Raw genomic sequence first — 57,671 nt, forward strand, 5'->3', positions numbered from 1 at the left:
GCCCGGCCGGGGAGGTCCCGGCCGGGCGCCCGCGCGGTCGTGCGCCGCTCACTTCTTCTCGAAGCGCAGGAAACCCAGCTTCAAGCCCCCTGCTCGCCATTCGACGCCCTGCGCCTGGTTCGCCAGCAGGGAGATCCTGAACTGCCTGCGCTCCACCGCGGAGAGGCTGGTGTCGTCGTCCAGCACCGCCTTCGTCCAGGCGGCGCTCTCCTCCCAGAACGGGGCGGTTTCCGCGGTCGCGTCGACCTCGTCGACCAGTTCGAAACCCGCGGCAGCCGCGGCTTCCGCGTAGTCGAGCACCGTGGCCGGTTTCGTGTAGAAGTACTCGGCCCACACGTCGGCGCCGTGGGGGCGGGTGATGAACACTTCCTCCACGCACACGCTGGCACCGGGCCGGAGGACGTGCGACAGGCACTCGAACCACTGCGGGCGGTTGAAGTACCCGCTGCTCTCGATCGCGACCGCCGCGTCGTACGGGCCGTCGTCCACGGTGAGGCGGTTCGCGTCGCAGACCAGCGTCCGGACCTTCCCGCCCTGACCGCAGTCCCGCGCGAACCCGTTGACGACCGGCGCGTGCTCCGGCGCGTTGGTGACCGCCGTGACGTCGGCGCCGTACTCCTGCGCCCAGAAGAGCGAGCCCCCGCCGAGGCCGCAGCCGACGTCCAGGACCTTCCCCGACAGCCGGTGCTCGGCGCCCCAGATCTTGGCCGCGTACCGCAGCAGGCCCTCCTGGTGGAGCCGGATGCTGGCGCGAATGGTGTCCGGCGTCGCGTCCTGGGCGGACGGCGGCGTTTCGGAGGAGGGGTAGTACCCGACGTGGTAGTGAATCCTGGGTCCGGGCCCGTATTTGCGAACCAGCTTGGCTGTTTTGTCGTCGTAGTACTGGCCGACCACCCTTACCTCGTCCTGAGGGTCCAGCGCTGCCAGAGGTGAACTTGAAATGTTTGACACGGTCACTTCTCCAGGGCTCGGATGTCGACGACGTTGGTGAACGGCCTGGTGTGGTCGTTGCGCGGTGCCCGTCATGATTCGACCGGGAATCGAAACGCAGAGCCGCCCTAAATCGAGTGGCAGCTATCGGATTACATACTGGAGGGACGGCCCCGGCCGTGTCAACGACGCGGCGTGAGCATGTTCGACTTTAGGAAAAACCCCAAAGAAGACGGCGAAAAGCCCGGATTGGACTAATCTGCGGATTGGTGGCCGCCGCGTCCGACACCAAAGCCGTGTTCGAGTCCGGCTATTAAGCCGGCGTTCCGGCGCGGACGTCATGGCACGGAACGGAGTGGGAATGAGTGGCGCTAAGCAGGTCCTGCTGGCCGAGCCGCGGAGTTTGTGCGCCGGTGTGCGCCGGGCGATGGCCATCATCGACCTCGCGCTGGAACAGCACGGCGCGCCGATCTACGTCCGCAAGGAGATCGTGCACAACCACTACGTGGTGCGCGAGTTCCAGCGCCGGGGCGTCCGGTTCGTCGACTCCGAGCAGGAGGTGCCGGAGGGCGCGGTGTGCGTCTTCTCCGCGCACGGCGTCTCCCCGCAGGTGCGGCGGAACGCCGACGAGCGCGGGCTGGACGTCCTCGACGCGACCTGTCCCCTGGTGGCCAAGGTGCACCAGGAGGCCCGCCGGTTCGCTCGGGACGGGCGGACGCTGCTGCTGGTCGGGCACGCGGACCACGAGGAGGTCGAGGGCACCTTCGGGCACGCTCCCGACCAGACGATCATCGTCGAGACGGTGGCCGACGCGGAGGCGCTGGACCTCCCCCTCGACACACCGGTCGCCTACCTCACCCAGACCACGCTCTCGGTCGACGAGACGAAGGACATCATCGCCGTGCTCCAGCGCAGGTTCACCGACCTGCGCGGGCCCGCCACCGACGACATCTGCTACGCCAGCCAGAACCGCCAGGACGGCATCAGGGCCATCGTGGACCGGTGCGACCTGGTGCTGGTGGTCGGTTCGACCAACTCCAGCAACTCGATCCGGATGGTCGAGGTGGCCAGGAGGCTAGGTGCCAGAGCGGAACTCGTCCCGGACGTGACCCACTTCGACCCTGAGTGGCTGGTCGGTGCGACCACGGTCGGGGTGAGCGCCGGGGCGAGCGCGCCGGAGATCCTCGTCGACGAACTGGTCGAGCGGCTCGCCGAGCTGGGCCACGCGGACGTGGCCGTGCACCGGGTCGCGACCGAGGACGTCGTGTTCTCCCCGCCCGCGCGGCTGACCGGAGCGGCGGACGTGCCGTGACCGACCGAGATGAGGAGCTCTGTTCGACATGGCGCTGCTGGAAACCGTGCGCGACCCCGCGCGGCTGCGTGAGCTGACCGCCGACGAACTCCGCGACCTCGCCGGGGAGATCCGCGCGTTCCTGGTCGACCGGGTCTCCGCCTCCGGGGGCCACCTCGGGCCCAACCTCGGCGTGGTGGAGCTGACCATCGCGCTGCACACCGTCTTCGACTCCCCGCGCGACCGGTTGCTGTGGGACACCGGGCACCAGTCCTACGTGCACAAGATCCTCACGGGCCGCCAGGCCGGGTTCGGCCGGTTGCGCAAGTCCGACGGGCTCTCCGGGTACCCGAACCCGGAGGAGTCCGAGCACGACCTGGTGGAGAACTCGCACGCGTCCACCGCACTGTCCTATGCGGACGGTCTGGCCAGGGCGGACGCCCACCTCGGCCGACGGGGCCGGGCGACCGTCGCGATCATCGGCGACGGCGCGATGACCGGCGGCATGGCCTGGGAGGCGCTCAACAACATCGCGGGCGGACCGGAACGGCCGCTCGTCATCGTGCTCAACGACAACCAGCGCTCCTACGCGCCGACCGTCGGTGGGCTGGCCGAGCACCTGGCCGACCTGCGCGCCGGGCGCGGGCCGGGCGTGTTCGAACAGCTCGGGCTCGGTTACCTCGGCCCCGTCGACGGTCACGACATCGCCGCCGTCCAGGACTCCCTGCGCCACGCGGTCGCGCTGGGCGGACCGGTGGTGGTGCACGTGATCACCGCCAAGGGCAAGGGGTACCGGCACACCGAGACCAACGACCTCGACCTCGGCCACGCCGTCAAACCGATGGACCCGCACACCGGGCGGGCGCTGAAGGCGTCTCCCCCGTCGTTCACGTCCGTGTTCGGCGAGAAGCTGGTCGAACTCGCCGAGCGGCGCGACGACCTGGTGGCGATCACGGCCGCGATGACCGAGCCGACCGGACTCCTGCCGCTGCAACGCAGGTTCCCGCACCGGGTGATCGACGTCGGCATCGCCGAGCAGCACGCGGTCACGATGGCCGCCGGGCTGTCCCTTGGCGGCGTGCACCCGGTGGTGGCCATCTACTCCACATTCGTCAACCGCGCGCTCGACCAGCTCCTCATGGACGTCGCGCTGCACCGCCGCCCGGTGACGTTCGTCCTCGACCGGTCCGGGGTGACCGGCGACGACGGGCCTAGCCACAACGGCATGTGGGACCTGTCGGTGTTGCAGGTGGTGCCGGGGCTGCGGATCGCGGCACCGCGCGACGGCGCCCGGCTGGCCGAACTGCTGGCCGAAGCCGTGGCGTGGCGCGGAGGTCCGACGATGCTGCGGTTCCCCAAGGGCCCCGCCGGTGAGGACCTGCCCGCCATCGCCACGTTCAACGGGATCGACGTGCTGCGCCGCACCGGTTCGCTGGACGTCCTGATCGTCGCGGTGGGCGCGCTGGCCGGGCTCGCGCTCACCGTCGCCGACGGCGTGCGGGCACAGGGCATCGGGGTGACGGTGGTGGACCCGAGGTGGGTCACCCCGGTCAACACCGCGCTGGCGGACCTGGCCCGCCGCCACCGGCTCGCGATCACGGTCGAGGACAACAGCCGCGCGGGCGGCGTCGGTTCCGCCATCGCGCAGGCGTTGCGGGACGCCGATGTGCACACGCCGCTGCGCGAGTTCGGCATCCCGAGGCGGTTCCTCAGCCACGGGTCGAGGGCCGAGGTGCTCGCCGCCTGCGGGCTGACCGCGCAGGACATCGCCGGGGCCGTGGCGGAACTGCTGACCGGCCTCGACACCGCCCCGCCGGGCATCGACGACCTCGACACCCGGCCGGTCCACGCAGTGGAGGAACGATGACGACCGTCGCACTGGGAATGCCCTCACCGCGCAAGGACGAGGTCCCGCTCTCGGTGGCCACGCGGCGGACCTCCCGCCGAATCATGGTGGGCACGGTGCCGGTCGGCGGTGACGCCCCGGTGTCGGTGCAGTCGATGACCACCACGCCCACCACCGACATCGACGCCACCCTCCAGCAGATCGCCGAGCTCACCGCGGCGGGCTGCGAGATCGTGCGGGTCGCCGTGCCGTCGGCGGACGACGCGGCGGCGCTGCCGACGATCGCGCGCAAGTCGGGGATCCCGGTGATCGCCGACATCCACTTCCAGCCCAGGTACGTGTTCGCCGCGATCGACGCCGGGTGCGCCGCGGTGCGGGTCAACCCCGGCAACATCCGCCAGTTCGACGACCAGGTCGGCGCCATCGCCCGTGCCGCGAAGGACGCGGGCGTGTCGATCCGGATCGGCGTGAACGCCGGGTCGCTGGACAAGCGGTTGCTGCGCAAGCACGGCGGCGTCACCCCGGAGGCGCTGGTGGAGTCGGCGCTGTGGGAGTGCTCGCTGTTCGAGGAGCACGACTACACCGACCTGAAGATCTCGGTGAAGCACCACGACCCGGTGGTGATGATCGAGGCGTACCGCAAGCTCGCCACCCGGTGCGACTACCCGCTCCACCTCGGCGTGACCGAAGCGGGCCCCCGCTTCCAGGGCACGATCAAGTCCTCGGTCGCGTTCGGCGCGCTGCTGGCGGAGGGCATCGGCGACACCATCCGGGTGTCGCTGTCCGCGCCGCCGGTGGAGGAGGTCAAGGTGGGCGCGCAGATCCTGGAGTCGCTCGGGCTGCGGCCGCGGGGACTCGACATCGTGTCGTGCCCGTCCTGCGGCCGGGCGCAGGTCGACGTGCACACCCTCGCCGAGCGGGTCACCGCGGCGCTCGAAGGGTTCCCGGTGCCGTTGCGGGTGGCGGTGATGGGCTGCGTCGTCAACGGGCCGGGTGAGGCCCGCGAAGCCGACATCGGCGTCGCCGCGGGCAACGGCAAGGGCCAGATCTTCGTCAAGGGCGAGGTGATCCGCACGGTTCCGGAGTCGCAGATCGTGGAGACCCTCCTGGCCGAGGCGGCCCGCATCGCCGAGGAGATGGGCGTCGACGTCGAGTCGTGACCCGCCGTCCCACCACCAGGAGGAGCACGTGATGGTCATCCTTCAAGCGGCACAACGCGGTCCGCGCGTGATCGCGCGAACCGCGTGCCGCGAGCCCCCGCGCGTCAGTCCACGGTCTCGCAGGTGACGCGCGGCGGCCACGAGTCCGTTCTCAGTATTTCCAGGACGAACGCCCTCGACACCAGCGCCACGCGGTTCGGCGCCTTCAGCTTGTCGGACATGACGCGGACGTGGTAGTCGATGGTCTTCGAACTGAGGTACAGCTCCCTCGACAGCCGCCCGCTGGAGAAACCGGCCGCGACACCCTCCAGGATCTTGGCCTGGAGGGAACTGAGGGTCCAGCAGCCGACCGGCTGGAACGCCTCGTACTCGGCGGTGCTCGGCGCTCCCGCGCCGGGGAGCACCTGCCCGAAACCGTGCTTTCGGGCGCAGCCCGAGTGGTGCTCGCAGTTCTGCGCGTCGTTCTGCCCGTTATGCATGGCACCTATCCATTCCTGTACAGCCAGTCAGGTCAGGACCGCGATCGGAGGGGTACGGGGTGAGGAGGTGCCGGAACCGCGCCGCGGGTGGCCCCGCGACGTGGGGATCACCAGTTCGAGCACGTCCAACCCGGTGAGGAGAGCCAGTCTTGTGTCCACAGTGGAACGGTTTCGGGGGACGACCGTGACGACGTTCGCGCGCGGTACCGGGACCGCGGCGCAGGCAGCGGCGGACGCGCTGCTCGAGGCCCTGCACGAGGACCTGGGCAGGTTGCCCGCCAGCGCACAGCTCGACGCCGTGCTGTGCCTGCTGGAGGCGGCACGGGTGGTGCTGCGCGCCCCCGATCGGCCGGGTGAGCCCGCGAGCGAGGACCTCGACGACATCCGCGCGACCATGCGCGCCGCGTCGCTGTCGGTGCGCAGCTACCTGTGGCGGACCGCCGACAACGATCCGGTCGCCCGTGAGTGAGGTGCTCGACATGCCGCCTCCCGCCGCGACTCCGAACGGACTCGAAATCCCACCGGGATCCCGTCGGACCTCATCGCCGGGCTAGCCGCGGACCGACGGCGCTCGCACCGTGGTCGCGCCGCGCAGGTCGGGCAGGAAGGTCATGGCTATCGCCGCGCAGGCCATGAAACCCGCGCACACCAGCAGACCGGCGCCCAACCCCGCGCCCGCCGCCAACGCGCCCAGCGTGAGCGGGGCGAACGCGGACACACCGCGGCCGATGTTGTAGCAGAACCCGGCACCGGTCGTCCGCACCCTGGTCGGGAACAGCTCGCCGAGGTACGCGCCGAAGATGCCCGCGTAGGCGGCGAAGAACGCGAACAGCGGCCCCAGCCACAGCAACGCCGTGCGGTCGGCGGCCACCACGTACAGCGGCAGGGTCACCGCCACCCCGGCCAGCGACAGCACCAGCGCGTTCTTGCGGCCGATCCGGTCGGCGATCAGGCCGAAGACGTTGTAGCCGACGAACATCCCGAGGTTGAGGACCGTCAGGAACATCGCGACCGTCGCGGCCGGGATGCCCTTGTCGGCCTGGAGGTAGGTCGGCAGCCACGTGGACGCGCCCCAGGCGCCGAACATCGCGAGCCCGGCCACGACCGCGCCGAGCGAGGTGCGCTTGCGCAGCTCCGGGGCGAAGATCTCCGCCGCCTTCACCGGCGTGGTCTTCTGCTCGGCCCATTCGGCCGACTCGCGGAAGAACACCCCGACGAGGACCAGCGGGATCACCACACCCACCCCGCCGATGAAGAACAGCAGGCGCCAGTCCGGCAGCAGCGCACCCGACAGCAGCGCGGCGACCACCCCGCCGATCGGGAACGAGCTGAGCACGAACGCGACCGCGCGACCGCGTTGCGCCGCGGGCCAGGTCTCGACCACGTAGGTCGACACCACCCCCCAGACCCCGCCCAGTCCCATACCCGCCAGGAAGCGCAGCAGCACGAACATCGTGAAACTCGGAACCACCACGATCGCTGCGGTGAAGACGCCGAACACGGCGAGCGAGACCATCAACGCCCGCTTGCGCCCGTAGTTGTCGGCGAACCAGCCCGCGGTCAGGCTGCTCACCCCGATGCCGAGCAACGTCGCCGTGGCGAGGAGACCGCCCTGCGTCGTCGTCAGCCCGAGATCGGCGCGGATCACGGGTAACGCGAACGACAGCAGCAAGATCTCCAACGCGTCGAACATGTAGGCGACGAACGAGCCTATGAGCACAACCCACCTGTTGGATCCACGCAAGTCGATCAGTCCATTCAGTCGTCGGGGTTCGTTCGAGGGGTCCGCACGATCGTCACTTCACGGCCGGTGTCCCGTCCGACGGCTGAGACCAAGCGTGCTCGGTCTGCCCGCCTTCCTCGTCCTGGGCGCTGATCCGGTCGCCGAACGCGGCCCAGGACCGCGCGTTGTGCCGGGCCAGCGCGGCGACGGCGCCCGCGCAGTGCGCCGGGATGTCCGCCACCGGTGGAGCCGCCTGCCCGGTCACGGTGTGCGCGTCGAGCCACCGCAGCAGGGTCCGGCCCGCCTCGGTGAGCCGCAGCGACGGGTCCTTGCACAGGGTGCGCATGATCGCGGCGGGATCGGGGTCGACGTCGGCCCTGGCCGTCGTCTGGCGGCGCGGCGCACCCGCGCCCGCCGCGGGCCGGTTCGGTTCCGCGGCCTCCTTCCTCGCAGGGACGGGGTCTTCGCCGCGGCTGATCCGGTTGCGCACGTCCAGTACAGTCGAGGGCGCGATGCCCGCCGCCCTGGCGATGTCGCGCAGCGACCGGTTCGCGTCGGCGCGCATCAGTTCACCGGCCAGCCTGCGGCCCTCCGAACTGTCGAGCGGGCGCCGCCTGCCGTCCCGGCCGATCCGGGTGTTCGACCGAGCGTCCTCGACGGTCGAACACCTGCGGATCTCCCCCACCGTGCTCGCGGTCAGGCCGCTCACCAGGGCGATCCACCGGTCCGACCGGGTCGGGTGGGTCACGATGATCCGCGCGGCGGCCGCTTTGCGGTCGGCGACCGAGAGCGGTAGGCCGTTGGCCGTGTTCGCCTCGACCGCGAGCACGAACGCGTCGTCCTCGTCGCCGTCGAAGAACTGCGCCTCGACGTGGTCGCGGGCGCTCAGTTCCGCGGCTCGCACCCGCTGCACGCCGTCGATCACGCACATGGTGCTGCGGTGCACGATGATCGGCGGCATCCGGGCGTTCGTCCTCGCCAGGACGCGGATGTGTTCCGCGCTCACACCACTCGTCCTCGGTGAACCGCCGAGCCGCAACCGACCGATCGGCACCATCTCGGCGGGAATGAGGCCCGCCTGGTAGGCGTGCCACTGAGACGGCAGTTCTTGGCCGCCGAATTCAAAGCCTTGATGTCGCAACAAAGTCCTCCTTCGGTGCGCGATCGATCGCGAGCGACTCTTCCATTCACCGAGGAATCAGTTTGACCGGCGACCGTGCCCCGCACAAGCACACAATCGAGTAGGAACCTGCCCGGTTTTCCTGAATCCTGCCCGATTTCCGCCCGAATCGAGACAGTCGCGGACACCGCGCCGAGTCCCATTGCCCGCCGATCCGATCGCCGGGCAGAGCAAAACGACTCGACCGTCTGGATAGGACGATTCCGAACCATTCCCGCTGGACGATCGACGATTTCGACCGATCTTGACACAGTGAAAGATCCCAGGTCCGAGGCTACGACCGACTCCCGGAACACGGCTAATACTGTGGTCCGGCCACGTGCCGGGTCGGTCGACCCGAGAAGTCACCGCCGGAAGGTACGGCCCAATCGAGACGCGTCCACTGGGCTTCCATTGGCCTACCGGTCAACTTTCCGGAAGTTCGGCCGGAATTCGAACACGACCTCGTCGACTCGGGCATGTTCCGGTCACGGCCTAGAACGGGTGGTTCAGCGCACCGGCCAGTTCTGCCCGGCCCAGGACGCCGAGCTTCCGGTAGGAGTTCGTCAGGTGCTTCTCAATGGCCCTGACGCTCACCGAAAGCGCGTTCGCCATCTCCTGGTTCGACCGGCCCGCCACCGCGAGCGCCACCACCCTCCGTTCGGTGCGGGTGAGTTCGGCACGCCGGACCTCGCCGCGCAGGTGGGTCCCGGCCTGCCTCGCCAGACGCCGGTCTCCGCGTTCGACAGCGATGTCGTGGCACCGTCGCAGGTGTTCGGCTGCGGCCTGCTCGTCCTGGTCGCGCAGCCGCAGCCCCAACGCCAGGTGGGCGCGCGCCAGTTCCAACCGGTCGGCCGAGGAGGAGAGGGCGTCCACGGCCGCGCGCACCAGGTCCGTGCCCTCGGTTCCCCCCGTCAGTCCGCCGAGCACGCGCAGGGTCCGGCCGACACCGGCGGGGGCACCCCATTCGACAGCGCGATCGTGGTCGTCCTCGGCGAGGCTCCTGGCCGCGCCGGTGTCACCGAGCCGCTGGTGCAGCCGGACCGCCGTGGTTCGCCACGGGAAGAGCACGACGTTCCGCCAGCCCGACCGGTCGAGCCGACGGCCCGCGTCAGTCAGGCGGCGCAGACCACCCCGCGCGTCACCCCTGGCCGCAGCGTCCGCGCCCCGCACCACGTCGAGCACGGCGGCGGTGCAGACGTTGTCCACCCTGGCGGGGAGGCGCGCCAGCAGGCGCTCGGACCACCGCTCGTCCTGGACCTTGAGCGCCACCAAGGCCAACGTGAGCAGCACGTCCTGGCCGACGTCACCCGGACCACGCTCAAGCACGTTGTGAGCCAGGAGAACCGCGTCGGCGACCTCACCCCGGTGGGCGGCCACGAGTGCCCTGCTCGCCAGGAGCGACGCCTGGTCGTCCGCCGTGCCAGGCCCGGTCGCCAGCGCCCGGTCCGCGTTGCGCGGGGAATCGGCCGCGCACAAGGTCTTCACGAGGAGCCGCGTCATCTCGTCCACCCGCCCGGCGCCCGGCGGTACGTGATCGAGGAGGCGATCGGCCAGTGCCGCCACGTCTTCCGCGGGTGTGCGCGACACCAGCGCGGCCGAGAACGACAGCACCGTAAGCAGTTCTCGTTCCGCCGCACCGGCTGTCCCCGGCTCGGGCCCGAACTCCCCCAGCCGTGTGGTGGAGTCGGTGAGCTCGCCGAGATCCGTGTGCCCGGCGTACCGCAGCCGTGCCTCGATCCGCAGCGACAGGTCGCGGTCGCCGAGACGCCGAACGTCCTGCTCGACCTCGCCGATGACGTCCCGAGCCAGCGGCGGAACCGCGCCCAGCGCCGCGATGGGCATCCTGAGCACGGCCGCGACCCGATCCCGTCCCGACTCGTACGCCTGGATCGCGTGGCACAGGTGCTGCAAGGCAGGCAGGCCGTCCGTCGCGCTCTCGGCGACGGCGAGGTCGACCAGCAGCGCGGCCCGGTCGGGCCCCGGCTCCGACACGGCCCGGCGCAGGAGGTCCAGCGCGATCGGCCGCTGTCCCTGGCGCAGCGCGGCGGTCCGGAGGACGTCCGTGGCCCACTCGGGGAGGGCGGCCCCGGTCGCGACGAGGTGTTCGGCGACGTCCTCGGCCGGCTGCCCCCGGTCGAACAGCAGCGCGGCGGCGGCCGCGTGGTTGGTGTCGAACTCGGAGGTCGTCATCGTGGCGAGCACGGCGTTCCGCACCGCCGGATCGACGAAACGCGGATCGCGCGACGAGGTCACGAATCCGAGTGCGCGAAGACTCCTCACCGCCGTACCGAAGGTGACGTCGTCGAGCCCGGCCAGGTCGGTGATCAGGCCGGGATCGGCGTGATCACCGAGCACGGCCATGGCCTTGGCGACGCCCCACACTGGTTCGGGCTGTCGACGCAGGCAGTCGACCACCCGCCGCTGGGACCACCCGGCCGACTCCCGCTCCACTCGCACGACGGAGCCGGGAAGCGCGATCTCGGCACCCGGCTCGCCATCCCGGACAGCGGTCACCACCAGGGCGCTCGCGGCAACGTCGACCAGCCACCGCACGGACGGTTCGTCCGCCCACTGCAAGTCGTCCACCACGATGACGGCGAAGCCGACCGGGACGGGCCGGAGTTGGTCGGCCACACCGAACTCCCAGTCGCGTTCAGCGGGTGTTCCGCTCGCGCGCAGCACGACCGCCCCGGCGCTGTCCGCCTGCCCGGCCAGCGCCCGCAGCAACGCGGTTTTCCCCGCGCCCATCGGGCCGCGGACGGTCACGAAGGCCCCGGTACCGGAAGCCGCCGCCCGCAGGGCCTTCGTCAGGTGGTCCATCCCAGGCTGCGCGTCACCCACGGGTCAGCTCCGACAACCGGCCCGCGGTCACGGGGTTCCTGACGAAGAAGCCGGGTAACAGCCGCGCCACGAACGCCTTGGCGGCCTCCCCCGCGGGCAGGCCGTTCACCACGTCCGCGAACTCCTGCGTCTCCCGCAGAACTCCGGGAACACCCCACTCCGCGGCCAGGTCCTGGGCTTCGGCGAGCAGGGCGTCGGCGTGCGCGACCTCGCCCGCGGCCCGCCACGCCACCGCCGCGAACAACCGCCAGGGCAGCACGGCGGGGTTGACCACGCCCATGTCCCGCAGGCAGCGGCCGCACTCGACGAAGGTCCGGGCCGCGGTCGCGGGGTCCGGCACCAGCGCGACCAGCCCGTGGGCGAACAGCCGCCAGGCGTACGTCAGGCCGTGCGCGACACCGGTCGTCGTCTTGCGGGCCAACGCTTGGCGGGCTTCGTCCACCAGCCCCGCCGCCAGCAGCAGCACCACCTCCAGCACCAGGTGTCGAGCGCCGAGCAGGGGACGCCAGCAGTCGCGCGGGAGTTCCGCCTCCATGCCCGCCAGTTCCTCCGCCGCCTCGACGGCCCGCCCCTGCCGCAGCAGCACCGAGCAGCGCAGCGCCATCGCCTCGACGACGGTCACCCGTGCGCCGTACCGGCGGCCGTCCACCAGGACGGCGTCGATGCCCGCCAGCGCGGTCTCGTACTCGGCGGCCCAGGACAGCACGTCGGCCGCCGCGATGCGAGGCGTGAGCGGCCCCGAACCGCGAACGGCCAGAGCGCTGGTCGCCAACGCCACCGCGAGCGCGCCACCACTCCCGCCACGGGCCAGGCGCCAGGCGGCTATCCCCTTGCACACCGGGTCGACGGGCGGGTCCCGCAGCGGCGGCACGGCGGGCACGCCGAGTTCGTCGTGCTCGCCCGCCACGCTCACGACGTACCAGTAGAGGCCCCTCAACGCCTCCTGTTCGGACTCGGCCAGATCCGGGTGCGCCAGCGCGGTCTCGATGGCGCGCCGGGACACCCCGTGGTGTTCCCGGCAGGCCAGCGCGTCCGCCGCGCGCAGACGCGCGTCGGACACCGCCGGGTCGGTCATGTGCAGGACCCGCACCAGGCGCCGATCACCGGCTTCCGGCGCGTGGTCCAGTTCGCACTGCGCGAGCTGGATCAGGATGTCCGCGCGCGTCGCCTCGTCCGCGGGCTCGTCCAGCGCCCGGATCAGCAGTCTGGCGGCGTCCGCCGTACTCCCCGTAGCGGCCAGCACCCGCGCCGCGCGCTGGAGCGCCTGCCGGGCCCACGGCGTGCCACCAGGTGGTGCCTCGACCAGGAGCGCGCCCATCCGCTCGAAGCCGAGCGCGGCCCGATGACCGAGCACCACCGCCCTGGACCGCAGCTCGTCCCGCTGGTCACCGCTCATCGCGGCGAGCACGGCACGGGCCACGTCGTCGGTCATCCCCGGTTCGTCGGTCGCGACCAGTCCGAGCCCGCGCAACCTCGTCAGCGCCCGATCGGCGAGCACGCGGTCCAGGTCCGCGAGTTCCCGCACCAGCGACCACTCGAAGCCGCACACCGCCATGGCGCGCAACAACCTCGTGTCCTCCTCGGACACGAGCTGCAGCGTTCGCGCGATCCGGTCCTCGTCCGCGATGGGCGCGGGCAGACGAACGACGTACCAGGGCGGCGCGGTGACCGAGCAGTCCTCGGCCTGCTCCGCGAGCACGTCCTCCGCCGCCGTGCCGAGTCCGGCGGTGGCCAGTGCCACCACCACGGGGCCCCGGTGGATCCTGCGCAGCAGCGCGCGGAGCCAGGCGACCGAGCGCTCGTCCATCCACTGCGCGTCGTCGAACACGAGGACCAACGGCCCGGCTTCGAGGACAGCGCGGCACAGCGCCGTCGTCGAGGAGTCCGGGTCGACGCCGAGATCGGCCATGACCCGTGCGAGCACCGCACCATCCACATCGGACTCGACCGCCGACGCGCGAGCGGCGACCAGGCGTATCCCCTGCCCGGTCAGGTGATCGGCGATCCGCCACACCACGGCGGTGCGGCCGGAACCCGGCGGACCGGCCACCTCGAAGACGGCTCCACCACCGCGACGCAGGTTTCCGAGGAGTTCGGTGACGAGTTCCCGTTCGCTGATCTCCTTGCTCACGCGGAACTTCCTGACCGCTGGAGTCGATCACTGGTCACGCCGTGACGCTATTGATCTCGTCACGGCACGTCAACGGAGGTCGCACCGGCATCAGGCCGACGGCCCCGGACCGACAGCGGACAACGCCGCCGACAGCCCACCGCGGCCCGGCACGCCGAGCTTGCGGTACGCGTTCGTCAGGTGCTTCTCCACGACCCGCACACCCACCTCCATGACTTCCGCGATCTCCTGGTTGGAACGGCCTGCCAGCGCGAGTTCCACGACGCGCCGCTGCGCACCCGTCAAGGCGAACCCGTCGTCGCCGTGCCCGGCGGCCGAGGCCACCCGTGCGTCCAGCGGGTTATCCCCGCACTCCACGGCCACCGCGGAGGACCGTTCCACGCTGTGCCGGTCCGCTGTCCGCGTTCCCACCTGCCACAGCGCCCTGGCCAGGTCGAACCGGTTGGCCGACCCTTCGAGGACGCCCACGGCCCGCCGCAGCGCCGCGACACCGGCGTCCCCCTCCGTCATCGATCCGAGGTGGCACAAGGCTCTCCCGACACCGGCCGCCGAACCCCACTCCACCGCGAGCGCGTGCTGTTCCACGGCCAACGCCCGCGCCGCGTCGACATCGCCCAGGCGCCACAGGATCCGGGCCGCCTCCGCACGCCACGGGTACAGCACGGGGTTGCGCCAACCGAGTTCCTTCAACTGGCTGCCCGCGCCCCTCAGGTGGGCCAGCCCGGCTTGCGGATCCATGGCCGCCACGCTGGCCGCGCCGCACAGCAACTGGTACGCGACCGACAGCGCCGGGTTGTGCGTTTCCTTCTCCACCAGCGGGATCAGCCTGGTGACGAGGTGGTCGTCCTGGGTCTCCCAGGCGACCGAGGCGAGCGTCACCAGCACCTCGGAGGCGAGTCCGTGTGGTCCCGCCGTGGCGAGGATGTTCTCGGCGATGCTCCGCGCCGCGGCGATCCTCCCGCAGTGCAGCAGCACCAACACCTGTTCGGCCTCGATGAAGACCTGCTCCGCGACGGCGTTGGCGGCGAGCGACCGCTCCATCGCGCTGTTCAGCCAGACCGACACGGCGTCCACCGAGTCGGCCGCGCACAACGTGGTCACCAAGGTCGCGATCGGCGTGTGGACGTGATCCGGCTGGGCCGGTGACTGGGCCAGCAACCGCCGCGCGACCGCCGCGACGTCACCGGCACGCCACACCGAGGCGACCGTCGCGCAGTGCAGCCGCACGGACAGCAGCTCGCGTCCCGCGCTCGTCGTCGGGATGGTCTCGTCCGGGCGCTCGCCCAGCCGGTCGACGCACCTCGCGAACCTGCCCGGCGCCAGGCATTCCGCGTGGTGCGACCGCGCCTCGACCCGCAGGGCGAGGTCTGCCACCACTCCGTCGTGTGGTCGCGCCGCCCGCAGCTCGTCCTCGACGCCCTGGAACAGTTCCCGCACCGCGGGAGGCGCCTCGACCAGTGCTCCCGGCACGAACCTCGCCACGATCGCGGCCCGTTCCCGAGTGGTGGCCACCATCCGGGCCGCGACCGACAGGTGCGCCGCGGCAGCGGCCCGATCGACGCCGCGCTCCGCGGCGGCCAGGTCGACGAGCAACGTCACCCGCCTCCACCCGGCCTGAGGTTGTTCCAGCAGCGCGCGGCGGAGGTACTCCACGGCGACCAGGGGCGCGCCGCGACCCATCGCCGACTCCGCCGCCGCACGCAGGACGTCAACGGCCCAAAGCCCCTGGGCGCACGTGATGGCCAGCAGCCTGGCGGCCACGACCTCGGCGGGCCTGCCCACGTCGTGCAGCAGGCGAGCGGCCCTGGTCTGCAACCGGGCCCGGTCCGCGGGGGCCATCGTCCCCTCGACCGCCTCCCGCACGACGCGGTGGACGAACCGCGGCCCCGTCCGGTCGACGAGGCCGAGCCTGTCCATCGCCCGCAGCACGGTCGCGCACCCGACCTCGTCGACCGCCGCGAGGGACACGAGCACCTCGATGTCCGGGTCGTCGCCCAGGACCACCATCGCGTCCAGGACGGAACGCACCCGCGAAGGCTGTGCCCGCAGACAGGTGACGAGTTCCCGTCTCGACGCCTCCGCCACAGCCGGGCGGTCCAGCCGAACGACGTGAGCCGCTCGGCGAACGACCTGCTCCACGAGAGGCGAGTCGGACCACACGTCGCCGTCGCGCACGCAGACCACCATCACCACCGGGACCCGGTCCAGCCGGTCAGCCGCGCACGCCAGCGCGCGCAACGACTCCTCGTCCGCCCAGTGCAGGTCGTCCACCGCGATCAGGGTCGGGCCGACCAGCAGCCCGCGCAGTCCGTCCGGCCGCGTCGAACCGGTGAGCTGGTGCACCACGCCGAACGGGAAGCCCCGTTCCGGCCTGGCCCCGGTCGCCCGCGCCACCCGGACGCCCAGGCTCTCCGCCACCCTCCTCGCGTCCTGCAACACCGCCGAACCGCCGCTGCCCAACGGTCCCCGGAGCACCACGAGCGAGCCCGCGCCGGACCGGGCGAGGCGGAGTGCCGTCGCGATGACTTCGAGGCCCGTCATGCCGTGGTGGCGCACAGACCGGAGTCGAGCGCGGCAGGCAGGTCCGCGCGCAGCTCGACACCGAGCTTCCGGTACACATTGGACAGATGGCTCTCGACCGTGCGGACCGTCACGAACAGCTCCTCGGCGATCTCCCGGTTGGTGGCGCCCGCCGCGGCGCGCTCCGCGACCCGCCGCTCACGGCCGCTGAGCGCGTCCGCCGGTCTGGCGCCCAGTCTCGGCATGCGTCCACCGGCCAGGACGAGCAGGTCCCTCGCCTCCGCCGCCGCCTGGCGGTCACCCAGGCGGATCGCCAGGGTGACCGCGGTCCGCAGGTGCTCGCGAGCCCCTTTGGCGTCACCGTCCGACAACCGCGACTCCCCCAGCAGGCGCACCGAGCGGACGTGCAGCGGCCGGGCGGAGGACCCGGACAGCTCCGCCACCGCGGCACCGAGCAGTTCCGCCGCCGCCACCCCGGTGGCCACCATCCCGCTGGCCATCAAGCTGAGCCCCCTCGCTTCGAGGGTGTCCCACCGTCGGGCGCGCTCGGCCCCGAACTCGGCGAGTTCGACGGCCTCCCCCCGCTGGCCAAGGCGCACCAGCAGGCAGACGGCGTCCAGCCACCACGGGGCCCACACCGGGTTGTGGATGCCCGCGGACGTCAACTGCCGCCCGCATTCGAGCAGGAGGTCCACCGCGCCGGTGAGGTCACCGCGGGCCCGGCGCACCGCCGCCTTCATGATCATCACGGGTCCGTACGCCCAGCCGAACCACGGCTCCCCCACCCGGTCGAGCTGTTCCTCGGCCTCGGCGAGGTAGCCCTGCTTCAGCAGGATCGACGCCATGGTCGCGCAGGGCAGCGCGACCTCCACCGGCGTCGCCGCCCGTTCGAAGACCTCCAACGCGGTCCGCGCGTCGGCGTGGGCCTCCGCGAGGTCACCGGCGTTGTCGAGCAGACCCGCCCTGGTCGACAGCGCCAGCGCGTGGACGTCGAGCGCGCCGTCCGCGCCGCTCGTGGTGATCAGCCGGTCCAGGGCCGCCTTCGCCTCGGCGGGCTCACCGGACAGGCCGAGCACCGCCGCGGCGGCCACCGCGGGCCCGGCGTGCACCGCCGAGCCGGGGACCAGGCCCAACCTGGCCAGGTCGACGGTCGCCTGGACCGACTCACCGGCCAGCATCTCGGCCTGGGCGGCCACCCCGGAGATCAGCCGTCCCGACGCGGTGTTCGGCACCCGCTGGGCGGGCACCCGGTAGTGCGTGAGGAGCTGCGCGGTACTGGCCCGCTTGCCCACTCTCGCGGTCAGCAGCACGGTGGGCACCCGGAGCAGCAGCTCGCCGTCGATCTCGGAGTTCTCGCCCTCGTCCAGGATCGTGGCGAGCCGGTCGAACGCGGCCTCCGACCACGTGTCCGTGACCGACCGGCGCGAGAACCCCGTCTTCGCCCCGGTGTCCGTCATCTGGTCGACGACCTCGACCAGGCTGGGCAACGCCGCGGCGGGCTCCATCATCACCAGCACGTCCGCCAGCTCCAGCAGGGTGGCCGGGTGGCCGGGTTCCTGGTCGAGAACCCTGGTCAGGTAACGCTCGGCCGTGTCCAGGGCGCCTCGCCGGACGGCTGCCGCCGCCGCTTCCCGCAGGGCGCAGCACATCCAGACCTCGGGCAGTGCGGGCAGCCACATGAGCTGACCGGCGACCTCCTCAGCCGAGCGCCCCTCGTCGTTGAGCAAGGTCGCGGCCCGGTGACGCAGTTCCACCACCCTTCCGGGCGATAAGGCGGACAGCACGGCACCGGCGATGTCCTCGTGCCGGAACGCCAATCCCTGTGCGGCAAGCACTTCCTCGCGACGCAGCGCGTCCACCGCGCTCGTCACGAACGGCTCGGGCAGGTGGAGGAACCTGCCCACCGTACGAACGTCGGCGGGGCCGAGCACGGCGATGGCGCGGGCCACCTCGTGGGCGTGGCCTCCCTGCTCGTCGAGCAGGTCCGGCAAACACCCGGTGACCACCTGCCTGCCGAGTTCCCGAACGTGCTCGACGCCGCTCTCGTCCGGAGCCACGTCACGTGCGCACAACGAGGTCAGCAACCTGGTCAGCCACCACGGTTTCCCGCCGGTGATCAGGCCGCACGCCTCGGCGAACACCGGATCGGGGTCGCGGCCGAAGGCCCGCCCGAGCAGGGTCACCACGTCCGGGGTCGACAGCGGCGCGAGGTCGACGACCGTCGTCGGACCGATGTCGACCATGTCCGCGAACACCAGGTCGGCCTGCTCGACGACACCGGGCCGCCAAGCCAGGACGACCACCAGCGGTAACTCGCCGGATCTCCGCAACAGGAAGTCGATCCACCGCAGGGTCCGCCCATCGCAGGCGTTCGCGTCGTCGAGCAGGATGACGAGCGGCCGGTCCGCCATCAGGGTCACCGCGATCCGGTGCAACCCGCACAGCACGGCGTAGTGGTCGTCCGACTGCCCGGTGCCCGGAAGTGCCGCGGCGGGTCCGAGCGGCTCCAACAACTCCCGCACCGAGCCGTACTCCGCGACCTGGGCACGACCGGTCGCGGACAGCACCGTCACGTCGTGCGAGCCGAGCACCCGCCGGACCTCGGCCAGCAGACCGGTCTTGCCGATCCCCCTCGCGCCACGCACCAGGGCCAGGTGCGCGCCCGCGTCACGGCTGGTCTCCGCCAGGCGGACGAGGTTCTCGCACTCCGCCTTCCGACCGACCAGGTCAGCCACTGTCGCTCCTCGATAACCAAAGCCGAGCCCGAGCCTGCGGGATCGTCACGATTCGCGTTCGACCGGTACCCTTCCGTAACCAAGACGGATCACGCAACCTCGCGCTATCCAGCCGCTACGGGAGGGGCCTTCGCCGTGGTCAGGTCCGGCAAGGGCCGCGGCGAAGGCACGGGTGGCGTCGATCAGGCACGCGAATGTCGAATAGCCGACACCGACGATCACGGGTGGGCTTTCTTGCCAGGACATCGTCGACAAACGCAGTCGCTCGATCAGGGACACCGCCCCTACGCTTCCGCGCGGCCGCCTGAGAACGCCTCGTGGTTCCCGCATTCCGTCGTGATCTCGGCCGTCGCCCGCGCCGCGGCGACGAAATCGTCGACCAGCGGCGAGGTACGCGACGCCGCCATCGCGAGGCACACCTGGTCGGGCGCGAGTTCCGGGATGGGCACGTAGCTGATGTCCGGGCGCGAGTAGAACACCGTCTCCGACCGGCCCACGAACGAGACGCCCCGGCCTGCCGCGACGTGCTCCAGTTTCTCCTCCACACCGCGCACCCGGAGCCCGGAGTCGGGGAACGGGCGCCTGGTGGGCCGGGTGCTCGGGTCGGCGTGCCAGACCAGCGGCTCACCGGCGAGGTCGGCCTCGGTGACCTCTTCCTTGCCCGCAAGCCGGTGATCCGCGGGCAGCACCACCATGAGCGGCTCGGTGTACAGCGGGACCACGCGCAGGCCGGTCTCGTCGATCGGCAGCCGCACGTAGGCGACGTCGACGCGGCCATCGAGCAGCATCGGGGCCTGGTCGTCCCACTCGATCCGCTGCACGTCCAAGACCACGTCCGGATGGCGGGCCTCGAACACGCGGGCCGCGGGGATGACCGGGATGCCGGTCCGGAAACCGACCGCCAGCCGCCGACCGCCGCGAGCGGCCACGGTCACCCGGCGGCGGACCGCGGCCGCGGAGGCGAGCAGCGGACCGGTGTCGGTCAGCAGTTGTCGGCCCGCGTCGGTCAGCGCCACGCCGTGGCGGTCCCTGGTGAACAGCGAGGCGCCGAGGTCCTGTTCCAGCGCGCGGATCTGCCTGCTGAGCACCGGCTGCGCGATGTGCAACTCCTCGGCGGCGCGGCCGAAGTGCAGCCTGTCGGCGACGGCGCGGAAGTAGCGCAGTTTGCGCAGGTCCAGATCCACGGAACCTCCCGACCTGGTGATGCCCCCACGGTATCACCAGGGCTGAAAGAGGTCTTGGACACCAACTCGGGTCAATGACAACCTGAATGGGCTACTGATGGGGCGGAGCGAATTCGAAAAGAGAATTCGACAGCGGGACTCCACGAAAAATCCCGAGCCCGGAATGAGCACATCAGGAATCGAACGCCGTCCACCGCGTCATTCGACGACGTGGACACGGCGTCCTGTCCAGCTCCGGAAAGCAGGAACACCAATGAGCAGCGTCAGCATCATCGGCCTGGGGAACATGGCCCGCGCCCTGGCGGGCCGGGCGCTCGCGGGCGGGAACGCCGTCGAGATCATCGGCCGCGACCAGGCCAAGGCCAAGGAGGTGGCCGCCGCGCTCGACGGCGCCACCGTCGGGACGCCGGGCACCGCCCCGGCCGGGGACATCGTCGTCCTCGCCGTGCCGTACGCCAGCGCGGCGGCGGTGGTCGGCGGGTACGGGGACGCGCTCCGCGGCAAGGTCGTCATCGACATCACCAACCCAGTTTCCCCCGACCTCCAGGGCTTCGTCACCCCCGAGGGCAGTTCCGGCGCGCAGGAGATCGCCAAGGCCGCCCCCGACGGCGCGCACGTCGTCAAGGCGTTCAACACCCTGTTCTCCCACGTCCTGGCGGCAGGTCCGGCCGGGGGTCGCGAAGTGGACGTGTTCATCGCGGGCGACGACGCCCGCGCGAAGGCCCGCGTGTCGGCGTTCGTCGAGAGCCTGGGGCTGCGACCGCTGGACACCGGGCCGCTGCCGATGGCGCGGGCGCTGGAGAACACCGGTCTGGTGATGCTGGGACTCGTCGCCCACTCCGTGAAGCACACCGACTTCTCCCTCGGCGTCACCCTCCTCGGCTGACCGCCCCACCTCATCCACAAGGAGCAGCAGCGTGCGCGTTTTCGTCACCGGCGGGACCGGCCACTCCGGTTCGCACATCATCCCCGAGCTCGTCGCCGCCGGGCACGAGGTCACCGGCCTGGCCCGGTCGGACACGGCCGCGGCGGCGGTGTCCGCGCTCGGCGCGAAGGTGCGCCGCGGCGACCTGGAAGACCTCGACGGGCTCAAGGAGGCGGCCGCGGACTCCGACGGCGTCATCCACGTCGCGCACCGGCAGGACCTGCTCCCGACCGGCGGGCTCGCCGCCGTGGCCGCCGCGGAACTCCCGATCGTGCTCGCGTACGGCGAGGCACTCGCGGGGACCGGGAAGCCGCTGGTCGCGGCGGGGAGCATCGGCTCGCCGGGGAACCTGGGCCGTCCGGCCACCGAGGACGACCCGGCCCTGCCCAGCGGCGCTGAGCACAGGGGCACCCTGCGGGTCCGCAACGTCGTGGAAAGCGCCGTGCTCGGCCTCGCCGAACGGGGAGTGCGGTCCTCGGTCGTGCGGATCGCCACCATCGCGCACAGCACGACCGATCGTGGCGGTTTCCTCGTGCGGCTGATCGCGCTCGCGAAGGAGAAGGGCTTCGTCGGCTACCCCGGCGACGGCGCGAACCTGTGGAACGCCGTGCACGCCCGCGATCTCGCCTCCCTGTTCCGCCTGGCGCTGGAGAAGGGGCAGGCCGGCAGGTCCTGGCACGCGGTCGGGGACGGGGCCATCCCGTTCCGCGAGATCGCCGAGGCCATCGGCAGCCGTCTGGGCCTGCCCGTCGTGAGCGTCCCGGTGGACGAGCTGGTGGTGCCGGGGCACTTCGGGTTCCTCGCCAACATCGTCACGCGGAGCTACCCGGCGGCCAACCTGATCACCCGCCGAACCCTCGGCTGGGAACCGGCTCAGCCCGGCCTGCTCGCCGACCTGGACAACGGCCACTACTTCCCGGCCGTCTGACGGCGGCGGCCGTGTCGTGACCCCGCCCGGTAGCCGCCTGGCGGGGTCACGGACCTATTTGTGCAGGATTTCACAAGAGCCGACTCGACAGTTCCCCGTGGGATTGGTCGCGGCGGCGAATGGTAGACCAACGATTATTCCGTCAAATCGCCTTCACCTGTCGGGGATTGGTTCACCAGGCGGCACGCGATGTTGATCTTCAGCCGCTCCACCCCACTATGGAATGGTTCAAGTTTATTTACGCTACAGCGTGGACCGTTCACTCGAATTTCACTAATCCTTGACCGAATGTCTTGCTCCGCGCCCAGGGCACTAAGAAGATGACCACATGACTTCAGTCTCGTACCCGCTGGGCACGGCTCCTCCACCCCGGCCGACACCGGCGAAGCATCGGTGATCTGAGCCGTACACCGCAGAAAACCGCCTGAACCGTCCCGTGGGGCACCGCTGTGCCCGATTGGCCGGTCAAGCGAGCGCGCCCTTTTCCAGCGCCGTGGATGCGAAATCCGACAATGTGCCGCTTCGCGATTGGCCGTTCAGCCGTCTGCGTCGTTGTCGACACGCCAGTTCGCAGCAGCGAGGAGATTCCTGTGCTCATTCGGGGTGAAGGTTTGACCATCGACGACGTCGCCCTCGTCGCGGGGCAGCAAGTGCTCGTCGAACTGGACGAGGACCAGATGACCATGGTCGAGGAAACGAGCAGGCGGATCCAGAAGTGGGGTGGCGAGGGGCAGCCCATCTACGGCGTGAACACCGGCTTCGGCGAGATGGTGTTCATGAACATCCCGCCCCGGTTCGAGACCGAGTTGCAGGACAACCTGCTGCGCACCCACGCCGCGGGCGGCGGTGAGCTGTTCACCGACGAGGCCGTGCGGGCCATGCAGGTGTCCCGGCTCAACTGCCTGATCAAGGGCTACTCCGGGATCGGCACGGACACCCTGCGCCTCATGGGCGAACTGCTCAACCGGGGCATCCACCCGATCGTCCCGCAGCAGGGATCGCTCGGCGCGAGCGGAGACCTGGCCCCGCTGGCCCACCTCGCGCTGCCGCTGATCGCCGAGGGCCGGGTGCGCAAGGGCGCGACCATCCGCCCCTCGGCGGAGGTGCTCGCCGAGGAGGGCCTGGAGCCGGTCCGGATGGGCTACAAGTCGGGGCTGGCCCTCATCAACGGCACCTCGGCGATGACCGGTGTGTCCGCGCTCGCCCTGGTCCGGGCCCGGCGGCTCGTCCGACTGGCGCTGTGGGCGTCGGCGGCGTTCATCCAGGTGATGGGCGGGTCGACCGGGGCGTTCGCGGAACGCGGGCACGCGCTGAAGAACCACCGGGGCCAGAGCGAGGTCGCCGGTCTGATCACGCGGCTGCTGGCGGGCAGCGACCTGACCCGCGAGCACGCCGACGTCATGGCGCTGATCAGCGCGGAGGCCAACGGCGACACCGTCACCCCGGTCAAGGACTACCTCCAGAACGCCTACACCCTGCGCTGCGTCCCCCAGATCCTCGGACCGGTGCTGGACACCATGGCCTACTGCCGTCGGCTGGTGGAGGAGGAGTTGAACTCCTGCAACGACAACCCGCTGATCTTCGACACCCCGGAAACCGTTTTCCACGGCGGCCACTTCCACGGCCAGTACATGGCGATGGCCTCCGACTTCCTGAACATCGCGCTCACCGAGGTCGGGGTGCTGGCCGAACGGCAGCTCAACCGGGTGCTCGACCCGCACCTCAACAAGAACTTCCCCGCGTTCCTCGCGCTCGGCGACGAGGGCCTCTACTCCGGGTTGCAGGGCTCGCAGTACCTGGCCACCAGCATCGCCTCCGAGAACCTGGACCTGGCGGCGCCCGCCTCGGTCAAGTCGATCCCGTCCAACGGCCAGAACCAGGACGTGGTCAGCATGGGCCTGATCGCGGCCCGGAAATCCCTGCGCCTGATCGACAACGTGAACACCATCGTCTCCGTCCTGGTGGCGGCGTGCTACCAGGCCGCCACCATCACCGGCATCGAGCGGTTCAGCCCGCCCGTCCGCGGCCTGCTGGAACTCCTCGCCACCAAGGTGCCCGGCTACCGCGACGACGCGGGCGTCGCGTCGGACTTCCTCGCCACGATCCGGGACACCGCGCTGTCCGAGGAGGCCGACGCGCTGCTCCCCGTCCTCGACATCCCCGCCGACCTGAGCTAGCGGAGCGACCATGCCGACTCGGCCCGAACTGACCATGCGTGAACGGCACGTGCGCAACGCCGCGATGGTCGGTGCCCAGGACATCATCGTCGCCGCCTACCCCGCCTCGGGTGCCGCCCTGCTGGGCAACATCCTGATGGAACTGGGCCACACGTTCATCGATCCGCACTTCGACGAGCTGGACGAGCAGGGGCGCATCCGCGTGCCGAGCGACGAGGAGCTGCGCAGCCACCGCGACCGGATCGCCGCCAACTCCCTCTCCGGCTCCGTCGGCGGTCGCCGGTTCTTCAAGAACCACCTGGACCCCACCTACTTCACGGACGCCCCGCTGACGGCGGTCGTCCTGCTCGTCCGGGATCCGCGGGACGCGCTCCACTCGTCCTTCCGGTTCTTCCAGGAGTTCGCGCCGACGCTGCTCTCCTACCTCACCATCGAGAAGGCGAGCTTCCTGGAGTACCTGGACGGACTGGGCGACGAGGGCGAGCCGCCGCTCACCGTCGAGGGCTGGGTGGAGTTCTACCGGGCCTGGACCGAGGTGGCCGAGAGGCTGCCCTGCTCGGCCGTCGTCCGCTTCGAGGAGCTCAAGACCACCCCGGTGGCGGCGGTGGTCCGACTGCTGGACGCGCTCGGCTCGACCGCCGACCCGGCCGCCGTCGAGCACGCCGTCGAGCGCAGCAGCTTCGAACGCATGCGGGCGCACGAGGAGAAGGTGGCGGGCGCGAACCAGCCCATGATCATGCGCAGCGGCCGGGTCGACGAATGGCGGGAGTGGTACGGCGACGGCGAGTTGTCGGACCGGTTCCGCGTGCCACGGATGATCGAGATGGCAGCTCGTTTCGGCTACGAGATTCAGTGACCTCGCGTACAGGAGGATCTTGATGAACCAGAATCCGACCAGCCTGATGCCTGCATCGCGGCCCTCGTTCGACTACTCGCCCTACGCGGTCACCTACCAGAACCGCGCGGAGTACGTGCCCGCGGTCATCGACGCCCTCGTGCGGGTGGCCGAGGTTCCCGCCGGGGGTTCGATCTGCGACATCGGAGCGGGTTCCGGGCACCTCACCGAACCGCTGCTGCGCCGCGGCTTCTCGGTGGACGCCGTGGAGCCGACGCCCGCCATGCGCCAACTCGGCGAGCAGAGGACCCGCGACTACCCGAACACCCACTGGTACGACGGCAGGGGCGAGTCGTCGGGCAGGCAGGCCGACACGTACGCGCTGGTCACCTTCGGTTCCTCGTTCGACCTGACCCAACGCCCGCAAGCGCTCGCGGAGGCGGCCCGCATCCTGACGGGCACCGGGTACTTCGCGTGCCTGTGGAACCACCGGGTGCTCGACGACCCGTTGCAGGCGCGGGTCGAACAACTGATCCACGACCGGATCCCGGACTACAGCTACGGGATCCGCCGCACCGACCAGACCCCCGTCATCGCGGCGAGCGGTCTCCTCGAAACCCCGGTCACGCTGTCGGGCACGCAGGTCTTCCGACTGTCCAGCGAGGCCTGGTGCGACGCGTGGGCCTCGCACTCGACGGTCAGCCAGCAGTCGGGCAACGGCTTCACCAGCCTGGTGGACGAGATCCGCGACCTGGTGCGCGCGGAGACCGGGGACTGGATCGACGTCCCCTACACCACGAGGGCCTGGGTGGCGCGGGTCGCCGGGGACGGCAAGGACTCCCAGCGGTGAAGGCACCGCTGGTCCGGCTCGGGACCAAAGCGGAGACGCTGCGACGGTTACGACCGCTGATGACCACGGCTCGGGTCCTGCCGCTGATGCACTTCACCCTGCGCGAATGGCAGGACGGGCCGGATCGCCTGCTGGCCGAGTTGCGCGGGCACGGGTGGGCGGCGGGACCGGTGATGGTCCGCAGCAGCGCGATGACCGAGGACACCGGAACCGACTCCAACGCGGGTCGGTTCCGCTCGGTCCCCGCCCGGAGTGAGGCCGAGGTCGTCCCCGCGCTGACCGAGGTCTTCGCCTCGTACGGCCGGGCCGACGCGGACGACCAGATCCTGATCCAGCCGCTGCTCGAACACGTCCAGGCCAGCGGGGTGGCGTTCTCCTGCGATCCCAACAGCGGCGCGCCCTACCGGGTGGTGAACTGGAGCGGGACCGACCAGACCGACGCGGTGACCGGCGGTGGCCAGACGGAGCTGCACATCTCCTACGGCGCGGCGTGGGCGGGCCAGGACGAGGCGCCGGACCCGCGGGTGGGCGCGGTGTGGGCGCTGCTCACCGAGTTGCACGGTCTCCTGGGCGAACGGCAGCGGCTGGACATCGAGTTCGCGTTCTCGGACCGCGGTGAGCTGATCCTGCTCCAGGTCCGGCCGCTGGCGGTGCGGAAGGCCGTCCTGGCGGTGGACACCCACCGCGCCACGCTGTCCGACACCGCCGCGCGGATGGCCGAGGCCATCCGGCCGCGGTCGCGGGTGCTCGGGCACCGCGCGGTCTTCGGGGTGATGCCGGACTGGAACCCGGCCGAGATGATCGGGCTGCGGCCCCGGCCGCTCGCGCTGTCGCTGTACCGCCACCTCGTCACCGACCGGGTCTGGGCGGCCGCCCGCACGCGCTACGGCTACCGGGACATGACCGGCGTGCGGTTGATGGTCGAGTTCTCCGGGCTCCCCTACATCGACGTGGCCGCCAGCCTCACGTCGTTCGTCCCGCGCGAGGTGCCCGACGACCTCGCCGACCGGCTCGTCGGGCACTGGCTGGACGAGCTGGTGGCGAAGCCCTACCTGCACGACAAGATCGAGTCGCACATCGCCGTGTCGGCCTGGACCTTCAGCACCCGGCACCGGCTGGAAGCCCTCACCGCGGCCGGTTTCAGCGCCGGTGAACGCGACCAGCTCGCCGGTTCCCTGCGCGGGCTCACCAACGACCTCGTCCGGGGCCCCCTGTGGGAGCAGGACGTCGCCAGGCTGGGCCTGCTGAACGTGATCGACATCGGCCACCTCCACGCGGCCGGTTGCGGCGCGCACGACGTCGGCTGCTGCGGCCCGGCGCTGGTGGCCCAGTTGGACGTCTGCGCCTCTTACGGCTCCGGCCCCTTCGCCGCGCTGGCCAGGGCCGCCTTCATCGCCACCGACTTCCTGGAGGACCTGGTGGACGAGGGCATCCTGTCCCTCGACGACCGGGCCCGCTTCATCGGCGGTCTCGGGCTGGTCGCCAGCGAGATGCGGCGGGATCTCGCCGAGCTGGACCGGCCGGACTTCCTCAAGCGCTACGGCCACCTGCGGCCCGGAACCTACGACATCCTCTCGCCCCGCTACGACGAAACCCCCGAGCGCTACTTCGACTGGTCCGCGAAGGACAGCCTGAAGCCGGTCCCCCACGGCGAAGAACCCCCGTTCGAGCTGAGCGGCGGGCAGCGGCGGCGGGTCGAAGCGCTCCTCGTCCGGGAGGGCTTGAAGTTCGACGCCTCCCGGCTGATGGACTTCCTGGCCACGGCGATCCGCGGGCGTGAGCACGGCAAGTTGGCCTTCACGTCGGTCCTCAGCGACGTGCTGACCGGCGCCCGGCGCCTCGGGGAGCGCTCCGGGCACGGCGTCGACGACCTGAGCCACCTCGACGTGCGCACCCTCGGTGCGCTGACCGGGCGGCCGGGCGACGACGGGCCGGTGCTGCGCGCGGCGGTGACCAGGGGCCGGGAAGCCCACGCCGTCAGCCGGACCGTGGTGCTGCCACCGCTCGTGACCGACCCGGCGAACGTCAGGAGCTTCGCCCTGCCGCAGATCCGGCCGAACTTCGTCACCCAGGGTAGGGTGACCGCACGGGTCGCCCGGATCGACGCCGGGGACTCCCCGGACGGCGCCATCGTCCTGGTCGCCAGCGCCGACCCCGGTTACGACTGGCTGTTCACCCGCGGCATCTCCGGGTTGGTGACCGCGTTCGGCGGAGCGAACTCGCACATGGCCATCCGGGCGCTGGAACTGGGCATCCCGGCCGTGATCGGGGCGGGCGCGGCGCTGTTCGACCAGTGGTCGCAGGCGCACGTGCTCGAACTGGACGCGGCGGGCGGCCTCGTGACGGTGATCGCGTGAGCCGCCGGATCGGGGTCACCCAGCGCTGCGCGGACGACGAGGCCACCGGCGAGCGCCGGTACGCCCTCGACGCCCGCTGGTTCGAGTTCCTGTCGGCCTGCGGCGTCCTCGCGGTTCCGCTGCCCAACATCGCCGAGGTGGCCCTCCGCACGGCGGACGAGCTGAGCCTGGACGGTTTCCTCTTCACCGGCGGGGGCGATCTCGCCGAGGCGGGCGGGAACCAGCCGGAACGTGACGAGACCGAGCGGGAGCTGCTGGCACTGGCGATCCGGGAGGGTCGGCCGGTGCTCGGGGTGTGCCGGGGCATGGAACTGATCGCCACCGCGCTCGGCGCACGGCTGAAGCCGGTGGACGGGCACGTGGCCACCCGGCACACCATCACCCAGGAGGACGGCGAACGCGTGGTGAACAGCTATCACGACCTCGCGGTCGACGGGCTCCCGGCCGAGGTGGTCGTGACCGCGTGGTGCGAGGACGTCGTCGAGGCGGTCCGGCACCGGGACGCCCCGGTCGAGGGGATCATGTGGCACCCGGAGCGGGAACCCGTGCACGCCCAGCCGGACCTCCTGCTCGTCCGCCGCCTGTTCCGGGCGGTGGACCGATGAGGGCGATCATCCTGGCCGCGGGGCGGGGCGGGCGGATGCGGCCGTACACCGAGGACCGGCCCAAGTGCCTGGTCGAACTCCGGGGCCGGTCGCTGCTCGACCGGCAGGTGTCCGCGCTGCGCGGGGGTGGCGTCGACGAGATCGGCGTCGTCACCGGCTGGCGGGGCGAAGCGTTCGCGGGTACCGGGTTGCGGACCTTCGAGAACCCGCTCTGGGCGCGCAGCACGATGGTCGAGTCGCTGGCGGCCGCGGCCGAGTGGCTCGCGGAGGAGCCGGTCATCGTCTCCTACGGCGACATCGTCTTCTCGGCCGCGACCGTCCGCGATCTCGTGCGCTCGACCGCGGGCATTGCCGTCGCCTACGACACCGAGTGGGAAAGCGTGTGGCGGCAACGGTTCGAGGAGCCGTTGAGCGACGCCGAGACCTTCCAGGTCGACGCCGACGGCCTGCTGACCGACATCGGGTCGCGGCCGGACAGCCTGGCGCAGGTGCGCGGGCAGTACATGGGCCTGGTGCGCCTGACCCCGACGGCGTGGGAGGTGCTGCGGGAGACCAGGGCCGCCTCCGAGGAGAACGCGGCGCTGGACATGACGGGCCTGCTCGGCCTCGTGACGCGAACCGGCCGCCTGCGGATCGCGGCGGTGCCGAACACGGGTCCGTGGTGGGAGTTCGACAGCCCGTCCGATGTGGACGCCGGTCTGCCGGTACTCGACAGGCTGGACGCCGAACAGGAAGGCGGGTGATCGGGGTGGACGCCGGAGTCGTGTGGGTCACCGGTTTGTCCGGGGCCGGGAAGAGCACCGTGACGTCGATCGTCAGCGGCAGGTTGACGGCAGCGGGCCGTCGACCGGTCGTGCTGGACGGCGACCGGATGCGGCTGATCATGCCGACTCCGCCGGGGTACACCGAACCCGAACGGCGGCGGACCGCCGTGTACTACTCGCGGCTCGCGCACGAGCTGGCCGACCAGGGGCACCTCGTGCTGTGCGCCACCATCTCCCTCTTCCACGACGTGCACCGCTGGAACCGGGAGAACATCAAGGACTACCTGGAGATCTGGTTGCGGGTGCCGTTGACCACCTTGAAGGACCGGGAGGGCAGGGCCGCCTTCTACGACCACCGGAGCCTCGCCCCCGACCAGGCGCCGCTGCGGAACGTGGTCGGCGTGGACGCCCCGGCGCAGTTCCCCCACGCGGCCGACCTGGTCATCGACAACTTCGGGGACACGACCGCGGACGCCGCCGCAGACCGGGTCATGGACGCCATCACCGGGCGGCGGTCGTGAACCGAGCGGCCACCCTCCCGGAACTCTTCCGAGCACAGGTCGCGCGCACACCCGACGCTCTCGCGCTGCGCTTCGAGGAACGGGAGCACAGCTACGCGCGGCTCGACGCGCGCACGGACCGCTTGGCGCGGGTCCTGGTGTCCCACGGCGTCGGGCCGGAACGGATCGTCGCGGTCGTGCTGCCGCGCTCGGACCACCTGGTCCTGGCCGTCCTGGCCGTGGCGAAGGCGGGCGGCGCGTTCCTGCCGATCGACTCCCGGCACCCGGCGGACCGCGTCCGGTCGATCATCGCCGACGCCCGGCCGGTGCTGACCGTGACGTCCGAGAACATCGACGCCCTGATGGACGCCACGGCGGACGATCCGCTGCCCGGCACGCCGAGGGTGGATCAACTCGCCTACGCCATCTACACGTCCGGCACCACGGGAGGGCCGAAGGGCGTCCTGACCACCCACGCCGGGATCGAAGGGCTCACCGGGGCCCAAGGCGACGCGTTCGAGGTCGGTCCGGGCAGCCGGGTGCTCCAGTTCGCCTCCCCCAGCTTCGACGCCCTGATCGCCGAGCTGTGCGTGACGCTGCTGCGCGGGGCGACCCTGGTGGTCGCACCCCAGCGGCGCCTGGAGCCGGGAGCCGCACTGGCCGAGCTGATCGCCGCGGAACGGATCACGCACGCGACCCTGCCACCGGCCCTGCTGCCGCTCCAGGAGGGCCGTGACGGTCTTCCGGCCGACCTCGCGATCATCGTGACGGGTGAGACCTGCCCTCCCGACGTCGTGGCCCGGTGGTCCCGTGACCGGCTCATGCTCAACGCCTACGGGCCGACCGAGACGACCGTCTGCGCGACGATGGCCCGCCTCTTCCCCGGCGCGGAGATCTCGAACATCGGCTCGATGGTCGCCGAGACCGCGGCGCACGTGCTCGACGGGAAACTGCGCCCGGTGCCGGACGGGGAGCCGGGCGACCTGTACCTGACCGGTCCCGGCCTGGCCCGCGGTTATCTCGGGCAGCCCGCGCTGACCAGCGGCCGGTACGTGGCCGATCCGTTCGGCGCGCCCGGCTCCCGGATGTACCGGACCGGCGACCTCGCGTGCCGGCGCGCCGACGGTTCACTCCTCTTCCTCGGCCGCGCGGACGACCAGATCAAGGTGCGGGGCAACCGGGTCGAGCCAGCCGAGGTCGAGCAGGTGCTGGCGGAGCACCCGGACGTGACCCAGGCTCGGGTGGTGCTGCGCCGGGACGACGGCGACCCCCGCCTGGTCGCCTACGTGGTCCCCGCCGACGTCGGCGGGATCCAAACACCCGTCCTGCGGAAACTGGTCGCCACCCGGCTCCCCGACTACATGGTCCCCGCGGCCTTCGTGCCGGTGGAGAAGCTGCCGATGACCACCAACGGCAAGCTCGACCTCAAGGCGCTGCCGGTGCCCCGGTTCGTGGCGGGCACCACCGGGACCGCGCCGCGCACCCCGCAGGAGGAGACCCTCTGCCAACTCTTCGCGGACCTGTTGGCGCTGCCGCGGGTCGGGATCGACGACAACTTCTTCGAACTGGGCGGCGATTCGCTGCTGGCGACCCGGCTGTCCGCGCGGGTGCGCGCCACCCTCGGCTTGGAGTGCCCGGTGCACTCGATCGTCGAGGCGGGCACCCCGGCAGGCGTCGCCGCCCGGCTCGGCGTCGACAGCACCGAGGCCGCCCTCGCGCCGGTGCTCCCGCTGCGGGCCGCCGGTCGCAGGCCGCCGGTGTTCTGCGTCCACCCGGCAGGCGGGATCTCCTGGTCCTATGCGGGGCTGCTGCCCCAGGTGGACGGTCGACATCCGGTGTACGGCCTGCAAGCGCACGGGTTGACGGGAACCGAGCCCGTCGTGCGCGACCTGGACGAGATGGTGGGCAACTACCTCGCCGCGATCCGCGAGGTGCAACCCCGTGGCCCGTACCACCTCCTGGGGTGGTCGTTCGGCGGCTTGGTGGCCCACGCGCTCGCCGCCCGGATCCAGCTCGACGGCGACCGGGTCGGCCTGCTGGCACTGCTGGACGCCTACCCGGTGGTGCCTCCCGATCTGTTGCGCGGCAACGACGAGGCCGCGCTGCTGGCCGACCTGGCGCACTTCGTCAACCTGCCCGCCGACACCGACCGGCCCCTCGACCGGGCCGCGGTGCTGGAACTGGCCCGCCGGGAGGGCAGCGCCCTGGCCAGTCTGGACGCCGCGACGATCGAACGGGTCATCGACGTCTTCGCCGCCAACCACGAGCTGACCCGGACCTACGCGCCCCGAACGGTCCGAGGCGACCTGCACTTCTTCACCGCCACCCGCGACCGGCGGGCGGGGCTGGCCGCCACCGACTGGCGCGCCTTCGTCGAGGGGGAAGTGCACGAGCACGAAGTGGACTGCACGCACCAGGACATGGGACAGGTGAAACCGATGGCCCACATCGGCGCGGTCATCGCCGCGGTGCTGCCCCCGTCGAAGTCCTCCGCAGCCGAGCCCGAGAGGTGAGCCATGAACTCGTCCAGCCACCAGGAAACGGACATCGTCGTGATCGGGGGCGGACCCGGCGGCTCCACGGTCGCCACCCTGACCGCGAAGTTCGGCCACCGGGTGCTCCTGCTCGAACGCGAGGAGTTCCCGCGCTACCAGATCGGCGAGTCCCTGCTCCCCTCGACCGTGCACGGCATCGGGCGGCTGCTCGGGATCTCGGACAGGCTGCGGGCGGCCGGTTTCACCCGGAAGAACGGCGGCACCTTCCGCTGGGGCAGCAACCCCGAGCCGTGGACGTTCTCGTTCGCGATCTCACCGCGGTTCGCGGGCCCCAACTCGTTCGCCTACCAGGTCGAGCGGATGAAGTTCGACCAGATCCTGCTCGACAACGCCCGCGAGTGCGGTGTCGACGTGCGGGAGAAGTGCACCGTGGTGGACGTGCTCCACGACGGTGAGCGGGTGAGCGGGGTGTCCTATGTGGATGGAGAGGGTCGGAAGCACACGGTGGACGCGGGCTTCGTGGTCGACGCGTCGGGGAACAAGACGCGCACCTCGAAGCACGTGGGCGAGCGGCGCTACTCGGAGTTCTTCCGCAACCTGGCCCTGTTCGGCTACTTCGAGGGCGGCAGGCGGCTGCCCCCGCCGAACTCCGGGAACATCCTGTCCGCGGCGTTCGACGACGGCTGGTTCTGGTACATCCCGCTGACCGAGACCCTCACCAGCGTGGGGGCCGTCGTGCAGCGCGGCGCCCACGAGAAGGTGCAGGGCGACCCGGAACAGGCGCTGAGGAACCTCATCGACGCCTGCCCGCTGATCAAGGACTACCTCAAGGACGCCACGCGGGTGACCGACGGCCCGTACGGCGAACTGCGCGTCCGCAAGGACTACTCGTACTGCAACACCGAGTTCTGGAAACCCGGCATGGTCCTGATCGGCGACGCGGCCTGCTTCGTCGACCCGGTCTTCTCCTCCGGCGTCCACCTGGCGACCTACAGCGCGCTGCTCGCGGCCCGCTCGCTCAACAGCGTCAAGGCCGGGACGGTGGGCGAGGCCGAGGCCATGGGCGAGTTCGAACGGCGCTACCGCCGCGAGTACGGCGTCTTCTACGAGTTCCTCGTGTCGTTCTACGGCATGCACGTCGACGAGCACTCCTACTTCTGGAAGGCGAAGGACATCACCGAGCACCCGCTGTCCGAGTTCGAGGCGTTCGTCGAACTCGTCGGCGGGGCCGCCTCCGGGGAGTCGCAACTGCTCTCCCCCGAGGCGACCGCCGAGAACCTGGTCGGCGGCTCGCGGTCGCTGGCCACCGCGGCGGGCCGATTGTGGGAGGAGCCGGGAGCGCTGCACGGCACCGCGGTCGTCGCGAACGCGATGACCGAGAGCGCCCGGCTCCAGGCGGCGGCGCTGCTCGGCGTCGACGGGGCGGAGTCCGTGCCGCTGTTCGCCGACGGGCTGATCGCCTCCGCGGACGGGACCCAGTGGATCCGGCCCGATGAGTACTGAGGCGCGGGTGAAGTCCGACCGCAGGATCGCGACGTCCGCCGCGGTCCTGCTCGGCACGAGCATGGGGATCCTCTCCTACGGGCAGCCGGTCCTCCTCGACGCGATCATCCGGGCGCGGTCGATCTCCACCACCCAGCTCTCCTCGGCCGCCAGCGTGCAGTGCCTGGTGAACGCGCTGGCCGCGACCGTCGTGATCATCCTCTGCCGCCGGGTGCCCGCCCGGCAGGTGGCGGCCGGGGGCGGGATCGCGTGCGCGGTCGCCGTGGTCCTGCTCGCCACGACCCAGGACGTGTGGCAGCTCTACCTGACGATGTCCTTGCTGGGCATCACGATCGCCGGGTGCGGCACCCTGGTCGTCGGCACGTTCGTCAGCAAGTACGTGCGCAACCGGGATCGGGTGCTCTCCATCGCGTTCGTCGGGTCGAGCGCGGGCGGGATGGTGTGGACCCCGATCATCACCTGGGGCCTGGACGCGGGCGGCCTGGTCGGCGCGGTCGTGCCGATCGTGCTCGGCTTCACTCTGCTGGTCGCGGCGAACGCCCTGCTGTTCCTGCGCCCCACCGATCTGCCCGCCGACCACGTCGACGCGCCGCAGGTGCACGACGGCGTCCTCCTGCGAGGAGCGCTGGGCATGGTCAGCTTCTGGGCGCTGCTGATCGCCGGCACCGTGCTGTCCTTCGCCCAGGTGGCGGGCGTCTACCACGCCCTGTTCATCTGGCAGGACTCCGACATCGGCTCCGCCGCGGTGCCCGGTACCGTCATCGCGGCGTTCGCGGGCATCGGCCGCGTCGCCGCGGAGCTGCTGCTGCGGTCACTGTCCACCGTCCGCCTGGCCGTGCTGACCTGCGCGATGCAGACCGCCGCGTTCGTCCTGCTCGCCGTCGGCGGCACCGCACCGGTGCTGTTCCTCGGCTCGGCGCTGCTGGGCATCGCGGTCGGCAACAGCTCGCTGGTGGTGCTCCTGCTGGTCCCGGAACTGTTCGGGCTGCTGGACATCGAGCGGATCAGCGGAACGATCTACCTGTGGACCGGCATCGGAACGTCGTCCGGCGCCGCCGTGCTCGGGCTCCTGCACGGCGCCGCCGACGGCTATCTGCTCCCCTGCCTGCTCTTCGCCCTGCTGTCCCTGGTGTCGGGCGTGCTGCTCTGGCGATCGGGCGTGCGACCGGTCCGGCAGGCTCCGGGATCGACACGCGCCGCGGTCAACGACTACTCGGCTTGACCGACGGCGAAGCGGTCGGTGGCGGCGGTGATCGCCGCGGTCATGCCGCCACCGCTGTGGCCGGTGTCGTCGAGGACCACGAGGTCGCTTCCGGGCCAGGCCCGGTGCAGCGCCCAGGCCACGCCGAGTGGACCGCTGACGTCGTAACGCCCGTGGATCAACACGGCGGGGATGCCGTGCAGCCGCTCGATGTCGCGCTGGACCTGGCCTTCCTCCAGGAAGCAGCCGTGCGACCAGTAGTGGGTCACGAGGCGGGCGAAGGCCAACTGGAACGCCGGGTCGGCGATCGACAGGGAAGGCGCGGCGTCGGGGGCCAGCGACATGTGCGTGTCCTCCCACTCGCACCACCCGCGCGCGGCCGTGGCGCGGACCTCGGGGTCGGGGTCGTGCAGCAGTCGGCTGTAGGCGGCCGACAGGTCGCCGTCACGGTCGGCGGCGGGCACGCCGTCGCGGAACCGCTCCCACTCGCGCGGGAAGACCCGGCCCATGTCACGGGTGATCCAGTCGGTGTCGCGGCGGTCACCGTTGGTCACGGCCGCGAGCACCAGTTCGGTCACCCGCTCCGGATGTGCCTGCGCGTAGGCGAGAGCGAGCGTGACGCCCCACGAGCCACCCCACACCAGCCAGCGCTCGATCCCCAGGTGGACCCGCAGCGCCTCGATGTCGGCGATGAGGTGCTGCGTGGTGTTCGCCGACAGGTCGACCACCGGCTCGGTCGCCGAAGGCGTGCTGCGCCCGGCGTTGCGCTGGTCGAACAGCACCACGCGGTAGCGCTCCGGGTCGAACAGCCCCCGCGTCCTCGGAGAACTCCCCGATCCGGGCCCGCCGTGCAGCGCGACGGCGGGCTTGCCGTCGGGGTTGCCCGACACCTCCCAGTACAGCGAATGACCGTCGCCGACCTCCAGCGAGCCCGACTCGTGCGGCTCGCTCAAGGGATAACGCCCGTCGTCGGGTGGTTTCGTCATACCGGCATGATCGCGCACCGGTCGCGGGTTCAGCGAGACGGCCGGTCGAGGTCGTCGAGCTGCCGCCGAACGCGCTCGGCGTCGGTGCCCCGGCCCTGTTCCCGGAAGAGCCCCAGTGCCTCCTGCCACACCGCGCGGGCCCGGTCGTGGTGTCCGAGCGCGGCATGGGGGTGGCCGATCCTGTCGAGGTTGCTCGCGATCTCGTAGGCGTCGCCGAGGGCGCGGTGCAGGGTGAGGGCTCGGTGGTGGTGGTCGACAGCCTGCCGGTGGTCGCCGGTGCGGTGGGCGATCAGTCCGAGGCTGTTGAGGGTGTCCGCTTCGCCTTCGGGGTCGTGGTGGCGCCGTTGCAGGGCGAGGGCGGCGTGGCAGTGGGCGCGGGCGGCGTCGAAGTCGCCCAGGTGCGCGGCGAACCAGCCCATCATGTTGAGCGCGTCCGCTTCCCACACCGGATCGTCGAGGGTGCGGTAGAGGTCGACGGCACGTCGTGCGTGGTCCAAGGCCCGCCGGTCGTCCCCCTGTCGTCCGCAGGCGAACGCGAAGGTGGTGTGGGTGCGGGCCTGTTCGAAGGAATCGTCGTGCCGCAGGGCCAGGGCGAGGGCTTGGTCCAGGTGTTCGGCGGCCTCGTCGTGCCTGCCCGACCGGGAGCAGGCGTTGCCGAGGAGGCGGTGGGCGCGGCTGCGGGTGGCGGGGTCGGGCAGGTGCGCGGCGGCGTCCACCGCGGCCCGCCACACGGCTATCGCGTCACCTCGGTGCCCGCGCCGGACGTGGAAGGTGTCCAGGGACCAGGCGAGGTGCCAGACGACGAGGTGGCGGCCCAGGGTCGCGGCGACGCGCTGGGTGGCCAGCAGGGTGGCGTGCTCGGCCTCCAGCCAGGCCATCGCGGCCGTGGCGTCGGACAGCGGGAGCGCCTGGACGCCCTCCGCGGGCAGGCCGGGGTGGAGGAACTGGCGGTGGGGGCTCAGGAGGCGGTCCGCGGCGAAAGCCGTGCGCAGGTGGAAGTCGACCACCCGCTCCAGGGCCGCCTCCCGCACGCCGTCGGGCAGGCCGTGGGCGGTGGTGCCGGCGTAGTCGCGGACCAGGTCGTGCATGCCGAACCGGCCGCGCGGTCGCCGTTCGAGCAGGAACGCCTCCTCCAGCGCCGACAGCGCCTTGCGCGCGGCGGCCGGGTCCAGGCCGGCGAGAGCGGCCGCGGCGGCCGGGGTGGTGTCGGGGCCGGGGGCGATGCCCAGGAGCCCGAACAGGGTGCGCTGCCGGTCGGTGAGGTGGCGCAGGGACCAGGACAGGACGGTGGGCAGGCTGGCGTCGGGGTCGTCGGAGTCCAGGGCGTCCAGGCCGAGGTCGCGCAGGTCGGCGACGATGTCGTCCACCAGGTGGGGGTGGCCGCGGACGCGGGCGGCGATCAGGCCGAGCGCCAGCGGGAACCCGCGGCACAGCCCGATCAGCTCGGTGATCTGGCTGTGCCGCCGGTCGGTGGTCCCCTCGCCGATCGCGGCACCGAGCAGCGCGCGGGCTTCGGCGTCGGCGAGGACGTCGAGGTGGACGGGGCGGGCGCCGTGGCGGGTGAGCACGGCGGGGAGCCGATGGCGGCTGGTGATCAGGACGGTGCACGAGGTGCCACCGGGGAGCAGGGGTGCGACCTGGTCGTGGGTGGCGGCGTTGTCCAGCAGGACCAGCATCCGCTTGCCCGCGGTGTGGGTGCGGTAGAGCGCGGCACGGGCGTCGGGGGTCTGCGGCTGGTGGTCGACGCCGAGTGCTGTCAGGAACCCGGCCAGCACGTCGGTCGCCTGCCTGGGGTCGCCGGCGCTGAAGCCGCGCAGGTCGGCGAACAACTGCCCGTCGGGGAAGTGGTGCAGGGCGCGATTCGCCCAGGTCAGGGCGAGCCAGGTCTTGCCGATACCGCCCGTGCCGCCGATCGCGGAGATCACCGCCATCCCGCCGCCCCCGGTCGCGGAGCAGCCGTGGACGCGGTCCAGTTCGGCCAGTTCGGCCACGCGACCCGTGAACAGCGCCGGCGCGGCAGGCAATTGGCGAGGCACGACGGCCGCGGTGACACCGCCGGCGGGCGCGTCGGCCGTCAGGAGCCGCTGGTGCAGTTCTCGAAGCGCGGCGCCGGGGTCGGTGCCCAACTCCTCGACCAGCCTCGCCCGGACCTGGTGGTAGTGCTCCAGCGCCTCGGCCGTGCGCCCGACCTGGTGCAGGGCCAGCATGTACTGGCCTTGCACCCGCTCGTCCAGCGGGTGCGCGCCTGCCTGCTCGGCCAGCTCGACCACCACTTTCCCGCCGTGGCCGAGGCGTAGCCGGACGTCGGCCAGGTCGTGCCGGGTGACCTGCTGTTCCCGCGTGAGCCGGTCACGTTCGACCTGACTCCAGTCGCCGTTGACGCCGGTCAGCGCTTCCCCGCGCCACAGGTCCAGCGCTTCGGTCAGCAGCCGCGCGGCCTGCTCGTCGTCGGGCTCCGCGTCGGCGGCGGCGCGCAGGTCGCGGAACCGGTGGAGGTCGACCACCGAGCCGGTCACGTCGGTCGTCAGGGCGTAGCCGCTCGAACGGCGCACGATTGCCACACCGCCCGCCCCTGCCAGGACCCGTCGTATTCGGGAGATGTAGCTGTGCAGCGTGGACTGCGCGCGCCGCGCGACGTCACCACCCCAGACCCGCTCCACCAACAGGTCGACCGACACCACCCGGTCGGCGTCGACCGCCAACGCGGCCAGCACGCACCGCTGCCGGGCCGGACCCAGGTCCACCGGCAGCCCGTCGACCTCGGCGGTCACCTCCCCCAGCAGACGCAGCACCACCGCCACACCCACCACCCCCGTGCGCCGACTTCCCCCGACCTGACGGCTTGACCAGCGCAGTGCAGGAACTCTGCAAGGGATTCACCCGAGCGGAACCCCACCATGGTCCCACGACGGCGAACACCGCGTTTCGCAACGCCCGCCGAGAGCACTCACAAGGGGACGCACAGCATGAGGATCAACAGCAAGGTCTCGACGCACCGGGGACGGTTCCGTCGACTCGTCGAAGCAGGCGCGGCGCTCGTGGTCGCGGCGGCTTTCCTGGTCACCGGACCAGGGCCCGCCACGGCGACCACCGCGGCGGCTTCGAACTACTACATCAAGAACGCGAACACCGGGCTGTGCCTGACCGCCAACCAGTTGACCGGCCAGACCAATTCCGTCTTCACCAACACGTGCGTCAACGCGGCCTCGCAGAAGTGGCACATCGCGGGCGGCAAGTTCACGAACCTCGGACCGACCGGGTACTGCTTGGACACCTACGGCACGAACATCTTCACCTACTCCTGTATCGCCGACGGCGCCTCCACTGTCGATTTCCAGCGATGGACAGTCGACTCCACCACCAAGAAGTGGATCCGCAACAACCACTACGGCGACTGCATGCACTCCGATGGCGGCGCGCTCGACGGCGTCGTCCCCAGGACGTGCGGCAACGACTCCTCCCGCTGGACCTTCGTGGCGGCCTGACCCCGACGCGAGGAGGCCCCACCGGCACCGGTGGGGCCTCCCGCCCGATTCAGCTCGCCTGGCAGGAGACGGTGGGCCAGCTCCAGTTGCCGTTGTGCTGGATGGTGAAGCCGAACGTGTTGCCGTTGCCGTTGGGCCGGGCGGTCATCACGTTGCCGCTGGAGTCCCACGAGGCGCTGGTGTTCCAGGTGGCGATGACCTTCTGCGGTGAGCTGACGGTGACCGTGACGGTCCAGTTGTCAGTGCCCGAGACCGTGACGTTGCCGTTGAAGCGGTCGTTCCACTTCTCGCCCTCGGAGTACGTCGCCGTGCAGTTGCCGGGGTTCTGGCCCGGTGTGGTGGTCGTGGTGGTCGTCGGGTTCGTGCCGCCGGTGCCGCTGTTCAGGACGTTGAGGACGGAGGTGTAGGCGGCCTTCTTGTTGCCGGAGCCGTCGAACAGCAGCGGGGTGCCCGAGGCGCGCCACGAGTCGCTGTCGCGGATGCCCCACACGGTGATGCCGGTGCAGCGCGCCACCGACAGGCACGCCTGCACGACGCCCTGGTACTGCTGGGCCTGGCTGGAGCCGGAACCCTCGATGTCCAGCTCGGTGATCTGCACGTCCACGCCGAGCGCGGCGAAGTTCCCCAACGTGGTGTGGTAGTTGCTCGGCACGGGGTTGCCGCTGTTGAAGTGGGCCTGGAAGCCGACGCAGTCGATGGGCACGCCGCGGGACTTGAAGTCGCGGACCATGTTGTAGACGCCCTGGGTCTTGGCGTGCGACCAGTTGTCGGTGTTGTAGTCGTTGTAGCAGAGCTTGGCGTTCGGGTCGGCGGAGCGGGCGGCGCGGAAGGCGGCCTCGATCCAGTCGTTGCCGGTGCGCTGGAGGTTGGAGTCGCGACGGCCGCCGGAGCTACCGTCGGCGAAGGCCTCGTTGACCACGTCCCAGGCGTAGATCTTGCCCTTGTAGTACGAGGCGACCTGGGTGACGTGGTTGAGCATGGCCGAGCGCAGGGAGCTGCCGCCCATGTTCTGCATCCAGCCGGGCTGCTGGGAGTGCCACGCGAGGGCGTGGCCGCGGACCCGCTTGCCCTGGCCGCGCGCCTGGTTGACGATGCGGTCGCCGTTGCCGAAGCTGAACTGGCCCTGGTTGGGCTCGGTGGCGTCCATCTTCATCTCGTTCTCGGCCGTGACCATGTCGAACTCGCGGTTCAGGATCCCGGTGTAGGTCGAGTCGCCGAGCTTGTTCGCGGCCACGGCCGTGCCGAAGTAGCGGCCGCTCTGCTGCGCCGCCGCGGCGAGCGTGGAGGCGGCACCGCTGGCGGGGGCGGCGAGCAGGACCGCGGCCCCCGCGACGGAGGCGACCAAGGCGGACACCAGCGTGATTCGTGAGACTGACTTCGCTGTCAGCGGCATATCAGCACCTTCTGTCAGGGCACCCGTGGCGGCAGCGGGTGAGAATGGCTCGAAACTTTCTTGAGTATTACCGAAACAGTTTGGCCAATCAAGGCCGGAGTTCATCCACTTGAAACAACTCGGCGCTGCTCACATTTCCTTCGAGCACACCAAATAGCCGTCCCTCGAATGACCACAGGGACGGTGTCTGAGCCTTCGAAACTTTCAGTACATCAATCGTGCTCCACGACGTCGAGCGGTCCGTGCTCGAACCAGTCGAACCACACGGTGCCCGCGGTCGCGTACATGCCGATCACCCGGCCGGTGAACCCCGTCGCGACCTCGGTGGACAGGTACCTGCCGTCGAGCTCGGCGAGCGGTTCCAGGTCGTCGCCGACGTGGAAGGCGATGTGGTCGGGCGCGGCGACGTGGAGCCCGGACGGCGCCCCGTCCGCGGGCGGGCGGTCCGTGGCCGGGCCGGTGGTGATCACGAGGGTCACCGGGCCGGGAGGCACGGTGCACGTGGCGGTGCTCTGGCGCACGGGGCCGATGCGGGCGATGACGCTGACCTGACCGCGGGCGACCTCCAGGTCGTAGTGGTGGGCCTCGTCCATGCGGATGGACAGGCCCGCGCGCCCGGAGCCGGGGTCCAGCAGGACGGCGGTCCGGCTCGCGGGGTGTTCCTGGCGTCGACCGACGAAGGTGCAGCCGGGACGGTCCAGTGTGGACCCGGTGGCGTGCAGGGTCAGCCACCCCGGTCGTTCGACCAGCGACCACGAGTCGTCGGGACGCGACCTCGGCGAGATCCACCGGGGTTCGAGCCGCGCGGCGTCGAAGTCGTCACGCCGCGGAGCGGCTTCCAGCGGTCGCGGACGGCCCGGCGCTCGTTCCCGGAGGTTGACCGGACCGACGAGCGGCCAGCCGTCCTCCCACCGCACGGGGGTGAGGAACGTTTCCCGGCCCAGCACGTGGAAACCGGGGCTGTACCCGCGCGGCCGGGTCGCGAGCAGGACCATCCACCACTCGCCGTCCGGGCCGAGGACGAGGTCGGCGTGGCCGGTGCTCTGGACCGGGTGGGATGTGCCGCGGTGGGTCAGGACGGGGTTGGACGGCGCCGGTTCCCAAGGGCCGCGCGGAGAACGGGCCCGAGCCATGGCCACGGTGTGACCGCGCTCGGTGCCGCCCTCGGCGATCATCAGGTACCACCACTCCCCGATCCGGTAGAGGTGGGGCGCCTCCGGCCACTGCAACCCGGTCCCGGACCACGCGGGGAACGGGTCCTCCAGCACCTTCCCGGTCTCCGGGTCGATCCGGGCGATGCCCACCCCCTGGAAGGCGCTCCAGCAGTTGCCCTCGTCGTCCCACGCCAGGTCGGGGTCGATGCCGGGCAGGTCGACCCACACCGGGTCCGACCAGGGGCCCTCGGGCCTTTCGGCGCTGACGATGAAGTTGCCGCCCTGCGAGACGTTCGTGGTGATCATCCAGAACCGACCGTCGTGGTGCCGGATCGTGGGCGCGTAGATGCCGTCGGACGCCAGGGCGTCCGGTGGCAGCGGGAGTTGCGACGGGCGGTCCAGGACGTTGCCGATCTGCCGCCAGTGCACGAGGTCGCGGCTGTGGAAGATCGGCACGCCGGGGAAGTACTCGAAGCTGGAGCACACCAGGTAGTAGTCCTCGCCGACCCGGCAGACGCTGGGGTCGGGGTGGAAGCCGGGGATGACGGGATTGTCGTAGTGCCAGTCGGTCGTTTCCGCGTCCACGTGGTTCTTCGCTCCAGGGTGTCGTTGTGGATGGGTGTCAGCCCTTGAAGGCGCCGTCGAGGACGCCGGCGACCATGCGCCGCCCGACCAGGACGAACAGCACGACCAGGGGCGCGGTGGCCAGGAACGAGCCGGACATGGCCAGTCCGAGGTCGACGTCGTAGCTGTTCTGGAGGGCTTTGATGGCGATCTGGGCGGTGTAGCGCTCGGGTGTCTTGAGCACGATGAACGGCCACAGGAAGTCGTTCCACGCGGTCACGAAGCCGAACAGGCCGAGCACGAACGCCGCGGGGCGCACGATGGGGAAGACGATGCGCCAGAACACCTGCCACGTGCCCGCGCCGTCGATCGTCGCGGCCTGCACCAGTTCGTCGCTGATCGTGGCGGTGATGTGCTGGCGCATCCAGAAGATGCCGAACGCGCTGGCCAGGCCGGGGACGACCAGCGCTTGCAGCGTGTCCACCCAGCCCAGCCAGGACATGATCATGTACTGCGGGATGACGGACAACTGCGTGGGCACGGTCATGGTGAGCAGGACGACCAGGAACAGCGTGCCGCGACCGCGGAAGTCCAGCTTGGCGAAGGCAAACCCGGCCAGCGCGCACAGCACCGCCTGACCGACACCGATGGCGGTGGCCACGAACAGGCTGTTCAGCAACGCCCCCAGGAACGGCACCGTCTCCAGCACCAGCCCCACGAGGTGGAGGAAGTTGCCGCCGGGCACGACGGCGGGCGGCATCCGCGTCGCGGTCGCGGTGTCGGTGGTGGCCACGACGAACATCCAGTACAGCGGGAACAGGCACACGACCGCGGCCGCGACCAGCAGCAGGTAGGTCCACCAGCGGACACGACCGTGACGCCGTCGACGCGGCGCGGTGGTGGTCACCGGTCCGCCCTGATCCGACCGGCCAGCAGGTAGTTGACCGCGGCGATCACCACGACCACGACGAACAGGGCGACCCCGACCGCCGCGCCGTAGCCGAACTCGAACTCCCCGAAGCCCTGCTCGTACAGGAACAGCGTCAACGTCTGGCACTGCCGCACCGCGCCGCACGTCAACGGCGCGCCCGTGGCGATGAGCAGTGGTTCGGTGAAGATCTGCAGACCGCCGATGGTGGAGGTGACCACGGTGAAGATGATCACCGGCCGCAGCGAGGGGATCGTGATGTGGCGGAACCGCTGCCACGAGCCGGCGCCGTCGATCGCCGCGGCCTCGTAGACCGCGCGGGGCACCGCTTGCAGCGAGGCGAGGTAGAGCAGCGTGGTGTAGCCGAACCACCGCCACACCACCATCGTCGCGATGAGCACGTGACTGCCCACAGTGGACTGGACGAAGTCCACCGGCTCCACGCCGACCAGCCCGAGCACCCAGTTGAGCAGCCCGTAGTCGCGGTCGAACAACTGCGCAAACACGATCGCCGTGGCCGCCACCGAGGTCACGTAGGGCACCAGCACGGACATGCGGAAGAACAGCGCGAACCTCAGCCGGGCGTGGTTGAGCACGTGCGCCAGCAGCAGGGCCAGCAGCAGTTGCGGGACGGTGGACAGGAACCAGATGCTCACGGTGTTGCCCGCGGCGTTCCAGAACCGCGGATCGCCGAACATGCGGGTGAAGTTGTCCACGCCGATGAACACCTGGTCCCCGATGGGGTTCCAGTCGAACAGCGCCACGTAGAACGTGAAGGCGAACGGGAACAGCCCGAACACCGCGAAGAGGACGAAGAACGGGGCGATGTAGGCGTACGGCGCCAGGCGCTCACCCAGGCCCCGAGCGGTCCGGGTGACCGGCGGCGGTGCGGTCGACGGCGCGGGGACGAGCGTCAGGGTCACGCCGCTCACCCGATGGCGGTCTTGATGTTGCGCACGGCGTCGTCCCACGCGGTGGCCGGGTTCCCGCCGCTCTGCTCGACGTTGGTGATGGCGTTGAGGAACTCCTGGCCGATGGTCGCGCTGTCGGGTCCGATGTAGAACGGTTTGAGGCCCAGCAGCGAGTCGGTGTAGATCTTGCCGGTCGGCGCGTCGGTGAAGAACGGGTCCTTCGACGAGGCGAGCTTCTCGTCCTGGTAGACCGACGGGGTCGACGGCAGGGCTCCGACGCGGCCGAAGTGGTCCAGTTGTCCCTGCGGCGACTGCATCTCCTTGATGTAGTTCCACGCGGCCTGCGGGTTCTTCGCGCGCTTGGGGATGGCCAGGTAGCTGCCGCCCCAGTTCCCCGCGCCGCCGGGGATCTTCGCGATGGCCCACTTGCCCTTGGTGTCGGGAGCCGTGCTGCGGATCGTGTTGAGCATCCACGACGGCGCGGCCACCGCCGCGTACTGGCCCTGCGCCAGGCCCGCGCTCCACGCGCTCTCGAACGAGGTCTGCCCGGCGGTGATCCCGGCCGTGGCCGCCTTGATGCCGACGTCGAACGCCGCCCGCACCTGGGGGTTGCGGTCGTAGACCAGCTCCCGGCCCTCGCTGTAGTACTTCTCGGACACCTGGTTGACCGCCTGGTAGAACACGCTGGTGGCCGCGTTGTCCGTGAAGGCCTTGCCGGTGGCCTGCTTGTACCGCTTCCCGGTCTCGATGAACGCGTCCCACGTCGGCCACAGCGCGCCCGCGGCCGCCGGGTCGGTCGGCAGTTGGGCGGCGGCGAACAGGTCGGTGCGGTACGCGATGGCCATGCCGCCCACGTCCGTGGGGATGCCCAGGACCTCGCCGTCCTTGGCGACGCTCTGCTTCATCACCCAGTCCAGGTAGTCGCCCTTGATGTCGTCGGCGCCCAGCGTGCGCAGGTCGACGAAGTTCTGCGGCTGCTGGACGAACTTCGGCAGGTTGTCCCCCTGGATGAGCACCAGGTCCGGCACCTTGCCGCCCGCCAGCGCGGTCGTCAGCGCCTGGGCGGTCTCCGTCGAGGTGCCCACCTCGGTCAGCTTGACCTCGACGTCCGCGTGCTTCGCCCGGTACGCGTCCACGGACACCTTCTGGTTGATGGCGGCGAACGACCAGAACTCGAAGGACTTGCCGTCCCCTCCCCCACCTCCGCCCGTGCCGGGTGTGCAGGCGGCGGCCAGGACGAGCGCCGCGGTGACGAGCAGGGCGGGTAAGCGGAGGGTCACGTCGCTTCTCCAAGGTGATCGGGGGCGAACGGCACACCGAGACGATCCGAAAGTTTCGATTAAGTTTCCGAATGTTAGCGCTCACGACGGTAAGCTGCGTCACATCCGACGTCAAGGGCACACCATCGCCGTCATCCGGAGGACCCACACCACACTTCAACCACAGCAAGATGATCTCGGCCGCGACACCGATGAGCGAGCAACCGCTCACTCGCCTGGGACAAACGAATCCGTACTACGAAAGTACTTTCGTAACTAGCTGAACAGAGCGGGGAGACCGTGAGCACGACCGTCGCAACCGAACGGGCTCCACGCCGACCTGCTCGACGTGTCCGGGTGACCGGGCCGACCACACCCGCCGACCACGCCACCAACCGTCCGCGTCTTGTTAGCGCGAACACGACCTCGCGGCACGTCCCCGACCGCTTTTCACCCGGCCCCGACACCTCCAGGATGTGAGGCGACTTCGCATCCGCTCCGACAGGAGACCTCACGTGGCACCACGTTCGTCGACACACCGAGCACTGACCTTGATGCTGGCCACCGCGACGGCGGGCGCGCTGGTGACCACGGCGGGGACGGCCGCCGCAGAGGACAACCCGTGGACCAGGGTCGACAACGGCGTCATCGCGTCGCGATCGGCCCAGCAGGGCGATGTCCGCGCCGAGTTGTTCGCCGGGTTCACCCTCGACAGGTCGGCGATGGCCGCCACCCTGGCCGGAGCGGACACCGTCGAGGTCGTGCTGCCGACACCCGCGGGCACGTTCGAGCGGTTCGCCCTCGTCAACACCCCGGTGATGGAACCCGGCCTGGCGGCGAAGCACCCGGAGATCAGGACCTTCACGGGCAGGAGCGTGGAGGACCCGACGGCGTCGGTGCGCGCGGACCTGACCCCGCTGGGCTTCCACGCCTCCGTGCGGTCCCAGCGCGGCCAGTGGTTCGTCGACCCGTACTCCCACCGGGACCAGAGCCTGTACGCCAGCTACTTCGGCCACGACCTGACCCCGGCCGCCCCGCTCCGCGAAACCGGTGTCGAGTACGCGGCACAACGGCACCGGCCGACGGCCACGACCACGAGCCCGGTCGTGTCGGTCCGCACCTACCGCCTGGCGATCATCACGGACCCGTCCTACGCGCGGTACGTCGGCGCGGAGAACGTGACCGCCGCCAAGGCGAGCCTGGTCAACAGGATCGCGCAGATCTACGCGGAGGAGACCGCGATCCGGCTGCTGCTGGTCAACGACAGCGACAAGACGAACCTGGACACCGACGCGCTGGCCACCGGTCCGAACGGGCCGTGCGGCTCGGCCCCGTGCTTCCGGCCCGACGAGCTGGAGCAGTGCGTGACCGGGACCCTCGGCAACGCGGCGACGGTGCTGGGTCAACTGATCGGGGCGAGCAACTACGAGATCGGGCACGTCGCGATGGGCGTTCGGGGCGGTGGCGCCGGGGTGCCGGGTGTGGGCGGACCCGACAAGGCGGCGGGGTGCACCGGCATCACCACGCCCACGGGCGACTACTTCGCCGTCGACTACGTGGCACACGAGATGGGGCACCAGTTCGGCGCCGAGCACACCTTCAACGGCGACCAGTGGGGCTGCGGCACCGGGCAGCGCGTGGCGGGGTCCTCCTACGAGCCGGGCAGCGGGGTGACGATCATGTCGTACGCCGGGATCTGCCAGCAGGACAACCTCCAGCGCCACGCCGATCCCTACTTCTCCCACCGCAGCCGCACGGAGATCACCGCCTTCACCACGAAGACCCAGTGGGACGTGGACGAGGTGCAGAACACGTCCCTGCGGGACTTTGGCGACGGCGACTCGTTCACGCTGACCTACGACGGTCGCAGGTCGACGCCCATCACGTACTCCGGTTACGGCCAAGAGGCGATCAAGGCCGCCGTCGAGGCCGTCCTGCCCCCCGGCGGGCAGGTCGACGTCGCGGGCCTCGGGGACAACGTGAACCGACCGACACCGTTCGACACCACCGGTTTCCAGGTCACGTTCCAGGGAGCGCTGGCAGGCGTGAACGTGCCCCCGCTCGGCATCGACGCCACCGGCGCGACGGGGTTCGTCGGCGAGACCGTCAAGGGCGGTCCCCAGGACAACCAGGGTCACCGCGTCGACCGCACCCGCAACCACCCGCCCGTCGTCACCGCGGCGAAGCGGCACACGATCCCGACGCGCACCCCGTTCGCCTTGACCGGCAAGGCTTCCGACGCCGACGGCGACGCGGTGACCTACCTGTGGGAGCAGAACGACCCCGGTGGCGAGAACGGCACGTCGTTGGTTGACAACACCAAGACCGACGGGCCGCTGTTCCGGCTGTTCGGCACCGCGGCCGTCGTGAGCGACGCGGACGCGCTGAAGTACCGCTCCCCCGGTGAGAACGCGGTGACCACCGATCCGAGGCGCGTCTTCCCCGACCTGGCGCAGATCGCGGCGGGCCGCACCAACGCGGCCACGGGCGCGTGCCCGGTTGCGCCGCCTCCCCCGGCGCCGGAGACCGGTGGCGGCACGAACGTCCCGGCCGACGTCGTCGACTGCTACTCGGAGTTCCTGCCCACCACCGATTGGGTCGGGGTGGACGGCTCGCGGACCCTGCACTTCCGGCTCACCGCCCGCGACGGCAGGCAGGGCGGCGGCGGGATCGGCAGCGCCGACACCGAACTCGTGGTCGCGCCGACAGCGGGACCGTTCCTGGTGACCTCGCACGCCTCCGGCGCGTCCTACCGCGGTGGTTCGCGACAGCGGATCACCTGGGACGTGGCCGGCACGGCGGTGGCCCCGGTGGCCACGTCCGCCGTTCGGATCACCTTCTCCACCGACGGCGGACGGACCTTCCCGCACGTGCTCTCCTCCCGCACCCGCAACGACGGCGCCGAGACCGTGACGCTGCCTGGGGTTCGGACCGACAAGGGCCGGATCAGGGTCGAGGCCGTCGGCAACGTGTTCTTCGACCTCAACGACGCCGACCTGACCGTCACCGGCTGATCGGCCCCTCCCGGTGGGCGCGGGTCGCCGTTCGGCGGGGACCCGCGCCCGACGCGTCACGTGCAGGCGGTGCCGTTCAACGACGCCGAGGTGAATGGTGGCGTCGTCCCGCCGTAGTTCGCGTTGTACCCGATGGTCGCCTGGCCACCGGTCGCGAGCGTCCCGTTCCACGCCGCGTTGACGACCCGGACCACGTCCCCGGTGTCGGTCCACGTCCCGTTCCAGCCCTGCGTGACGGTCACCCCCGGCGCGGAGAACGACAGCGTCCAGCCGGTGATCGCCGCCCCCCTGTTCGTGATGACGACCTCGCCGGAGTACCCGCCCGACCACTGGCTGACCACCCGGTGGGTCACCGCGCAGCCGCCACCTGGGTTGTTGCCCGTGGTGGTGGTCGTGGTCGTCGTCGTGGGCCCTGCCGCCACCGCCAGGTCGTAGGCGCGCTGCGGCACGAACTGGCCCGCGGGCGCGATGCAGCCGTCCGACTCGCCCGGCAGCTTGACCCACAGGAAGGCGTCGATCCTGGAGTCGCCCGTGCTCGTCGTGCTGGGCGTGCCGATCGCGCGACCGGCCGGGTCGCACCACTCCTCGCCCAGCGGACCGTTGCCGTTGCGGCTCGTGTCCACCACCGCCTTGAGCCTGCCGTCGCCCACCGCGTTCAGCACGGCCTTGGCGTAGGCCACCTCGTCGGCGGTGGTGCGGTAGTTGGACACGTTGGTGGACAGGCCGTCGGCGCTGTTGGAGACATCGGCCCCGCGCAGCCGGTTCGCGGCCTCCGACGGGCTCAGCCAGGCGGAGTTGCCGATGTCCAGGTACACCTTGGCCTGCGAGGAACCGGACTTGAGCTTCCTGCCCGCGTAGGCGATGGAGGCCTTGGTCTGGTTCTGCTGGTCCGCGCTCTGGCAGTTGCTCATGATCGGCAGCACGTCCGGCTCCAGGATGATCGACGCCGGGCGCCCGGCCAGCCCCGCCGCGACCTCGTCCACCCACGCCCGGTAGACCGCGTGGGAGGACGCCCCGCCACCACTGGCCCCGCCACAGTCGCGGTTGGGGATGTTGTAGACGACCAGGATCGGGATCTTCCCGGCGGAAGCCGCCGCGCCGACGAAGGAGCTGATCTCCGAGCGCACCGTGGAGGTGTTGGTGGTGGTGAACCACCGCGCCTGCGGGACCGAGGCGATCCGGTCCCGGATGACCGCCGCCCGCGAGTCGCCGGGGTTGGCGGCGACCCACTTCGCGCTGGAGCTCGACGGGTCGACGTAGAACGGCGAGTCGGCGGCCAGCGCGGTCGGCCCGCCGCCCACCGCCACTGCCACGACCGCGGTCAGGAGGGAGACGGCGAGCGCGCTCGCGACGGCGAGCTGCTTCCTCGGCTTCATCGGGTTTCCTCTCGGGGTGCCGGACGGGTGCGGTGGTCCCGGCAGGGAGTTCGGTGTGCGATCAGGCGGTGGCGCAGACCGCGCCGTTGAGCGTGAAGGACGTCGGCTTGGCGGTGTCCCCGGTGTGGCTCGCCTGGAAACCGATGGCGACCGACGCGTTCGGGGCTATCTCGGCGTTGTAGGAGGCGTTCCTGGCGGTCACCTGGCCGGAGCTGGGTGAGTAGGACGCGTTCCAGCCGGAGGTGATCGTCTGCCCGCTCGGCAGCGTGAACACCAGCTCCCACCCGGTGTACAGGTGCGTTCCGGTGTTCGTGATGACGATCTCCGAGGTCAGGCCGCTGTTCCAGGCGTTGGTCCGGTACTCCACCTGGCAGCGCTGGCCCTGGTGGATCGTGGTCGTCGTGGTCGTCGGGTTCGGCGTGGTGCCCTGGAACTGGGAGAAGAACTTCCAGACCTCGCCCTTGGTCCACGTCCGGACGCCGCTCTCGCAGTTGCAGCCGTCCACCGCGCCCGGCAGGTGGCCGCCGTCGAACGCGGCCCACACCACCGGGTACCCGGCCCGGCAGCCCGAGTACTCGGTGGTGATGTGGGTCTGACTCCCCGCGGCGGGCTCGCGCGGGTTCTGGGACGTGCAGCCGTTGTTGCGCACGAACCTGTCCCGCAGCGAACGACCCTGCGAGATGTTCAGCACCGAGTCGCTGATGCCGTGGATCCCGAGGTACGCGACGGGCTGCGTCCCCCCGTCGCAGCCGCTCAACTGCGCGCCTGAGAACACCGCGACGGCGCGGAACACGGTCGCCCGACCGCACGCGAGCGCGTAGCTCATGCCGCCGCCGTAGCTGAAGCCCGTCGCGAAGCGCTGTGTCGTGTCGACGCAGAGGGCGGCGTCGATCCGACCGGTCACGGCGTCGACGAAGGTGACGTCCTCGCCGCCGTTGTTGGGCCACGCGTTGTCGATGCCCTGCGGGGCCACCAGGATCGCGCTGTTGTCGGACAGCTCCTGCTGGCCGTAGTAGGCCCACGGGGAACCGCTGGTCCCGCCCGAGGCGACCTCGGTCGCCGTGCCGCCCCACCAGTGGAAGGCGAAGATCAGCCGGTACGGCCGGGTGTTGTCGTAGTTGCCGGGCACCCGCAGGATGTAGGTGCGGTTCTTGCCCCCGCTCTGGATCGTCTGCGTGCCGCTCGCCAGACCGGGTGCCTTGCCGCACCCGGCGGTCGTCGCGGCGGCGTTCACCGCGGCACTGGCCCCGGTGTCGGCGACCGCGCCTGCGACGGCCAACCCCGCCGCGGCCAGCACCAGGGACAACGCGGCCGCCCACACGGACTTCTTCCTCGTCATCGGGAACTCCTTCCGTTCATCGTGCCTAGGGCGTCGTGAGTTCGAAGCGCTGCACGGTGACCGCGCCGCCGAGCGCCGAGGTGGCGTGGTTGAAGATGCCGAAGCGGTAGCCCATGAAGAACTGCCAGGCGTTGTTGAGCGTGAAACCGGGGCCGAACGAGGTGAAGTTCACGCCGTCGGTGCTGTAGGAGAACCGGGCCTGCCTGCCGGAGCCGGGACGGATGTCGGCGTTGGCGCGCAACCAGATCCTCGTGCCCGCCAGGTCGGCGCTCGCCACCTCGGTGCCGGTTCCCGTGGTGCGCCAAGCGGAATCCATCGTCAGGCCGTTGACCACCACGACCCGGTTGCGCCCGTTGTCGCGCTTGACGCCGATCCACGCCGACTGGTCGCGCAGCATCGCCAGGCCCGTGCGGTCACCGTCGCGCATCGCCGTGAGGTCGAGCGTGACGGTGCCGGTGGAGGTCGGGCCCTGGACGCGGTGGGTGAGGGTGTTGCGCGCGGAGTACAGGTCGTTGGTGACGGTCGCGGTGGACAGGCGCAGGCCGTTGTCGACGCTGTACCTGCTCGTGTCCGGGTTGTGGTTCCACTCCCACTGCGGCCCCAGCGCCGTCCCGGCGAACGTGTCCACCCCGGTCATCGGCTTCACCTGCCGGGGTGGCGCGGGCAGGGTGGGTACCGGGTAGTTCACCCCCCAGCCTCCGTTGACGGTGGTGACGCGCGGCCAGCCGTCCGAGGTCCACGTGATCGGGGCGAGCACCGGCACGCGTCCACCGGGGTAGGCGTCGACGAAGGCCAGGTAGTACCAGTCGCCGTTCTGCGTCTGCACCAGACCGCCCTGGTGCGGCACTCCCCCGCCGGAGATCGGCGAGGGCATGTTCAGCAGGACCTGCTGGACGGTGTACGGGCCGAACGGGCTGGCGGACTTGAGGACGTACTGGCCGTTGGCGGGCTTGGTCAGCCAGATGTAGTAGCTGCCGTTCCGCTTGTAGAACCGCGCGCCCTCCAGGGTGCCGATGGTCGACGGGGTCTGGAACACCTGCTGCGAGCGGACCTCGGACTTCCCGTCGGCCGAGAGCTGGGCGACGCTGATGGTCGTGTTGCCGTAGGCGACGTACATCGTGTCGTTGTCGTCGACCAGCAGACCCGCGTCGTAGTAGCACTTGTCGATCGTGGACAGCTTGGACCACTGGCCGTCCACGGCGGTGGCGGTGTAGATGTGCGTCTTGGCGAAGTCGACGCAACCGCCCCAGTAGAACGTCCTGTTGCTCTTGCGGTAGTTGAGGAAGGACGCCCAGATGCCGTTGACGTAGGCGCGTCCGCCGCTCATGTCGTACTTCGCGCCGAAGTCGAGCTTCGGCACGGAGTGGCCCGCGAACTCCCAGTTCACCAGGTCGTAGGAACGCAGGATCGGCGCGCCGGGCGAGTAGTGCATGGTGGAGGCGGAGTAGTAGTACGCGTTGTCGACCCGGATGATGTCGATGTCGGCGAAGTCCTGCCACAGCACCGGGTTGGCGAACGTCGAGGCACGGGGGTCCGTGGTGGTGGTCGTGGGGATCGCTCCGCCCATCAGGCCCAGGACCGCGACCGCGGCCAGAGCCGACTTCCACAGCCGTTGACGGGACATCGGTCGTCCTTCCGAGGATCGTTGTCAGCAGGTGGAGTTGGTCTGGGTCAGCAGCCCGAGCCTCCAGGGCAGCCTGTTGTAGTCACCGCTCGCGTTGGGGTCCAGGCCCTGGTAGAGGTAGCTGAGGCCGCAGGGGCTGATCTCCATGGTCTGGTCGACGTTCGTGCGGACCACCTCCCCGTGGCTGATGTCGCGGGTCCACTGTCCACTCGGGAACGTCACGTTGTTGGCCCTGGCGAACGGGTTGGACTCGGTGTCGGCCAGCGCCGTCCAGGAACCCGCGATGGACGAGGAGGTCCAGGAGCGGAAGTAGCGGCGGCCGTCGGTGCCGATCGCCTCGTGCACCAGGAAGTACTGGTTCTTCCCCGCGATCTTGTAGACGTTCGACGCCTCGAACAGCCTGTTGCGGTTGGAGTCCTGCAACGCGATCACGGTGTTGGTGAACCCGTTCGGGAAGTTCGCCAGGGTGGTCTCAGACCGGTAGAGGTGGCCGTTGTCGTCCGAGGAGAACAGGTGGCACCTGGCGGAGTCGCAGATCATCCAGAAGTCGACCCAGTAGCCGTTGCCGATGTTGTCCTTGATGATCTGCGGCATCCCGTTGGCGTAGAAGTTCCTCGGCGTCGACCAGGACGCCGGGTCGGCGATGTCGGTGGTCGTGGAGTACGAGGCGTTCGACCCCGTCTGGTAGATCAGGTACCACAGCCGCTGCGGTGCGAAGTAGAACACCTGCGGCGCGGCCCGGTAGCCCGCGCCGACCCCCGAGCGGTCGAGGTAGTAGTGCGGCGCCGCCGAAGCCTGCGACCAGTCCGAGAAGCTGGTGTACATCAGGTTGTAGCCGGTGGTGTAGGTCGAGGCGAACACGTGGTACTTGCCGTTGTGGTACACGACGCTCGGGTCCTTCACCGCCACGTTGGCGTGCGTCGAGTCCGGCTTCGGGCTGATCAGCGCTCCGCTGGAGGACCACCGGAAGCTCGACGGGAGGCTCCCACCCGGTTGCGGCGTCGTGGTCGTGGTCGTGGTGGTCGTCGTCGGGGTGGGACCGACACCTCCGGTGCAGGTGGTGCCGTTCAGGGTGAACGACGTCGGAGACGGGTTGTCGGTGCCGTTCGCGGAACCGTTGAAGCCGAACTCCACCTTGCCCCCTGTCGGGATCGACGCGTTGTAGGAGACGTTGCGCGCCGTGACCTGCGCGCCGCTCTGCGAGACCTGGGCGTTCCAGGCCTCCTTCACCTGCTGGCCGCTCGTGTAGGACCAGGTGAGGGTCCAGCCGTCGACCGCGTCACCGAGGTTGGTGACGGTGACGGCGGCGGTGAACCCTCCCGACCACTGCGACGGGGCAGAGTAGGCGACCGAGCACCCCGCCGCGGCCGACGCGGGAGCCGACACTGTGGTGAGCGCGATCAGCGCCGCGAACGGGACCGCGGCCGCGGTCAGCAGCTTCGACCGCCTGGACGAGAAGAGCCTCGACAGGGACATGACCATCCTTCGGTGGGAGTTCGGGTCAGGGCGCGGCCGGATTCGGGGCAGGGGTTCAACGGCGGTCCCTGCCAGGCAATGTATCCACGGCGACAGGGGTCGGTCAAAGCTAAAATGTGAGCGCTAACTTTAGCCGCCCGCCAGCAAGTCGTTGAGCGATAAGTATTGCTATTGCTGATTCTTCGGCCCGATATCCGGCTTTAGGTGGACGTCTTCGCGCTCTCGTTGGTGAACGTGCTCAACGAGTAGCTCCCTGGGTGCTCAGCGGCGCGACGAGGGACTTGACCGAGCCACCGTGGCGGACGGTCATGGGCACGCGGTGGACCGTCGCGGCACTCGGCAACCCGCCACGTCCCGGCTCGGCGAACAGCATCTCCACCGCCTTCGCGCCGAGTTCGCGGTGCGGCAGCACGACGGTCGTCAGCAGCGGGCGCAACCACGAGGCGATGGAGTGGTCGTCAAAGGACACCACCGACACGTCCTCCGGCACGGACAGCCCGGCGTCGGCGAGCGCTTGGTAGGCGCCGAAGGCCAAGCGGTCGTCGAAGCACAGCAGCGCCGAGGGCCTGGTGCGGCGCAGCAGCTCGCGGGTGGCGTCGTACCCGTTCTCCGGGCTCCAGTCCGCACAGGGACGCCCGCCCACCGCGGTCACGCCCGCGTCGTCGAACACCTCACGGATGCCGATCAGGCGTTCCACGGCGGTGATGCCCGCCGGGGACGCCTGGTCGAGACCGGGGCCTACCCCGACCAGGTGGACGCCCTCGCGGTGCCCCGCCTCGACGAGCACCCGCGCGGCGGACCGACCGGCCTGCACCTCGTCGGGCACCACCGACGGCAGCGACGACCAGCCGCGCGGCAGGGCGTTGAGGAGCACGGCGGGACCGTCGTCGAGGCCCTTGGGCACCACGACCACCTTGGTCGACACGGTGGCGAACACGATGCCGTCGACCCGGCGGTCGCGCATCGCCTCGACCAGCGACCGCTCGACCTCGGGATCACCGCCGCTCTCGCCGGTGAAGAGCACGAAGCCGCGCCCGCCCGCCGCTTCCACGGCCCCGCGGACCATGCCGCCCGCGAGCGGGGACGACACCACGGAGTCGATGATCAGACCGACGGTCCGCGTACGCCCCTTGAGCACCCCGTCGGACACCGCGTACCGCCGATACCCCAGTTCGCGGGCGGCGGCCCGCACCCTGTTCTCCGCGTCGCGGGAAATGCGCAGATCCCTGCCTCGGCCGGACAACACCAAGGACGCGGTCGTGGGGGAAACACCACTCGCCTTGGCCACATCGGCCAGCGTCACCCGTTGTCGCACCACACATGCCTCCGTCTCGACGGCGATCAACCGAATCAACGGATATAGGCACCCGGCAGGACACCCGTTGAGAAATTCGAGGTCAACACGAACAAGTAGTCCGCGCGAAACGTCGTCCGGTGGACTGTCGAAGCCTCACCGGTAGGACGCTTCAGCGACGCGTCGTTCTCCTTTCGGCCCGCACCCTCCTCTCCTCGAACCCGACGGGCTCAGCGCTTCAGCCTGCCGGGGTCCCCGGCGGCGGCGCGGCGCACCAGCCACGCCTCGGTGATGTGGGTGAACATGGCGTCGGCGGCACCCGCCTCGTCGTGGGCGGCGATGCGCTCGAAGATGCGGCGGTGCCCCTGGTTGGAGGCCTTGCAGAACTCCGCTCCGCTCACGCCCACGTAGCTCGCCGTGTTGATGACCTGGCTCTCCAGCGCCCGGACCACGCCTCGGGCGATCCGGTTCCCCGACGCCCGCATGATCGTGTCGTGGAAGGCCCGGTCGTGCTCGTGGTAGGTGGGGACGTCGTGGTAGAGCTCGTCCATCCGGTCCACGAGGGCGCGCAGCCGGTCGAGGGTGTCCTCGTCGGCTACGCGGGCGGCGACCTGCGCCATGTCGGACTCCAGCAGCCGCCGCGTGACGACCAGGTCGTCGAGGATGGCCAGGCTCTCGTCCTCGGCGATGGTGGCGGCGAGCACCAGCTCGTCGAGCATGTTCCACGCCACGAGCGGGTTGACCATGGTGCCCGCGCCCTGGCGCACCTGGACCAGCCCCTTCTCCTGGAGCACCTTCACCGCTTCGCGGATCACCGTCCGGCTCACCGAGAACATCTCGCAGAGGACGGGCTCGGGGGGCAGGGTGGACCCGTACGGGTGGACGCCGCGGACGATGCGGTCGACGAGTTCGGCCGTGACGGCCTTCGCCAGGTTGTTCGGCCTACGAGCCCACGCGGGGCTCGCGGGAACGGTCGGCTCTGGGCTGGTCGTCGTCACGTCGTCCCTCCGGTGCGCTGCACAGCCCACCCACTATGGCACGTCGACACCATTCGTAACACCGTTGACGTCTGACGTCATACGAGTCAGGTCTCCCGAAGAGGCCAGCCTCCTTTCTCGAAGGCTAAAATGTTAGCGCTAACTTTAGCTGGCACCTTGGTTGAACCAAGCCCGTTAGGCCTTTCAAGTGGCATTTGGGAGCGCTCCCTGCTTTCAGTGGACCATTAGCACCAACACCGCGATTCCCTCTGCCAGCACGTCTTGTGAACGCGAACATCCGCTGCCACACTTCCGCTCGGCGCGTCTTCCCCGTGCCCTGCCACGTGGTCGACCCCGGCAAAACCCCTCACCGCCCGGACGTTCCGTGCGGTCTTCGGAAAGCGTGGAAGATGAAACTGACATCGAGGTCGGTGTCGCTGCCCGCCATGGCGTCGGCGGTCCTGGCGGCCGCGCTGGGCGCGACGCTGATCGTCACCGGCACCGCCAGCGCGGCGACCACCCTGGGTGCCGCGGCGGCTCAGACCGGCCGGTACTACGGCGCCGCCATCGCGGCGGGCAAGCTCGGCGACTCGACCTACACCGGGATCGTGAACCGCGAGTTCACCATGATCACCGCCGAGAACGAGATGAAGTGGGACGCGACCGAGCCCAACCGCGGCCAGTTCAACTACTCCAACGGCGACCGCGTCCTCAACCAGGCGCTGAACAACGGCAAGCGGGTGCGCGGT

General features: G+C 70.7%; 43 protein-coding genes (1 of these 43 cut by a window edge). 19 read left to right on the forward strand and 24 right to left on the reverse strand.

All coding sequences use genetic code 11. The features are described 5' to 3' along the window. Positions 1-48: 48 nt before the first annotated feature. Positions 49-894, reverse strand: coding sequence for an SAM-dependent methyltransferase (locus NZH93_RS09065; RefSeq protein WP_259622515.1), 846 nt, complete (start codon positions 892-894; stop codon positions 49-51). A gap of 397 nt (positions 895-1,291) precedes the next feature. On the opposite strand from NZH93_RS09065, the gene ispH reads away from it, so the two are divergent. Genes ispH through ispG form a run of 3 tightly spaced genes read left to right on the forward strand, consistent with a single transcriptional unit; the run spans position 1,292 to position 5,227 of the window. Next, positions 1,292-2,242 carry a 4-hydroxy-3-methylbut-2-enyl diphosphate reductase gene (gene ispH / locus NZH93_RS09070; RefSeq protein WP_259622516.1) on the forward strand — a complete coding sequence of 317 codons (951 nt, stop codon included), beginning with the start codon at positions 1,292-1,294 and terminating at the stop codon, positions 2,240-2,242. Between the two features lie 28 nt (positions 2,243-2,270). Further along, positions 2,271-4,088: a 1-deoxy-D-xylulose-5-phosphate synthase gene (locus NZH93_RS09075; RefSeq protein ID WP_259622517.1), complete on the forward strand. Its 1,818-nt coding sequence runs from the start codon at positions 2,271-2,273 to the stop codon at positions 4,086-4,088. Further along, positions 4,085-5,227 (forward strand): flavodoxin-dependent (E)-4-hydroxy-3-methylbut-2-enyl-diphosphate synthase, encoded by a 1,143-nt coding sequence (ispG, locus tag NZH93_RS09080; RefSeq protein ID WP_259622518.1) that lies wholly within the window; start codon positions 4,085-4,087, stop codon positions 5,225-5,227. The genes NZH93_RS09075 and ispG overlap by 4 nt, the downstream gene beginning before the upstream one ends. Before the next feature lie 104 nt (positions 5,228-5,331). On the opposite strand, the gene NZH93_RS09085 is transcribed toward ispG, so the two are convergent. Next, positions 5,332-5,706: a LuxR C-terminal-related transcriptional regulator gene (locus tag NZH93_RS09085; RefSeq protein ID WP_259622519.1), complete on the reverse strand. Its 375-nt coding sequence runs from the start codon at positions 5,704-5,706 to the stop codon at positions 5,332-5,334. Between the two features lie 27 nt (positions 5,707-5,733). Further along, positions 5,734-5,865: a hypothetical protein gene (locus NZH93_RS09090; RefSeq protein ID WP_259622520.1), complete on the reverse strand. Its 132-nt coding sequence runs from the start codon at positions 5,863-5,865 to the stop codon at positions 5,734-5,736. Positions 5,866-5,890: 25 nt separating this feature from the next. Between NZH93_RS09090 and NZH93_RS09095 the strand changes: the two genes are divergently transcribed. Beyond that, positions 5,891-6,175, forward strand: coding sequence for a hypothetical protein (locus NZH93_RS09095; RefSeq protein WP_259622521.1), 285 nt, complete (start codon positions 5,891-5,893; stop codon positions 6,173-6,175). Positions 6,176-6,256: 81 nt separating this feature from the next. On the opposite strand, the gene NZH93_RS09100 is transcribed toward NZH93_RS09095, so the two are convergent. From NZH93_RS09100 to NZH93_RS09135, 8 genes are all read right to left on the reverse strand, one after another. Then, the gene (locus tag NZH93_RS09100) at positions 6,257-7,426 is read right to left on the reverse strand and encodes an MFS transporter (RefSeq protein ID WP_259622522.1); all 1,170 of its coding nucleotides are present in this window, start codon (positions 7,424-7,426) and stop codon (positions 6,257-6,259) included. 76 nt (positions 7,427-7,502) lie between these two features. Further along, on the reverse strand, positions 7,503-8,435 hold the full coding sequence (locus tag NZH93_RS09105) for a ParB/RepB/Spo0J family partition protein (protein ID WP_259622523.1): 933 nt from the start codon (positions 8,433-8,435) through the stop codon (positions 7,503-7,505). 648 nt (positions 8,436-9,083) lie between these two features. Then, positions 9,084-11,432, reverse strand: a complete 2,349-nt coding sequence (locus NZH93_RS50580) for a helix-turn-helix transcriptional regulator (RefSeq protein WP_259622524.1) — start codon at positions 11,430-11,432, stop codon at positions 9,084-9,086. Beyond that, positions 11,425-13,563, reverse strand: a complete 2,139-nt coding sequence (locus NZH93_RS49660; RefSeq protein ID WP_308214182.1) for an AAA family ATPase — start codon at positions 13,561-13,563, stop codon at positions 11,425-11,427. The genes NZH93_RS50580 and NZH93_RS49660 overlap by 8 nt, the downstream gene beginning before the upstream one ends. Before the next feature lie 90 nt (positions 13,564-13,653). After that, complete coding sequence (locus NZH93_RS09120; protein ID WP_259622525.1) at positions 13,654-16,104, reverse strand: LuxR C-terminal-related transcriptional regulator; 2,451 nt, start codon at positions 16,102-16,104, stop codon at positions 13,654-13,656. After that, positions 16,101-18,818 (reverse strand): helix-turn-helix transcriptional regulator, encoded by a 2,718-nt coding sequence (locus NZH93_RS09125; RefSeq protein ID WP_259622526.1) that lies wholly within the window; start codon positions 18,816-18,818, stop codon positions 16,101-16,103. Before NZH93_RS09125 ends, NZH93_RS09120 begins: the two co-directional genes overlap by 4 nt. A 45-nt stretch (positions 18,819-18,863) precedes the next feature. Then, the gene (locus tag NZH93_RS09130; RefSeq protein WP_259622527.1) at positions 18,864-19,097 is read right to left on the reverse strand and encodes a hypothetical protein; all 234 of its coding nucleotides are present in this window, start codon (positions 19,095-19,097) and stop codon (positions 18,864-18,866) included. Between the two features lie 5 nt (positions 19,098-19,102). Then, positions 19,103-20,002, reverse strand: coding sequence for a LysR family transcriptional regulator (locus NZH93_RS09135; protein WP_259622528.1), 900 nt, complete (start codon positions 20,000-20,002; stop codon positions 19,103-19,105). Between the two features lie 253 nt (positions 20,003-20,255). Between NZH93_RS09135 and NZH93_RS09140 the strand changes: the two genes are divergently transcribed. The 12 genes from NZH93_RS09140 to NZH93_RS09195 all read left to right on the forward strand — a co-directional run bounded on the left by NZH93_RS09140 (position 20,256) and on the right by NZH93_RS09195 (position 35,163). Further along, positions 20,256-20,888 carry an NADPH-dependent F420 reductase gene (locus NZH93_RS09140; RefSeq protein WP_259622529.1) on the forward strand — a complete coding sequence of 211 codons (633 nt, stop codon included), beginning with the start codon at positions 20,256-20,258 and terminating at the stop codon, positions 20,886-20,888. A gap of 31 nt (positions 20,889-20,919) precedes the next feature. After that, complete coding sequence (locus tag NZH93_RS09145) at positions 20,920-21,855, forward strand: SDR family oxidoreductase (RefSeq protein ID WP_259622530.1); 936 nt, start codon at positions 20,920-20,922, stop codon at positions 21,853-21,855. 512 nt (positions 21,856-22,367) lie between these two features. Then, positions 22,368-24,032, forward strand: coding sequence for a tyrosine 2,3-aminomutase (gene cmdF, locus NZH93_RS09150; protein WP_259622531.1), 1,665 nt, complete (start codon positions 22,368-22,370; stop codon positions 24,030-24,032). Positions 24,033-24,042: 10 nt separating this feature from the next. Then, a complete protein-coding gene (locus tag NZH93_RS09155; RefSeq protein ID WP_259622532.1) occupies positions 24,043-24,888 on the forward strand; it encodes a sulfotransferase domain-containing protein in 846 nt (281 codons plus the stop codon). A gap of 22 nt (positions 24,889-24,910) precedes the next feature. Further along, complete coding sequence (locus NZH93_RS09160) at positions 24,911-25,717, forward strand: class I SAM-dependent methyltransferase (protein WP_259622533.1); 807 nt, start codon at positions 24,911-24,913, stop codon at positions 25,715-25,717. Further along, positions 25,714-28,074 carry a PEP-utilizing enzyme gene (locus NZH93_RS09165; RefSeq protein ID WP_259622534.1) on the forward strand — a complete coding sequence of 787 codons (2,361 nt, stop codon included), beginning with the start codon at positions 25,714-25,716 and terminating at the stop codon, positions 28,072-28,074. The genes NZH93_RS09160 and NZH93_RS09165 overlap by 4 nt, the downstream gene beginning before the upstream one ends. Further along, on the forward strand, positions 28,071-28,679 hold the full coding sequence (locus tag NZH93_RS09170; protein ID WP_259622535.1) for a gamma-glutamyl-gamma-aminobutyrate hydrolase family protein: 609 nt from the start codon (positions 28,071-28,073) through the stop codon (positions 28,677-28,679). Before NZH93_RS09165 ends, NZH93_RS09170 begins: the two co-directional genes overlap by 4 nt. Further along, positions 28,676-29,422 carry a phosphocholine cytidylyltransferase family protein gene (locus tag NZH93_RS09175; RefSeq protein WP_259622536.1) on the forward strand — a complete coding sequence of 249 codons (747 nt, stop codon included), beginning with the start codon at positions 28,676-28,678 and terminating at the stop codon, positions 29,420-29,422. The genes NZH93_RS09170 and NZH93_RS09175 overlap by 4 nt, the downstream gene beginning before the upstream one ends. Further along, positions 29,419-29,964, forward strand: a complete 546-nt coding sequence (locus tag NZH93_RS09180) for an adenylyl-sulfate kinase (protein WP_259622537.1) — start codon at positions 29,419-29,421, stop codon at positions 29,962-29,964. The genes NZH93_RS09175 and NZH93_RS09180 overlap by 4 nt, the downstream gene beginning before the upstream one ends. After that, entirely contained in the window at positions 29,961-32,456 is a 2,496-nt protein-coding gene (locus NZH93_RS50585; RefSeq protein ID WP_259622538.1) for an amino acid adenylation domain-containing protein, read from the forward strand. Before NZH93_RS09180 ends, NZH93_RS50585 begins: the two co-directional genes overlap by 4 nt. A 3-nt stretch (positions 32,457-32,459) precedes the next feature. Beyond that, positions 32,460-33,941, forward strand: a complete 1,482-nt coding sequence (locus NZH93_RS09190; protein WP_259622539.1) for a tryptophan 7-halogenase — start codon at positions 32,460-32,462, stop codon at positions 33,939-33,941. Then, positions 33,931-35,163: an MFS transporter gene (locus NZH93_RS09195; protein ID WP_259622540.1), complete on the forward strand. Its 1,233-nt coding sequence runs from the start codon at positions 33,931-33,933 to the stop codon at positions 35,161-35,163. Before NZH93_RS09190 ends, NZH93_RS09195 begins: the two co-directional genes overlap by 11 nt. Here the strand turns inward: NZH93_RS09195 and pip are convergent. Together pip and NZH93_RS09205 are read right to left on the reverse strand one after the other, a co-directional pair. Then, positions 35,151-36,128: a prolyl aminopeptidase gene (pip, locus tag NZH93_RS09200; protein ID WP_259622541.1), complete on the reverse strand. Its 978-nt coding sequence runs from the start codon at positions 36,126-36,128 to the stop codon at positions 35,151-35,153. The two genes, NZH93_RS09195 and pip, sit on opposite strands and share 13 nt — an antisense overlap. A 29-nt stretch (positions 36,129-36,157) precedes the next feature. Next, positions 36,158-38,929, reverse strand: coding sequence for an AfsR/SARP family transcriptional regulator (locus NZH93_RS09205; RefSeq protein ID WP_259622542.1), 2,772 nt, complete (start codon positions 38,927-38,929; stop codon positions 36,158-36,160). A 165-nt stretch (positions 38,930-39,094) separates the two neighbouring features. On the opposite strand from NZH93_RS09205, the gene NZH93_RS09210 reads away from it, so the two are divergent. Continuing rightward, positions 39,095-39,613: a ricin-type beta-trefoil lectin domain protein gene (locus NZH93_RS09210; RefSeq protein WP_259622543.1), complete on the forward strand. Its 519-nt coding sequence runs from the start codon at positions 39,095-39,097 to the stop codon at positions 39,611-39,613. A gap of 49 nt (positions 39,614-39,662) precedes the next feature. Here NZH93_RS09210 and NZH93_RS09215 read toward each other — a convergent pair whose 3' ends face one another. From NZH93_RS09215 to NZH93_RS09235, 5 genes are all read right to left on the reverse strand, one after another. After that, positions 39,663-41,006 (reverse strand): glycoside hydrolase family 10 protein, encoded by a 1,344-nt coding sequence (locus tag NZH93_RS09215; protein ID WP_259622544.1) that lies wholly within the window; start codon positions 41,004-41,006, stop codon positions 39,663-39,665. Positions 41,007-41,218: 212 nt separating this feature from the next. Then, positions 41,219-42,745, reverse strand: a complete 1,527-nt coding sequence (locus NZH93_RS50590) for a glycoside hydrolase family 43 protein (RefSeq protein ID WP_259622545.1) — start codon at positions 42,743-42,745, stop codon at positions 41,219-41,221. Positions 42,746-42,782: 37 nt separating this feature from the next. Beyond that, positions 42,783-43,631 (reverse strand): carbohydrate ABC transporter permease, encoded by an 849-nt coding sequence (locus NZH93_RS09225; RefSeq protein ID WP_259622546.1) that lies wholly within the window; start codon positions 43,629-43,631, stop codon positions 42,783-42,785. After that, complete coding sequence (locus NZH93_RS09230) at positions 43,628-44,575, reverse strand: carbohydrate ABC transporter permease (RefSeq protein ID WP_259622547.1); 948 nt, start codon at positions 44,573-44,575, stop codon at positions 43,628-43,630. The genes NZH93_RS09225 and NZH93_RS09230 overlap by 4 nt, the downstream gene beginning before the upstream one ends. Positions 44,576-44,580: 5 nt before the next feature. After that, positions 44,581-45,843, reverse strand: coding sequence for an ABC transporter substrate-binding protein (locus NZH93_RS09235; protein ID WP_259622548.1), 1,263 nt, complete (start codon positions 45,841-45,843; stop codon positions 44,581-44,583). A gap of 533 nt (positions 45,844-46,376) precedes the next feature. On the opposite strand from NZH93_RS09235, the gene NZH93_RS09240 reads away from it, so the two are divergent. Then, positions 46,377-48,836, forward strand: coding sequence for a reprolysin-like metallopeptidase (locus tag NZH93_RS09240; RefSeq protein WP_259622549.1), 2,460 nt, complete (start codon positions 46,377-46,379; stop codon positions 48,834-48,836). Positions 48,837-48,892: 56 nt separating this feature from the next. Here the strand turns inward: NZH93_RS09240 and NZH93_RS09245 are convergent, their stop codons facing one another. From NZH93_RS09245 to NZH93_RS09270, 6 genes are all read right to left on the reverse strand, one after another. Next, on the reverse strand, positions 48,893-50,212 hold the full coding sequence (locus tag NZH93_RS09245; protein WP_259622550.1) for a glycoside hydrolase family 6 protein: 1,320 nt from the start codon (positions 50,210-50,212) through the stop codon (positions 48,893-48,895). A gap of 61 nt (positions 50,213-50,273) precedes the next feature. Beyond that, positions 50,274-51,551, reverse strand: a complete 1,278-nt coding sequence (locus tag NZH93_RS09250) for a CE1 family esterase (RefSeq protein ID WP_259622551.1) — start codon at positions 51,549-51,551, stop codon at positions 50,274-50,276. A 25-nt stretch (positions 51,552-51,576) separates the two neighbouring features. Continuing rightward, on the reverse strand, positions 51,577-53,175 hold the full coding sequence (locus NZH93_RS09255) for a glycoside hydrolase family 43 protein (protein ID WP_259622552.1): 1,599 nt from the start codon (positions 53,173-53,175) through the stop codon (positions 51,577-51,579). 24 nt (positions 53,176-53,199) lie between these two features. Beyond that, positions 53,200-54,651 (reverse strand): glycoside hydrolase family 62 protein, encoded by a 1,452-nt coding sequence (locus tag NZH93_RS09260; protein WP_259622553.1) that lies wholly within the window; start codon positions 54,649-54,651, stop codon positions 53,200-53,202. 238 nt (positions 54,652-54,889) lie between these two features. Next, a complete protein-coding gene (locus NZH93_RS09265) occupies positions 54,890-55,969 on the reverse strand; it encodes a LacI family DNA-binding transcriptional regulator (RefSeq protein ID WP_259622554.1) in 1,080 nt (359 codons plus the stop codon). Positions 55,970-56,175: 206 nt separating this feature from the next. Beyond that, complete coding sequence (locus NZH93_RS09270; protein ID WP_259622555.1) at positions 56,176-56,943, reverse strand: FadR/GntR family transcriptional regulator; 768 nt, start codon at positions 56,941-56,943, stop codon at positions 56,176-56,178. 389 nt (positions 56,944-57,332) lie between these two features. Here NZH93_RS09270 and NZH93_RS09275 point away from each other — a divergent pair, with 389 nt between their 5' ends. Beyond that, on the forward strand, positions 57,333-57,671 hold the start of the coding sequence (locus NZH93_RS09275; protein ID WP_259622556.1) for a glycoside hydrolase family 10 protein. Its footprint extends 1,032 nt past the window's final position; only the first 339 of its 1,371 coding nucleotides appear in the window; the start codon lies at positions 57,333-57,335; the stop codon falls past the right edge of the window.

The organism is Umezawaea endophytica (assembly GCF_025061645.1).
In the GTDB taxonomy this organism is placed as follows: Bacteria; Actinomycetota; Actinomycetes; order Mycobacteriales; family Pseudonocardiaceae; genus Umezawaea; species Umezawaea endophytica.

Bases quoted from the DNA above. Each gene is read 5' to 3' on its own strand.
- NZH93_RS09215 (WP_259622544.1), bottom strand. From the start codon at position 41,006: ATGCCGCTGACAGCGAAGTCAGTCTCACGAATCACGCTGGTGTCCGCC.
- NZH93_RS09155 (WP_259622532.1), top strand. From the start codon at position 24,043: ATGCCGACTCGGCCCGAACTGACCATGCGTGAACGGCACGTGCGCAAC.
- NZH93_RS09140 (WP_259622529.1), top strand. From the start codon at position 20,256: ATGAGCAGCGTCAGCATCATCGGCCTGGGGAACATGGCCCGCGCCCTG.
- NZH93_RS09210 (WP_259622543.1), top strand. From the start codon at position 39,095: ATGAGGATCAACAGCAAGGTCTCGACGCACCGGGGACGGTTCCGTCGA.
- NZH93_RS09240 (WP_259622549.1), top strand. From the start codon at position 46,377: ATGCTGGCCACCGCGACGGCGGGCGCGCTGGTGACCACGGCGGGGACG.
- pip (WP_259622541.1), bottom strand. From the start codon at position 36,128: ATGACGAAACCACCCGACGACGGGCGTTATCCCTTGAGCGAGCCGCAC.
- NZH93_RS09260 (WP_259622553.1), bottom strand. From the start codon at position 54,651: ATGTCCCTGTCGAGGCTCTTCTCGTCCAGGCGGTCGAAGCTGCTGACC.
- NZH93_RS09245 (WP_259622550.1), bottom strand. From the start codon at position 50,212: ATGAAGCCGAGGAAGCAGCTCGCCGTCGCGAGCGCGCTCGCCGTCTCC.
- ispH (WP_259622516.1), top strand. From the start codon at position 1,292: ATGAGTGGCGCTAAGCAGGTCCTGCTGGCCGAGCCGCGGAGTTTGTGC.
- NZH93_RS09255 (WP_259622552.1), bottom strand. From the start codon at position 53,175: ATGTCCCGTCAACGGCTGTGGAAGTCGGCTCTGGCCGCGGTCGCGGTC.
- NZH93_RS09195 (WP_259622540.1), top strand. From the start codon at position 33,931: ATGAGTACTGAGGCGCGGGTGAAGTCCGACCGCAGGATCGCGACGTCC.
- NZH93_RS09085 (WP_259622519.1), bottom strand. From the start codon at position 5,706: ATGCATAACGGGCAGAACGACGCGCAGAACTGCGAGCACCACTCGGGC.
- NZH93_RS09250 (WP_259622551.1), bottom strand. From the start codon at position 51,551: ATGACGAGGAAGAAGTCCGTGTGGGCGGCCGCGTTGTCCCTGGTGCTG.
- NZH93_RS09175 (WP_259622536.1), top strand. From the start codon at position 28,676: ATGAGGGCGATCATCCTGGCCGCGGGGCGGGGCGGGCGGATGCGGCCG.
- NZH93_RS09120 (WP_259622525.1), bottom strand. From the start codon at position 16,104: ATGACGGGCCTCGAAGTCATCGCGACGGCACTCCGCCTCGCCCGGTCC.
- NZH93_RS09075 (WP_259622517.1), top strand. From the start codon at position 2,271: ATGGCGCTGCTGGAAACCGTGCGCGACCCCGCGCGGCTGCGTGAGCTG.
- ispG (WP_259622518.1), top strand. From the start codon at position 4,085: ATGACGACCGTCGCACTGGGAATGCCCTCACCGCGCAAGGACGAGGTC.
- NZH93_RS09190 (WP_259622539.1), top strand. From the start codon at position 32,460: ATGAACTCGTCCAGCCACCAGGAAACGGACATCGTCGTGATCGGGGGC.
- NZH93_RS09160 (WP_259622533.1), top strand. From the start codon at position 24,911: ATGAACCAGAATCCGACCAGCCTGATGCCTGCATCGCGGCCCTCGTTC.
- cmdF (WP_259622531.1), top strand. From the start codon at position 22,368: ATGTGCCGCTTCGCGATTGGCCGTTCAGCCGTCTGCGTCGTTGTCGAC.